Annotated in this window: 49 protein-coding genes (1 of these 49 running past the window's edge); 7 read left to right on the top strand and 42 right to left on the bottom strand. The window is 68.0% G+C overall.

All coding sequences use genetic code 11. From position 1 onward, the window contains the following. The 8 genes from VHR41_00245 to VHR41_00210 form a co-directional block, all read right to left on the bottom strand. A protein-coding gene (locus tag VHR41_00245) for a 2-phosphosulfolactate phosphatase (GenBank protein ID HEX3232593.1) crosses the window boundary here: on the bottom strand, nucleotides 1-325 show its start. The gene continues 419 nt to the left of window position 1, outside the view; only the first 325 of its 744 coding nucleotides appear in the window; its start codon is at nucleotides 323-325; the stop codon falls past the left edge of the window. Next, entirely contained in the window at nucleotides 322-1,680 is a 1,359-nt protein-coding gene (gene accC, locus VHR41_00240) for an acetyl-CoA carboxylase biotin carboxylase subunit (GenBank protein HEX3232592.1), read from the bottom strand. Before accC ends, VHR41_00245 begins: the two co-directional genes overlap by 4 nt. Beyond that, on the bottom strand, nucleotides 1,680-2,861 hold the full coding sequence (locus tag VHR41_00235) for a PilT/PilU family type 4a pilus ATPase (GenBank protein ID HEX3232591.1): 1,182 nt from the start codon (nucleotides 2,859-2,861) through the stop codon (nucleotides 1,680-1,682). The genes accC and VHR41_00235 overlap by 1 nt, the downstream gene beginning before the upstream one ends. Then, nucleotides 2,854-3,381, bottom strand: a complete 528-nt coding sequence (gene accB, locus VHR41_00230) for an acetyl-CoA carboxylase biotin carboxyl carrier protein (GenBank protein HEX3232590.1) — start codon at nucleotides 3,379-3,381, stop codon at nucleotides 2,854-2,856. The genes VHR41_00235 and accB overlap by 8 nt, the downstream gene beginning before the upstream one ends. After that, complete coding sequence (gene efp / locus VHR41_00225; protein ID HEX3232589.1) at nucleotides 3,378-3,938, bottom strand: elongation factor P; 561 nt, start codon at nucleotides 3,936-3,938, stop codon at nucleotides 3,378-3,380. Before efp ends, accB begins: the two co-directional genes overlap by 4 nt. A 79-nt stretch (nucleotides 3,939-4,017) precedes the next feature. Then, a complete protein-coding gene (locus VHR41_00220) occupies nucleotides 4,018-5,106 on the bottom strand; it encodes an aminopeptidase P family protein (GenBank protein ID HEX3232588.1) in 1,089 nt (362 codons plus the stop codon). After that, complete coding sequence (gene aroQ, locus VHR41_00215; protein ID HEX3232587.1) at nucleotides 5,096-5,533, bottom strand: type II 3-dehydroquinate dehydratase; 438 nt, start codon at nucleotides 5,531-5,533, stop codon at nucleotides 5,096-5,098. Before aroQ ends, VHR41_00220 begins: the two co-directional genes overlap by 11 nt. Then, entirely contained in the window at nucleotides 5,534-7,021 is a 1,488-nt protein-coding gene (locus tag VHR41_00210) for a tetratricopeptide repeat protein (GenBank protein HEX3232586.1), read from the bottom strand. A 195-nt stretch (nucleotides 7,022-7,216) separates the two neighbouring features. Here VHR41_00210 and VHR41_00205 point away from each other — a divergent pair, with 195 nt between their 5' ends. Next, nucleotides 7,217-9,037, top strand: a complete 1,821-nt coding sequence (locus VHR41_00205) for a peptidylprolyl isomerase (GenBank protein HEX3232585.1) — start codon at nucleotides 7,217-7,219, stop codon at nucleotides 9,035-9,037. Between the two features lie 71 nt (nucleotides 9,038-9,108). Here the strand turns inward: VHR41_00205 and tatA are convergent, their stop codons facing one another. The 21 genes from tatA to VHR41_00100 form a co-directional block, all read right to left on the bottom strand. Further along, nucleotides 9,109-9,357, bottom strand: a complete 249-nt coding sequence (gene tatA, locus VHR41_00200) for a twin-arginine translocase TatA/TatE family subunit (protein HEX3232584.1) — start codon at nucleotides 9,355-9,357, stop codon at nucleotides 9,109-9,111. Nucleotides 9,358-9,365: 8 nt separating this feature from the next. After that, the gene (locus VHR41_00195; GenBank protein HEX3232583.1) at nucleotides 9,366-9,638 is read right to left on the bottom strand and encodes a DUF4321 domain-containing protein; all 273 of its coding nucleotides are present in this window, start codon (nucleotides 9,636-9,638) and stop codon (nucleotides 9,366-9,368) included. After that, nucleotides 9,638-10,627 (bottom strand): polyprenyl synthetase family protein, encoded by a 990-nt coding sequence (locus VHR41_00190; protein HEX3232582.1) that lies wholly within the window; start codon nucleotides 10,625-10,627, stop codon nucleotides 9,638-9,640. Before VHR41_00190 ends, VHR41_00195 begins: the two co-directional genes overlap by 1 nt. Beyond that, nucleotides 10,624-12,957, bottom strand: a complete 2,334-nt coding sequence (locus VHR41_00185) for a tetratricopeptide repeat protein (protein ID HEX3232581.1) — start codon at nucleotides 12,955-12,957, stop codon at nucleotides 10,624-10,626. The genes VHR41_00190 and VHR41_00185 overlap by 4 nt, the downstream gene beginning before the upstream one ends. A 98-nt stretch (nucleotides 12,958-13,055) precedes the next feature. Further along, the gene (hutH, locus tag VHR41_00180) at nucleotides 13,056-14,585 is read right to left on the bottom strand and encodes a histidine ammonia-lyase (protein ID HEX3232580.1); all 1,530 of its coding nucleotides are present in this window, start codon (nucleotides 14,583-14,585) and stop codon (nucleotides 13,056-13,058) included. Between the two features lie 59 nt (nucleotides 14,586-14,644). Next, on the bottom strand, nucleotides 14,645-15,484 hold the full coding sequence (locus VHR41_00175) for a hypothetical protein (GenBank protein ID HEX3232579.1): 840 nt from the start codon (nucleotides 15,482-15,484) through the stop codon (nucleotides 14,645-14,647). Nucleotides 15,485-15,614: 130 nt separating this feature from the next. Continuing rightward, nucleotides 15,615-19,151 (bottom strand): twin-arginine translocase subunit TatC, encoded by a 3,537-nt coding sequence (tatC, locus tag VHR41_00170; GenBank protein ID HEX3232578.1) that lies wholly within the window; start codon nucleotides 19,149-19,151, stop codon nucleotides 15,615-15,617. 21 nt (nucleotides 19,152-19,172) lie between these two features. Next, nucleotides 19,173-19,994 carry a tetratricopeptide repeat protein gene (locus VHR41_00165; protein HEX3232577.1) on the bottom strand — a complete coding sequence of 274 codons (822 nt, stop codon included), beginning with the start codon at nucleotides 19,992-19,994 and terminating at the stop codon, nucleotides 19,173-19,175. Next, entirely contained in the window at nucleotides 19,991-20,563 is a 573-nt protein-coding gene (gene pal / locus VHR41_00160; GenBank protein HEX3232576.1) for a peptidoglycan-associated lipoprotein Pal, read from the bottom strand. The genes VHR41_00165 and pal overlap by 4 nt, the downstream gene beginning before the upstream one ends. 10 nt (nucleotides 20,564-20,573) lie before the next feature. Beyond that, on the bottom strand, nucleotides 20,574-21,920 hold the full coding sequence (locus VHR41_00155) for a hypothetical protein (GenBank protein HEX3232575.1): 1,347 nt from the start codon (nucleotides 21,918-21,920) through the stop codon (nucleotides 20,574-20,576). Beyond that, on the bottom strand, nucleotides 21,917-22,612 hold the full coding sequence (locus VHR41_00150; protein HEX3232574.1) for a TonB C-terminal domain-containing protein: 696 nt from the start codon (nucleotides 22,610-22,612) through the stop codon (nucleotides 21,917-21,919). Before VHR41_00150 ends, VHR41_00155 begins: the two co-directional genes overlap by 4 nt. Then, a complete protein-coding gene (locus VHR41_00145) occupies nucleotides 22,609-23,037 on the bottom strand; it encodes an ExbD/TolR family protein (GenBank protein ID HEX3232573.1) in 429 nt (142 codons plus the stop codon). The genes VHR41_00150 and VHR41_00145 overlap by 4 nt, the downstream gene beginning before the upstream one ends. After that, a complete protein-coding gene (locus tag VHR41_00140; protein HEX3232572.1) occupies nucleotides 23,038-23,751 on the bottom strand; it encodes a MotA/TolQ/ExbB proton channel family protein in 714 nt (237 codons plus the stop codon). Further along, complete coding sequence (locus VHR41_00135) at nucleotides 23,748-24,701, bottom strand: NAD-dependent epimerase/dehydratase family protein (protein HEX3232571.1); 954 nt, start codon at nucleotides 24,699-24,701, stop codon at nucleotides 23,748-23,750. Before VHR41_00135 ends, VHR41_00140 begins: the two co-directional genes overlap by 4 nt. A 161-nt stretch (nucleotides 24,702-24,862) precedes the next feature. Beyond that, nucleotides 24,863-26,128, bottom strand: coding sequence for a LysM domain-containing protein (locus VHR41_00130; protein ID HEX3232570.1), 1,266 nt, complete (start codon nucleotides 26,126-26,128; stop codon nucleotides 24,863-24,865). A 282-nt stretch (nucleotides 26,129-26,410) separates the two neighbouring features. Continuing rightward, nucleotides 26,411-26,890: a single-stranded DNA-binding protein gene (locus VHR41_00125; GenBank protein HEX3232569.1), complete on the bottom strand. Its 480-nt coding sequence runs from the start codon at nucleotides 26,888-26,890 to the stop codon at nucleotides 26,411-26,413. Between the two features lie 104 nt (nucleotides 26,891-26,994). Further along, the gene (rimI, locus tag VHR41_00120; protein HEX3232568.1) at nucleotides 26,995-27,453 is read right to left on the bottom strand and encodes a ribosomal protein S18-alanine N-acetyltransferase; all 459 of its coding nucleotides are present in this window, start codon (nucleotides 27,451-27,453) and stop codon (nucleotides 26,995-26,997) included. Then, nucleotides 27,413-28,129: a tRNA (adenosine(37)-N6)-threonylcarbamoyltransferase complex dimerization subunit type 1 TsaB gene (gene tsaB, locus VHR41_00115; GenBank protein HEX3232567.1), complete on the bottom strand. Its 717-nt coding sequence runs from the start codon at nucleotides 28,127-28,129 to the stop codon at nucleotides 27,413-27,415. Before tsaB ends, rimI begins: the two co-directional genes overlap by 41 nt. Continuing rightward, a complete protein-coding gene (gene tsaE / locus VHR41_00110) occupies nucleotides 28,129-28,539 on the bottom strand; it encodes a tRNA (adenosine(37)-N6)-threonylcarbamoyltransferase complex ATPase subunit type 1 TsaE (GenBank protein ID HEX3232566.1) in 411 nt (136 codons plus the stop codon). The genes tsaB and tsaE overlap by 1 nt, the downstream gene beginning before the upstream one ends. Next, nucleotides 28,536-30,581 (bottom strand): excinuclease ABC subunit UvrB, encoded by a 2,046-nt coding sequence (gene uvrB, locus VHR41_00105; GenBank protein HEX3232565.1) that lies wholly within the window; start codon nucleotides 30,579-30,581, stop codon nucleotides 28,536-28,538. Before uvrB ends, tsaE begins: the two co-directional genes overlap by 4 nt. Nucleotides 30,582-30,635: 54 nt before the next feature. Next, a complete protein-coding gene (locus VHR41_00100; GenBank protein ID HEX3232564.1) occupies nucleotides 30,636-32,024 on the bottom strand; it encodes an aspartate aminotransferase family protein in 1,389 nt (462 codons plus the stop codon). Nucleotides 32,025-32,136: 112 nt separating this feature from the next. Here VHR41_00100 and VHR41_00095 point away from each other — a divergent pair, with 112 nt between their 5' ends. Genes VHR41_00095 through VHR41_00075 form a run of 5 tightly spaced genes read left to right on the top strand, consistent with a single transcriptional unit; the run spans nucleotide 32,137 to nucleotide 37,642 of the window. Beyond that, on the top strand, nucleotides 32,137-33,375 hold the full coding sequence (locus VHR41_00095; GenBank protein ID HEX3232563.1) for an ABC transporter ATP-binding protein: 1,239 nt from the start codon (nucleotides 32,137-32,139) through the stop codon (nucleotides 33,373-33,375). 10 nt (nucleotides 33,376-33,385) lie between these two features. After that, nucleotides 33,386-34,588: a spermidine/putrescine ABC transporter substrate-binding protein gene (locus tag VHR41_00090; GenBank protein HEX3232562.1), complete on the top strand. Its 1,203-nt coding sequence runs from the start codon at nucleotides 33,386-33,388 to the stop codon at nucleotides 34,586-34,588. A gap of 6 nt (nucleotides 34,589-34,594) precedes the next feature. Beyond that, complete coding sequence (locus VHR41_00085) at nucleotides 34,595-35,440, top strand: ABC transporter permease (GenBank protein ID HEX3232561.1); 846 nt, start codon at nucleotides 34,595-34,597, stop codon at nucleotides 35,438-35,440. Further along, nucleotides 35,437-36,249 carry an ABC transporter permease gene (locus VHR41_00080; GenBank protein ID HEX3232560.1) on the top strand — a complete coding sequence of 271 codons (813 nt, stop codon included), beginning with the start codon at nucleotides 35,437-35,439 and terminating at the stop codon, nucleotides 36,247-36,249. The genes VHR41_00085 and VHR41_00080 overlap by 4 nt, the downstream gene beginning before the upstream one ends. A gap of 16 nt (nucleotides 36,250-36,265) precedes the next feature. Beyond that, nucleotides 36,266-37,642 (top strand): FAD-dependent oxidoreductase, encoded by a 1,377-nt coding sequence (locus tag VHR41_00075; GenBank protein ID HEX3232559.1) that lies wholly within the window; start codon nucleotides 36,266-36,268, stop codon nucleotides 37,640-37,642. Nucleotides 37,643-37,648: 6 nt separating this feature from the next. On the opposite strand, the gene VHR41_00070 is transcribed toward VHR41_00075, so the two are convergent. The 7 genes from VHR41_00070 to VHR41_00040 form a co-directional block, all read right to left on the bottom strand. Then, a complete protein-coding gene (locus VHR41_00070; protein ID HEX3232558.1) occupies nucleotides 37,649-39,010 on the bottom strand; it encodes an aspartate aminotransferase family protein in 1,362 nt (453 codons plus the stop codon). Between the two features lie 88 nt (nucleotides 39,011-39,098). Then, complete coding sequence (locus tag VHR41_00065) at nucleotides 39,099-40,607, bottom strand: CoA-acylating methylmalonate-semialdehyde dehydrogenase (protein ID HEX3232557.1); 1,509 nt, start codon at nucleotides 40,605-40,607, stop codon at nucleotides 39,099-39,101. A 106-nt stretch (nucleotides 40,608-40,713) separates the two neighbouring features. Then, nucleotides 40,714-41,196: a hypothetical protein gene (locus VHR41_00060; protein ID HEX3232556.1), complete on the bottom strand. Its 483-nt coding sequence runs from the start codon at nucleotides 41,194-41,196 to the stop codon at nucleotides 40,714-40,716. Between the two features lie 40 nt (nucleotides 41,197-41,236). Then, nucleotides 41,237-41,650: an EVE domain-containing protein gene (locus tag VHR41_00055; GenBank protein ID HEX3232555.1), complete on the bottom strand. Its 414-nt coding sequence runs from the start codon at nucleotides 41,648-41,650 to the stop codon at nucleotides 41,237-41,239. A gap of 13 nt (nucleotides 41,651-41,663) precedes the next feature. Next, nucleotides 41,664-43,823, bottom strand: a complete 2,160-nt coding sequence (locus VHR41_00050) for a bifunctional (p)ppGpp synthetase/guanosine-3',5'-bis(diphosphate) 3'-pyrophosphohydrolase (protein ID HEX3232554.1) — start codon at nucleotides 43,821-43,823, stop codon at nucleotides 41,664-41,666. After that, nucleotides 43,820-44,497 (bottom strand): DNA repair protein RadC, encoded by a 678-nt coding sequence (gene radC, locus VHR41_00045; GenBank protein ID HEX3232553.1) that lies wholly within the window; start codon nucleotides 44,495-44,497, stop codon nucleotides 43,820-43,822. Before radC ends, VHR41_00050 begins: the two co-directional genes overlap by 4 nt. A gap of 69 nt (nucleotides 44,498-44,566) precedes the next feature. Further along, entirely contained in the window at nucleotides 44,567-46,123 is a 1,557-nt protein-coding gene (locus VHR41_00040) for a protein kinase (GenBank protein HEX3232552.1), read from the bottom strand. Between the two features lie 763 nt (nucleotides 46,124-46,886). Here VHR41_00040 and VHR41_00035 point away from each other — a divergent pair. Beyond that, complete coding sequence (locus VHR41_00035) at nucleotides 46,887-47,072, top strand: hypothetical protein (GenBank protein ID HEX3232551.1); 186 nt, start codon at nucleotides 46,887-46,889, stop codon at nucleotides 47,070-47,072. A gap of 176 nt (nucleotides 47,073-47,248) precedes the next feature. On the opposite strand, the gene VHR41_00030 is transcribed toward VHR41_00035, so the two are convergent. From VHR41_00030 to VHR41_00005, 6 genes are all read right to left on the bottom strand, one after another. Beyond that, on the bottom strand, nucleotides 47,249-50,686 hold the full coding sequence (locus VHR41_00030) for a TonB-dependent receptor (protein ID HEX3232550.1): 3,438 nt from the start codon (nucleotides 50,684-50,686) through the stop codon (nucleotides 47,249-47,251). Between the two features lie 95 nt (nucleotides 50,687-50,781). Next, nucleotides 50,782-50,955 carry a hypothetical protein gene (locus tag VHR41_00025; GenBank protein HEX3232549.1) on the bottom strand — a complete coding sequence of 58 codons (174 nt, stop codon included), beginning with the start codon at nucleotides 50,953-50,955 and terminating at the stop codon, nucleotides 50,782-50,784. 88 nt (nucleotides 50,956-51,043) lie between these two features. Then, the gene (locus VHR41_00020; protein HEX3232548.1) at nucleotides 51,044-52,573 is read right to left on the bottom strand and encodes a hypothetical protein; all 1,530 of its coding nucleotides are present in this window, start codon (nucleotides 52,571-52,573) and stop codon (nucleotides 51,044-51,046) included. 16 nt (nucleotides 52,574-52,589) lie between these two features. Next, nucleotides 52,590-54,068 carry a serine/threonine-protein kinase gene (locus tag VHR41_00015; GenBank protein ID HEX3232547.1) on the bottom strand — a complete coding sequence of 493 codons (1,479 nt, stop codon included), beginning with the start codon at nucleotides 54,066-54,068 and terminating at the stop codon, nucleotides 52,590-52,592. Beyond that, nucleotides 54,065-56,746, bottom strand: coding sequence for a protein kinase (locus VHR41_00010; protein HEX3232546.1), 2,682 nt, complete (start codon nucleotides 56,744-56,746; stop codon nucleotides 54,065-54,067). Before VHR41_00010 ends, VHR41_00015 begins: the two co-directional genes overlap by 4 nt. Before the next feature lie 240 nt (nucleotides 56,747-56,986). Then, nucleotides 56,987-57,433 (bottom strand): serine/threonine-protein kinase, encoded by a 447-nt coding sequence (locus tag VHR41_00005; GenBank protein HEX3232545.1) that lies wholly within the window; start codon nucleotides 57,431-57,433, stop codon nucleotides 56,987-56,989. Between the last annotated feature and the right edge of the window lie 238 nt (nucleotides 57,434-57,671).

The raw sequence follows: 57,671 nt of genomic DNA, 5'->3' as shown, positions 1-57,671 counted from the left end.
CCTTGGTCCCGTTGGTGGTGGTGATGATGATGGTCTTCCCCCGCACCGCGGACTCGGTCATCTCCAGCGGGCTGTTCCCCAGGTGAAAGCCGGGAATCCGCACGCAGTTCTTCTCTCCCGCGAGCAGCACGTCCGCGCTCCCGATGGTCTGTGCCAGGCGGAGCGCCTCCTCGGTGGATGCCACCGGGATCATCGCCTTGGCGCCGCGGGTCAGCGCCGCGCACATCGCGGTGGTGGCGCGGAGGATGTCCAGCACGAACACGGTCCGGCCCTGCACCTCGGCGGGGATCAGTCCGACTGGAGTGAAGAGGACGTCGAGCCTCATGTCTCTGGTCTGAGCAGCTGCGGCTCCCGCTCGAGGAATCGGGTGTCCACCGCGCCGGCCACGAAGTCAGGGTGGCGGATCACCCGGGCGAGAAAGGGAATCGTGGTGGTCACACCCTCGAGGATGAAGCTGTCGAGCGCCTGACCCATCCGGGTCAGCGCCTCCGCGCGATCGTTGCCGTGCACGATGACCTTGGCCAGCAGCGAGTCGTAGTACGGCGGCACCGCATAGCCCGCATAGACGTGGGTATCGACCCGGACTCCGGGGCCGCCCGGCGGATGGTACGCCGTGATCAGCCCCGGCGACGGCTGGAAGCCGCGGTAGGGATCCTCGGCGTTGATCCGGCACTCGATGGCGTGCCCGCGCAGCCGGCGCCCGTCGCCCTGGAATCCGATCGGCTCGCCCGCGGCCACCCGGATCTGCTCCTTGACCAGGTCGAAGCTGGTCACCATCTCGGTGACCGGGTGCTCCACTTGGATCCGGGTGTTCATCTCCATGAAATAGAACTGCCCGTCGGTATCGAGCAGGAACTCGATCGTGCCCGCCCCACAGTAGCCGATGTTGGAGGCCAGCGCCACGGCGGCATCGCCCATGCGTCCGCGCAGCTCCATGTCGAGCGCCGGGCTGGGACTCTCCTCGACCAGCTTCTGATGCCGCCGCTGAATGGAGCAGTCGCGCTCGCCCAGATGGACCACTCTGCCGAACGCGTCGCCCATGACCTGGATCTCGACGTGCCGCGGGTGCTCCAGATATTTCTCCACGTAGACCGCACCGTTGCCGAACGCGGAGAGCGCCTCGTTCTGCGCCAGGCCGAACAGCTGACTGAAGCTCTCCGGGTCCGGCGCGATCCGCATCCCTTTGCCGCCGCCGCCGGCGGTCGCCTTGATGATCACCGGGAAGCCGATCTGGGTGGCGAACAACAGGGCGTCGTCCGGGTCGTCGATCGTGCCGGGAGACCCGGGCACCGTGGGAACGGTGGCCTCCTGCGCCAGCCGGCGGGCCGTGGCCTTGTCGCCCATCTGCCGGATCTGGTCGCCGGTGGGGCCGATGAAGGTGATGTTGGACGCGCGGCAGGTGTCGGCGAACTCGGCGTTCTCCGCCAGGAAGCCGTAACCCGGGTGGATGGCGTCCGCCCCGGTGATCTCGGCGGCGGCGATCAGGTGGGGGATCCGCAGGTAGGACGCCCGGCTCGGCGGCGGGCCGATGCACACGTCGTCATCGGCGAAGCGCACGTGCAGCGATTCGCGGTCGGCCTCGCTGTACACGGCCACCGTCTCGATGCCGAGCTCGCGGCACGCGCGAATGACCCGCAAGGCGATCTCCCCGCGGTTCGCGATCAATACCTTCCGGAACATCAGGGTGTCAGGTCCAGCGAGCGGGCTGCCGACGAGTCGCCGGTGATCTCGGTGAAGGTGCGATCGGACGCGGAGTCGACGCCCGAGACCCGGAGGGCGAACTCGCTCGGGTTGGTCGAATAGAACAGCGCGCTCTCGTAGGAGATCATCCCGTCCTTGAACCAGCGCATGAGCGACTGGTCGAACGACTGCATGCCGTAGGAGACCGTCCCCTCGGCGATGAGGTCGGGGATGTTGAGGGCCTTCTCGATGTCGCGGATGTTGTCCGCCACCGCGGCGGTGTTGATCAGCACCTCGGCGGCCGGCACCCGCCCGCGGCCGTCGGCCCGCGGCACCAGCCGGAGCGAGACCACGGCCTGGAGCGCCGTGGCCAGCAGCATCCGGATCTCCTGATGCTGGTAGGGCGGGTAGAACGAGATGATGCGGTTGAGCGTCTGGGTGGCGTCGGTGGTGTGGAGGGTGGAGAACACCAGGTGCCCGGTATCGGCGGCCTTGAGGGCGGTGTCCAGGGTCTCGGTGTCGCGGATCTCGCCCACCAGGATCACGTCGGGGTCCTGCCGGAGGACGTGCCGGAGCGCGGAGGCGAAGGAGAGCGTGTCGCTGCCGACCTCGCGCTGCGAGATGTTAGACATCACGTCCCGGTGGAGGAACTCGATCGGGTCTTCGATGGTGATCACGTTCACCCGGCGATTCTGATTCACGTGATTGATCATCGCCGCCAGCGCCGTTGACTTGCCCGAGCCGGTGATTCCGGTAACCAGGATCAGCCCGCGCGGCTTGAGCGCGATCTCCTCCAGCACCTTGGGCAGGTGCAGCTCTTCGATGGTCTTCACCTCGTACGGGATGGCCCGGAAGGCGAATGCCAGCGTGCCGCGCTGCTGATAGATGTTGGTGCGGAAGCGGCCCACGCCCGGCACCCCGATGGCGAAATCCGCCTCCTTCTTCTCCGCGAACTCCTTCACCTGCCGCGGCGTCATCACCTGCTCCGCCAGCAGCTTGAGATCCTCCGGCTTGACCGGCGGCATTTCCAGGGACTGCAGCTCGCCGTTGAGTCGCACGGTCGGCGGCCGGCCGACCTTGAGCAGGAGGTCGGACGCGTTCTTCTGGACCATCTGGCCGATGGTCTGCTTGAAGTTGAAGGTGGCAGTGGCGGCAGGCGCCGCACCGGCGGGCTCAGCCATGGGGATCGACCCGGAAGAGCACCTGGCCGAACTCGACCGGCTGCCCGTCTTCCACGCTGATCTCCCGGATGACCCCGGCGATCTCGGCCTCGATCTCGTTCATGATCTTCATCGCCTCGATGATGCAGACGGTCTGCCCGGGAGTGATCCGGCTGCCCGGCTTCACATAGGACTCGGCCCCAGGCTCAGGGGATTTGTAGAAGGTGCCGACCATGGGGGACTTGATCTCCTTGAGCGCGGCCACCACCGACCCGCGGGAGGCCTCCCGGGCTTCCGGCGCCGGACCAGGCGGGAGCGCCGGGGGGTGGTACGCCGGGGGCGGCGGCGCGGCCGCCGGCGCCGCCGAAGTACGGGTGATGACGACGCCGGTCCCGAACCAGCCCTTCACTTCGATCGACCCGATCTCGGGCGATTCGCGCAGCAGCTGCGCCAGCCCCTGCACATCCTGGAGCTCGATCGACTTGATGCCCGGGACCGTCTGCAGCAGCTCGGCCAACTGCTTCATCTCCTGGGGCGTCATACGCGGGTGAGGTACTTGTCTTCGCGGCGATCGACCCGGATCACTTGGCCCTCCTCGATGAAGAGCGGGACCTGCACCGTGGCGCCGGTTTCCAGGGTGGCCGGTTTGGTCGCCCCGGTGGCGGTGTCACCCCGAACCCCTGGATCGGTTCGGGTGACCGCGAGCTCGACGAAGAACGGCAGATCGACCAGGATCACCCGGTCGTCGTGCACCAGCCCCTCGCATTCCATGCCTTCCTTGAGGTAGCGCAGCTGATCGGTCCCGATGAGGTCCTCGGTCAGCATGATATCGTCGAAGGTCTGCTGGTCCATGAAGTGGTAGAAGTGCCCGTCGGCGTAGGAGAACTGGATCGGACGCCGCTCCAGCCGGACGTCGGTCACTCGCTCACCCGCGTTGAAGGTGCGCTCCAGCACGGCCCCGGTCCGGATGTTCTTGAGCTTGGTGCGTACGAACGCCCCGCCTTTCCCCGGCTTCACGTGCTGGAAGTACACCATCTGGAGCAGGTGCCCGTCGATCTCCAGCACCAGCCCATTCTTGAAATCGGCCGTCGTCGCCACTGATACTCCCTGGGTGCGGTTCGTCATCCCGAGCGGAACGGGAGATCATGCGCGGAACGGGGCGCGGTGGCGCGGCGACCTAGACCAGTTCGACGAGCTCGGTCCGCCCGTCTGACAGGCGACGGGGACCATCGGGACCGAGATAGACGTCGTCCTCCAGCCGCACTCCACCCCAGCCCGGAAGATAGACACCCGGCTCGACCGTGACCACCGCATGCTCCGGCAGGGGGCTGTCGGCTGTGGGCGCCAGCCGGGGCGCCTCGTGGACCTCGAGCCCGAGGCCGTGACCCAGTGAGTGGCCGAAGGCGTCGCCGAAGCCTCGCGCCGCGATGACCTCACGGGCCAGCGCGTCGCCCTCCCGTCCGGTCATGCCGGCCCGGAGATGGTCCACCGCTCGGCGCTGAGCGGTTTGCACCAGCTCATGAATGGTGCGCTGGCGCTCGTCGGCGCGGGCTCCGACCACCAGGGTCCGGGTGAGATCGGCGCAGTAGCCATCCACCTGGGCGCCGAAATCGAGCAGCAGCCACTCGCCCCGGCCCAGCACCCGGCCGCTGGTCCGGGCGTGCGGGAGCGCCGACCGCGGACCCGAGGCCACGATGGTCGGAAAGGGATGCCACTCGCTCCCCCGCCGCCGGAGCGCTCCTTCCAGCGCAGCGGCCACGTCCAGCTCCGTCTGGCCGGTCCGGACACTCGGGAGCACTTCCGCCAGCGCGTCCTGCGCCAGGGCGGCGGCAGACTCGATCGCCGCGACCTCCTCCGGCGCCTTGATCATCCGCAGGCGTTCCACCAGATCCGCCGTGGGCACCACCCGCGCACGAGTCAGCCCGCTCACCCGCTCGGCGTCGCGCACCGTGAGCGAATGGCCTTCGATTCCGAGCGTCTCCATCGGCGCCGCCGACAGCACCCGGCCCAGTCGCTCCCAGACGCTCTTCTGATCGACTTCGACCACCGCGGCCGCGCCGGCTTCGCCGGGAGCCTGGGTGGCATAGCGGAAATCGGTGATGAGGATCGTGGCATCGGCCCGGACCAGTAGCATCGCCGCCGACCCGGTAAATCCGGTCAGGTAGCGAATGTTCGGGAGGTGGGTCAGCAGCAGGCCGTCCAGTCCCTCGCCCGCGAGTGCCGCCCTCAGCGCCGTCTGGCGTTCGGCGCGCCGGTCAGGCAGCACGCAGCCGGCCCATCAAGGCCTCGAGCGCCAGGATGTAGCTCTGGGCGCCAAAGCCGGTCACCATCCCCAGCGCCAGGTCCGCGATCATCGAGTGCCGCCGCTCCGGCTCCCGGGCGAAGATGTTGGAGAGGTGGAGCTCGACGAAGGGGACCCGCACCGCCAGGAGCGCATCCCGCAGCGCCAGGCTGGAGTGGGTCAGTGCCGCGGCATTGATGAGGGCCCCGTCCACCCGGCCGCGCAACCCTTGGACGGCGTCCACCAGCGCGCCCTCGTGATTGGTCTGAAACCACTCGAGATCGACCCCGTGCTCTCGTGCGGCTTCGCGCACCAGGGCCTCGATCTCCGCCAAGGTCGTGCGACCGTAGACCTCCGGCTCCCGCTGACCCAGCAGGTTGAGGTTGGGGCCGTTGAGCACGGCGATCCGCATTCAGCGCTTGAGATTCTGCAACCAGGCGTGGAACTGGTCCAGATCGTCGCTTTTATTGTCGGGCGCCCGCACGGGTCGTGGAGTGTCGCCGCGGTCGGGCTGGCTGTAGAACTGGTCGAAGGAAACGGCTCCGGCGGTCGGAGGCGGAGGCGCGCTCGCGGCGGGAACCGGCATGGCTGGCGGGGTGGGCGTCCCCTCGTCGCCGAAGACCGAGCTCAAAGAGAGCGAGTCGTGGGCCGGCCGGGTGGGGGCCCCTTCTACTTCTTCGGCCGGCGGCCCGGCCGCCGGCGCATCCACCCGCTTGGGCGAGGAGACGCCCGCCGCGGGTAGTCGCGCGGCCAGCATGCCGCGGAAGAACTCCGCCACCGACTGACCCTGGGTGTCCCTCGCGGCATACGCCAGCCGAGGCGGAGCCGATGGTGGAGCTGGCTCCGGTGATGGTGCCGGCGGCGGCGGGGGCGCGGCCTCGATCGGTTCCGCGCGCTCGACGGCCTCGCTGGCCGGGGCTTCGGCCAGGGCGGTTTGGAACGGAGCGGCCTCGGGCGCGTCCGCTACCTCGACGGCCTCTGGCTCCGGTTCGGGCTCCGGCGCTTCCGCGCGAAACCTCTCCTGCGGGGCCGTCGCACTCCGCAGCTCATCCGCCGCGTTGGGCACTTGAAACTCACCGCCGCCCGCGCTCCGCAGCACGATCTCTTCGCTCAGCTCCACCTGAAATCCGTCGGCATCGATGTCCGCCGCGCTTTCCGCCACGGTCTCCGCCACGCTCTCGGCAACCTCAGGCTCGTCGACCTCATCCCGGCCGACCAGTCCCGCGAGCGGTGCCACGGCTTCGTCCATGGTGACCGGCTGGTCCAGCTCGAGCCCCTCGGGCAGTAGCTCGGCTTCCTCGGGCGGGCGGACCAGCTCTTCCAGGCCGAGCGGCATCGTCTCGTCGGCTACCGAGGCCGCCGGTACCTCCGACGCCTCCGCTGGGGGCGAGTCGGACGGGCTCGGCTCTATCGAAACGGCGTCCGAAACGGCGTCGCTGGCCTCCGCCGCCGGGCGAGCGGCGTCCGGATCCGCCGAGGACGCCTGCTCGGCCTGACGGCGCGAGGCTTCCACCCGCTCGAGCTGATCGCGAGCCTCGTCGTTGCTCCGGTCCACCGAGATCAAGGTGTCCAGCCAGCGCTCCGCATCGTCGAAGCGGAACAGGCGCTCGTTGATGTCGGCCAGGGCCTTGAGCGCGATGACGTTCTCGCCGTCGAGGTTGAGCACGTGGGTAAACGCCGTCTCCGCGGCCGGCAGGTCTCCCAGATCGAGGTGACACCGTCCCAGCACGATGCTGGCCGGGATGTAATCGGGGTGCAGCTCGAGACCCGACCGGAGCAGCTCGAGCGCGCGAGCGACATCCCCGTTCTTCCGGTGGACCTCGGCGAGCGGCGCGAAGGTGAGCCCCTGCGGGTTTTCGGCGTACCTTCGTTCGAGCTTTTCGATCTCGCTTATGGCCATCCGGGTCCCGGTGTCGGAGGTCAGAATTTCCCTGGAGGAAGGAACGATCTACGTCGTTGCGGAGAGTACGGTGAGAGTAGCCAGCCGTTGCTGGCCTGTCAACTGTTAACCAATTTGCCGCCTTGAGGTTCTGCAGTGCCGGACTTAAGCTTCAGGCCGGCCTGCGCCCCCCAAAGTCTGGAGTCTCGTTCCGCTATGATGCAAGCGTTCCGCAATGCCGCCAAGCCGCTCATGGTGGTGGTCGCCTTCACCTTCTTCGCCTGGCTGGTGCTCGACTTGAGCGGCATCACCGGCGGCACCGGGCTGCTCACCAAGACCGCCGTCGGCAAGGTCAATGGGCAGAGCATCGATGCCCGGACCTATCAGACGGTGGTCCAGCAGAACATCGACGCCCGCCAGCGCCAGGCGCCGGGCGCGCTCGGCATGGAGGAATACGCTCAGATCCGGGACGAGGTCTGGGAGCAATTCGTGCAGACCAGCGTGCTGCAGGCCGAGTACCGGCGCCGGGGCATCACCGTGTCGGAGGACGAGATCGTCCAGGCGCTCAGGACCTCGCCGCCGCCCGAGTTCCAGAAGATTCCCGAGTTCCAGACCGACAGCCAGTTCGACATGGCCAAGTATCAGCGCTGGCTCACCTCCAGCGTTGCCGAGCAGTATCTGCCGGCGCTGGAGAGCCAGTATCGCGAGCAGCTGCTGCGCTCCAAGCTGCTGCGGGTGGTGACAGCCGACGTCTACCTCTCCGACGCGGCCCTCTGGGAGCAGTACCGTGACGAGCACGAGATGGTGAAGGTCTCCCTCACCGCCGTCGTGCCCAAGAACGTCATCCCCGACTCGACGGTCAAGCTCACCGACGCGGAGATCCAGGCTTACTACAAGGCGCACCAGAGCGACTTCAAGCGCCCGGCCACCGCCTTCCTGAGCTTCGTCGCGCTCCCCCGCTTGACCACTGCCGCCGATACCGCCGCCGCGCGGGCACGGGCGGATTCGCTGCGCCAGGAGATCGCCGGCGGCGCGCCGTTCGCCGACGTGGCCCGGCGGGAATCGTCCGACAGCGTGAGCGCTGCCCGCGGCGGCGACCTCGATGAATGGACCCGAGGCTCCATGGATCCGGCGTTCGACTCAGCCGCCTTCAAGCTCCCGCTCAACACCGTCTCACAGCCGGTGCTGTCTCAGTTCGGCTTCCATCTGATCGAGATCACCAGCCGGAAGGGAAACAAGGCGAAGGGCCGCCATGTCCTGATCCCGATCCAGGTGTCCGGGGCGCACCGCGACAAGCTCGACGCCGAGGCCGATAGCCTGGAGCGGCTGGGGGCCGACCACGCCGACCCCGCGGCGCTCGACACCGCGGCCCGTGCGCTCAAGCTTCCCATCGGACGGTCGGGACCGGTCCAGGAGGGCACCAAGGTCCAGCTCGGGCGCCTGGTGGTGCCCGACGCCGGCGTCTGGGCGTTCCAGGCCAAGCCTGGCGCCACCAGCCCGGTCATCGAGAGCACGATAGCCTTTTATGTCTTCCGTCTCGACAGCCTGCAGCCGGAGGGCGTGCCTCCACTGGCGCAAATCCGCTCGGCGGTCGAATACACCGCCCGGAACGACAAGAAGCTGGCGTTAGGACGCAAGGTAGCCCAGGACTACCTCAAGCGGGTCGAGTCGGGCGCCAGCCTGGCCGATGCCGCGGCCGCCATGAAGGTGCCGAACCAGGAGTTCGGGCCGTTCTCCCGAATCAACCCACCGCTCACCAATCCCGTGGTGGTCGGCACGGCATTCGGTCTGGATAGCGGTCAGACCAGTGGCCTGCTCGACACCAAGGAAGGGATCTACGTCGTCCAGTCGCTCCAGCACACCAAGGCAGACTCGGCCAAGTTCGTGAAGGAGCTGGATGAGTATCGCGGGCGGATGATCAATCTGGCCCGGCAGGAGCGGGTGCGGAGCTACCTGAGCGCGTTGCGGGAGGCGGCCAAGGTGGTCGACGACCGGAAGCAGGTCCTGCGTTCGGCACCGGCGGGCCAGCAGACGTAGCTCTCGGCCGCAACAGGTCCGGACCCGGAGCTCGACGGGGCCCGCGGGCTATCGCGGGCCCCGTCGTTTGGCTACTGGGAGAGCCGCTTGGGCTCGCCCGACGTCTGCTTGGGGGGCGGCGGCGCATCCATCTGACGAGCCGTATTCCGCTGGGACTCCTCCCCCCCCATGATGGCCTCCTGCGTATCGGTCAGGCTCCGCTTGAACTCCCGGATACCTTTGCCAATCGACGCGCCCACCTCCGGCAGCCGCTTGGCGCCGAAGAGCAGCAGGACCACCACCAGAATCATCAGGATTTCAGGTAAGCCGAGGTTTGCCACGGGACCCCCTAGAAGAGCGAACGTGCGATCACGTACGCCAGCAGGACCCCGATCAGGCTCAAGAGGGAGATGTGCAGACCGATCGGGCCCAGAGTGAAGTTTACCACCAGGAGGTCCATCGAGACAGGCCCGAACACCGAGGTGGCGGTGGTGGTGAAGAAGTCCCGGGCGGCGCTTTCCGGCAGCCACCGTCGGAGCAGCGCGGTGAGGAAGCCACCGGTCAGGAACCCGGTGACGAGCACCCCGAAGTACCACCCGGGTCGATGCGGTCCGCTGGCCATCAGCGGGTCCGGTCCACGACGTAGATGATGCTGGCGCGGAGCGCGTCACGGCCCCGCGAGGGGGTCAGGGCGTCGAGCTCGCCATCGGCCTGCTGCGCCAGGCGCAGCGCCCGGTCTCGGGCGTACTCCAGCCCGCCAGCTTCGGCCACCGCGGCGATCACATCGGCGATCTGGCCGTCCGACGGCTCCGCGGTTGCCATCAATCCCGCCACCTGGCGCTGCTCGCAGTCCCCCATCCGGGGCAGCGCGGCAATGAGCGGCAAGGTGACCTTGTGCTCCCTCAAATCGGACCCCGTGGGCTTGCCGGTGACGCTGGAGTCGCCCACGTAGTCGAGCAGGTCATCCACGATCTGGAAGGCCATTCCCAGCGCCTCACCGAATCGCCGGAGAGCCGCACGCTCCTCCGGTGCGGCGTGCAGCGCGCCGACCTCGCAGGCCCCCGAGAGCAGCGACGCGGTCTTGGCCCGGATCAGCAGATCGTACGACTCCTCCCTGAATTCCAGCGGCTCGTGCGCCAGGAGCTGCCGCATCTCGCCGACGGTCATCTCGTTGGTCACCCGGCTCAGCACCCGGAGCGGCTCCAGGTCGTCCAGCCGGACCAGCTCGATCACGGCCCGGGAGTACAGGTAGTCGCCCATGATGACCGACACCTGGTGGCTGAACAGCGAATTGATGGTCGGCATCCCACGCCGGAGCACCGAATGGTCCACCGAGTCGTCGTGGACCAGGGTGGCGAGGTGGATGAGCTCGACCACGGCTGCCAGAGTGCTCACCCTCGGATCCCGCGCGCCGGTGGCCTCGTCGGACAGCAGGAGAAGGGTGGGACGGAACATCTTCCCCTGGGTCTGGAACAGATGCGAGTTCACCTGGGCGATGAGCCCGAAATCGGCCTCCACGATCCGACGCAGCTCCTGCGGCACCCGCTCCAACCGGGCGCGCACCGGCCGCTGCAGATCGGCCAGGCTGATCGGCGCGGTCCGTGGGCTCACTCCCGCCGCCCAGCCGAGAGCCGATGGATCCGGTCGTTCAGATCCATGAAGCGGATATCGACTGCCATCGCACGCTCGTAGCTCGCGATCGCGTCGGTGTCCTTCCCTTGAGCCTCCGACGCCCGGCCCAGCCAGTAGATCAGTCCGATCTTGGCCTCGTCGCCCTCGTCCACCGCCTCGACCGCGCGGCGCAGGACCGCCTCCGCCACCGGAAACTGGCCCTTCTCGAAGAAGGCCATCCCCAGCGCCTCCGAGGTGCGGAGCCGGCCTTCCGGTGCCCGGAGCGCCTTCTGGAACTCGGCGATAGCCTCGTCCAGCAGGCCCATCTCCTTGAACGCGACGCCGAGGTCGTAGTGGGCCTGGTAGTCGTCGGTGTCCAGGTTTTCCTCGATGCCTCGCTTGAACTGCTCCAGGATCTCCTTGAACTCCCGCTGCTCGTCTTCGTCCTGCGGCTCCCGGCGGTCGATCCGCATCCGGGTGTCACGCGGGCCGGTCTCCTCCAGCACCATGGAGCCGAGATCGACAAAGCTGCCCCCGGCCACCGGGGGGGCAGGAGGCGCCGCGTCCGGCGGCGACGCGGCAGGAGCCGAAGCCGCTGGGGCGCGAACGGGAGGACTGACCCGGGGCGCGGGGGGCGGCGGGGCCACGGTCGGCGCCACTGGCGACGTCGAGGCCTGTGGGGAGGCTGGCTCGGCAGTCAGCGCCGCGAGCGCGGTCATGGCGCGCGGGTTGTCCGGGTCGTGCTCGTGCACCCGACCATAGACCGCGATGGCCTTGTCCGTGGCGCCGGAGCGCGCCAACGCATCGCCCAGCGAGAGGTAGGCTTCCAGCAGCGGCGCCTTATCCCCCATGCGGTAGGCCAGCTCGACCCGCTTCTGGTGATACCGGATGCCGTCGGGATCCAGCGTCACGAGCAGGTCGCTGACCCGGGCGGCGGCGGCCCAATCCTCCAGTCGCTCGTAGCCCGCCAGGGCGTGATCCAGCTCGTCCCGCCCCCGCGCCAGATCGCCCTGCAACAGCACCCGCTCGGCCAGCTCGCGATGCAGGTCCGGGTTGTCCGGCTCGTCCGCGATCCGGTCCTCCAGCGCCGCGAGCTCCCCGGCTTCCGACTCGTCCAATTGCCCGGCTGACTCCGACTCGACTTCGATGAGGGGCAGCCCGGCCGTCGGCGCGGCGAGGTCCGCCGGCGGCGGCTCGGCGGCAGGCTCCTCCATCCCGACCATGTCTGGGATGTCGAGCAGCTCGTCCATGAGCTCCGACGGCAAGACCGGTTCCTCCTCCATGCCGGCCAGCCGTACGCCCTCGAACTGGAGCCCCTCCGAGGTCATCTCCTCCAGATCGAGCGGCTCCATGCTCTCGCTCTCCGGCGCCCGGTCCACAGCAGGCTCGGAGGTATGCTCCAGCCCGGTGAGCATGGCGTCCCCGAGCTCCCCCTCGCTCCCCAGCTCCGAGGCAGTGGGTGCCAACGGGTCGAGAATCAAGTCTTCCGAGCCAGCCGTCTCGGTAAACGATTCCGTGACCATCAGGCCTTCCGGCGGGGCCGCGGACTCCGGCTCCGGAATCCCCGCCGCCGCCGGCTCGTCCGAGGGCGGTTCCGCGGCGGCAGGCTCGGACTGCTCGCCAGAGGGGCGTGCCGGCGGTGCGGCCGGCAGGTGGAAGCCGGTGTCGAGAAACACCAGATCACCGGGACGGGCCATTGGCGGCGGCTGCGGCGCTGACCGGGGAGCATCGATCTCCTGGATCTGCTCGAGCGTTCGGCGGGCACCGGCCTTATCGCCCCGGGCCTCCAGGTCGCCCGCCAGCTTCTCCAGCTGCTCGCGGGCTTCATCCTCCCGGGAAGCGGCCCGCAGCAGCTCGACCAGCATGATCCGGATCTCCTGACTGCCGGAGAACTGATCCGCGAACTGGCTCACCGACTGGAAGGCCAGGTCGAGCTGGCCCAGCGCGTTCATCCGCTCGAGGAACTCGATCAGGTTCCGTTTGGCTTCGATGACGACATTCTTCCGCGCGTGGAGCTGAGCCAGCTTGAGGTAGGTCTGGGTCCTGCCCGGATTGACCCGCAGGATCTTGCCGCAGAGCGCGATGGCGTTGTTGAAGAACCCCTGGTCGGAATACAGGTCGACCGCGCGCTCGTAGGAGCGCACGGCAGCCGCGGTGTCGTTGATTTTGAGGTAGAGGTCGCCGACCCGGTTGTAGAGCGACAGGTCGGGGCTGGTCTCCGCGCCGGACTCGATCTGCTGGATGGCCTTCAGGTAGACTTCTATGGCCTTCCGCCAATCCTCCTTCTGCTCGAACTTCCGCGCCGAGTCTTTCAGCTTTTCCAGATTCATGCGGCTCGGACGAAGAAGGAGGAGACCAGGGATAAGGCGAGGAGCGACCAAAAGATACCGGGCTGTCTGAGGAGCGGCAAGCAGCCCGCCGCGAAGCCTCAGATGGCCGCAGGATCGAGTGCGCCGGCGGCCACCGCCTGCGCCATCCGTTCCAGGTCTGGGGCGGGCGCCCGATCGTCCTCCAGCGGCAGAACCGGGGGGGTGAGCCCTCGCAGCCGCCGGTACAGCGCGGCCACGCCGCGCCCCGGGGCCAGGGGCTTGAGGAACTCGAGTCCCTGGGCGGCGCACAGCAGCTCCGCGCCGACCACCCGTTGCGCGTTGAGCAGGATGCGCTGGGCCTTGTACGCCGCGGCCATGCCCATGGGCACGAAGTCTTCCTGATTGGCGTCGGTGGGAATCGACCCGATGCTGGCCGGCATCGCGATCGCCCGGGATTCCGCCACCAGGGATGCCGCGGTGATCTGCACCATCATGAGCCCGGAGCAGAGGCCGGGATCGCGAGTCAGGAAGGCGGGGAGCCCCTGGGAGAGATCGGGGTTCACCAGCCGCTCCACCCGCCGCTCCGCGATCGCCTGCAGGGTGGTGAGCGTCATCGCCAGCACGTCGAGAGCCTGCGCCACGGGCTGCCCGTGGAAGTTTCCTCCGGAGATCACTTCGCCGTTCTCGAACACCAGGGGGTTGTCGGTGGAGGCGTTGAGCTCCACCGCCACGGTCTCCTCGGCGAATCGCAGCGCGTCACTGACGGCGCCGAGCACCTGAGGAGCGCACCGGAGACTGTAGGCGTCCTGGACGCGGGGATCGCCTTCCCGGTGGGATTCCCGGATCTCGCTGTCCTGCAGCAGGTCCCGCATCAGTTCGGCGGTCTCGATCTGCCCACGGTGCGGACGTGCGGCGTGAATCCGCTGATCGAGCGGCGCGGGCGTGCCCCGCAGCGCTTCCAGGCTCATCGCCGCGGCGCCAACCGCGGTGCGCCAGAGCACCCGGGCATCGTGCACCAGGAGAGCCAGGAGCGCGGTCTGCGCCTGGGTGCCGTTGATGAAGGCGATGCCCTCTTTAGGAGCGAGGCGGAACGGCGCCAGGCCCGCGGCCGCGAGGGCTGCCGCCGCGGGCCCGCGGCCGCCGGGGAGCAGGACGTCGCCCTCGCCCATCAGCACGAGCGCGATGTGGCTGAGCGGGGCCAGGTCTCCGCTCGCGCCCACGCTCCCCTGCTCCGGCACGACCGGGACGATGCCGGCGTTGAGCAGGGCCACCAGGGCGTCCACCAACTCGGGGCGGACCCCACTGGTGGGACGGAGCAGGACGTTGGCGCGGAGGAGCATCACGGCGCGCACCACGCCCTCCGGCAGCGGCGAGCCGACGCCGGCGGAGTGGCTGCGGATCAGGTTTGTCTGGAGCCGGTCGAGCTGGTCCGGTGCGACCCGCACGTTGGCGAGCTTGCCGAACCCGGTGTTGATCCCGTAAATCGTCTGTCCCGACGCGATCGCCGCCTCGACCAGCTGCCGGCTCCGGAGCAGCGCTCGGCGGGCGCCATCGTCGATGCCGACCTTGACGCGGGCCTCCCGGGCCGCCCGGGTCACGTCGGCGACCGAGAGCGAGCGACCATCGATGACGCAGGTGAATTCGGGCATCGCCCGAAGTTGCCCGCGGCCGCCCCCTGATTCAACCCCCACCCGGACGGCGTGCCACGTCAGCGGTGCGTCACCACCAGCTCGGGATTGCCCGGATCGGTCTGGAAGGCCCAGTCGAGAATCAGGAAGTTCTGCCCCACATGGGTCACCCGCACGGCCCCATAGCGCTTGAAGCCGTCGCCACCGCTCATCTGGAACACGTACCCGTATCCCGGAATCGCCAGGATGCCGTCGGGCCGGTACGTCCGAAAGGCCGCGAAATCGATGCTGGTGAGATCCGCCACCGGAGCGCTGTCATCGTAGTACTCGACCCCGGTGCCGGCCCGCACGGGAGTCAGGAAGAGATCGCCTGAGGTGTCCCGGTCGACAAAGAAGTCGATGGTGTTGGACGTGCCGGGCTGGATCAGCCCGAGCTCACCGCCCTGCGTGAGGCCATCTCCGTCGAGGTCCTCCCAGAAGCGAAAGCCGCTCTGGTCCGGTCTCTCCTGAAAGGCGTAGACCACCACGTTCCGCGCGTCCGGGCGCGGCGTGTCGGGTCGGAGTGGCGAGCGGGCACTCTCGAACCCGTCGACGCTCTCCGCGGTCACGGAGAAGCACTTCGGCACGCCGTTGGTGAGCGCACCGACCACGAACTCGGGGGCGACGGTAGTACCCTCGAGGCTCCACTTCGTGCCACACGCGTCGTTGTCGAGATCGTATGAGGTGCTGTAGACCCGGTAGTTCTGGAAAATGTCGGGATCGGCGATAAATGGATTATCCGACCAACTCAGCGCGATCGCTCCATCCAATGTGGTACTCGAGAGGGTGTTGGGAGTGTCGACCGCGGTGCCTGGCCCCGACCCGTCATGGGAGGAGCACCCGGCGACCAGGAGGACGATGGGGATCGGCCAGCCACGCATTGGGAACGTCTCCGAAGAGGGTTGGGCTTCGACTCGCAGTTCGCGTGCCACCTGGCCGAGTGGGCCAACTCCATTCCCGGCGACACTTAGCCGACCCGGGAAAGGGGTCGGCGTCCGACCTGGGTGACACCTACTGCTCGAACGTCGTCTGATCGTAGTCGAACTTGAGGTCGGGCAGGTCGCTCAGGTAGATCGAGAAATAGAAGGCGAAGTTCCCGTTGGCATTGCGGGTAAAGTTGAATGCCGCCCGCCATTCGTGGAGATCACGCTCCAGCCGGACCACATGGGACTCGAACTTTGCGTCGGTGATGTTGTACTGCGACGACCAGGAGAGCGCCCAGAACGGAGTGGGCGAGAAGCTGGTGCTGAATCCCAGGCTCTGGCGCTCGGGGCTCGAGGTCGAGGCCACCACACCCTCCACCGGGCGGGTGCGGGAGAGCGAGTAGTTGAAGTTGGCTGAAAAGCTCCGACCGCCCCGCTGCAGCGGTACTTCGCTGCTGCTGTAGAACGATCCCGGGCGCCGGTTTCGTCCCGATTCGGCGACGTAGGACGTCGGCACCTGATCGCCCCCGGCGCGGGCCCCGCCCTTGCCGCCCAGGCCGAAGATCGACCCGATCGCGCGGAAGGTATTCCCCGAGATGGCGAAGCTGGCACTCACGTTGGAGAGGAAGGGGACGAACTTGGCCGTGTCGCTGCCGACCTGGCCTCGCCACAGATCGTGGGTCAGGCTCACGTTGAAGCCCGGCAGGAGGTCGCTGAGCAGCGAATTGGTGACGCTCGGGGTGGTCCACCCGGTGAAGCCCGGCTTCTTGGCCTGCTCGAAATCGTAGCTCACCGCGCTGGTGCTGATGCTGAGCAGGCGGAGCTTCTGATCGTTCACCGAGGAGGTGTCGCCGCGGGGCGGGCGCCGCTTCCCCTCGAAGGTCTGCGAGAGCGAGACGCTCACCTGCTGGGTGGCGTCGCTCCGGAGCGTGACCGGCTGGCCCGGCTGGGCCACCGCGCGGGCGAACTCCTCGTTCACATTGGCCGCGGGCTGATAGTTCCAGGTGATGACCGGTGACAAGCTGTGCCGGATGCGGCTCAGCGGCCCGATGCCGGGAAAGAATCCGAACAGGGTCGGTGCGGAGGTCACCGAGAAGCGAAACCGCTTCCCCTGCTGCACGAAGCTGCCGCCGGTGTTGCGATTCCGGATGGCGAACGGCTGCCCCGCCAGTGAGTTGCCGATTCCGACCACCGGCTGGAGCTTCCACGAGCCGCGGAAGAGCACCGGCAGGTTGATCCCGGTATCCCAGTCGAGCGAGCTCTGGAAATCGCCGGCGAAGAACCGGGTGACGGTGACCGAGTCGGTCGGATCCGGGGTGGATGGATCGTCGGTACCGAAGGACACCGAGTCCCGCCCGGTGGACGTCTGGTCGTTCACCTGGATCGAGTTCTGCCAGTTGAATCCGCCGAACCGGATCGGGGTGTCGAGGTTGAGCGCCGTGATCCGGCTGCTGCCGGTCTGGGCGATGGTGTCGAGCACCCCTCCGGGAAGTACCTGCACGAAGCTGGGGAGCGCGGTCTTGGAGGTGGTGTTGTTGGTGATGCTGAGCCCCGGCGACCAGGTGACGTTCGATCCGATGGCGATCGGCACCGGCGAGAGCGTCAGCGCCGGGAGGAGCTGCTGCACACTCCCGTCGGTCAGGCTCTGCCGCCGGTTGCCACCCAGCGTCACCGTGCCCCAGCCGAAGCGCTTGGAGTAGTTGAGCGAGCTGGTGATCTGCTGCGTGTTCTGCAGCGGATCGATCGCGTTCCGCCGGACCACCGCCGTGTTGCTCGCGTAGTTGACGCTGAAATTCAGGCTGGTCGAGAGATTGAATGTCTGCCGGTGGTCCCAGCGGAAGGTCAGTCCCGATCCCCCACCATCCTGCCGCTGCTCGTTGAAGCCCACCGAGCCGGTCATGAAGCGGTTGAGCCAGCGGTACTGCCCCGCCACCCCATACTGCACGTACCGATTGGCGAACCAGTCGAGCCGGCCGGTCAGGTCGAGATAGTCGCTCGGGGCCCAGTAGTAGCCGATGTTGGTGACCTGCCGGTTGTATGTGCGGGTCGGCCGGACCAGATCGTTGAGGCCGAACTGGGGGATCAGAATGCCGGAGTGGCGTCCCGGCCGCACGTCCTGAAACACGAACGGGAGCCAGAGGATGGGCACATCCCGTACGTAGAGCGTCACCGGCCGGGCCACCAGGACGCTCTTGGAGATCCACTTCACCTCGCGGGCCGCGAAATGGTAATGCGGGATCGGCAGGTTGCAGCTGGTGATCTCGCTGGACCCGGCGTAGATCCGCCGGGAGCTCGAGTCCTGGGCGACGTTGCCCCGGAGGAACCACACCGTCGAGCCCTCGGTGAAGTTGGTCAGGGCCTCGTTCACCACGCCACGCCGGCGGCAGGTATCGTAGCGGATGCTCTCTCCCACCAAGACCTGGCCCCGATCGAACATGTGCGGCTGGCCGCTCGCGTCGAGCAGGCAGCTGCTGCGGAGGTAGGTGATCGTGTCCGCCTCCAGCATGGACCCCTGGCGCTCGGTGAGCGCCTCGCCCTCCAGCAGCACCCGCTCTCCCTGGATGAACACGGTGGCCGAATCCGCCCGGTAGCGGGTGGCCTGGTAGCCCGGCTTGTCGTTGAGCAGCGCATTGACCACCGAGTCGGGCGGGGCGAACGAGCGGGAGGGCTGGGTGGGAATGCCCAGCCGGCGGGCGGTGGCGGTGTCGAGCGACTGCCCCGCGCGGGCTTGGGTGCTGTCGCCCAGCGAGTCCGCCCGGAGCCGCGCCTGAGCGCGCAAGGAGTCGGCCCTGGTCACCGGCACCTGCCGCCCGCTGGGAACCTGGCCGTCGAGCCTGGCCGGGGCCCCCAGGAGGCCCAGCCCCACCAGCAGCACCGCCGTGACCGTGGCTGCCCGCCGCCGCCGGCCGATGATCACCGCTCCGGCATACCCCACCTCGTACAGCAGCAGGAGCGGGATCGTCATCATCACCATCGAGACCAGGTCGGTGCCGGGTGACAGCACGGCCCCCAGGATGAAGGCGATGACCACGGCGTAGCGGCGGAACCGGCTGAGCTCCGACGGGCCGACGATGCCCAGCCAGGCGAGGATCATGATGATGAGCGGGAGCTCGAAGGAGAGTCCCAGCGCCAGCACCACCTGCAGGACGAAGTCGAAGTAGGCGTCGTAGGTGATGAACGGCTGAATCGCCTCGGTCTGGAAGCTGAACAGCACCCGGAGCGCCTGAGGAACGACGAAGAGGTAGGCCAGGACCGCTCCGGTGAGGAACAGCCCGGTCCCGGCGAACAACGCCGGCACCAGGGCCTTCTTCTCCCGGGCGTAGAGCGCCGGAGCCAGGAAGGCCCACACCTGCCACAGGATGATGGGAGAGGCGAGCACCAGCCCGACCACGAAGCCGAGCTTGAACACGATCATGACCGGGTCGGTCGGACTGGTCACCACCAGCTTGCCGCCGGTGAGATAGGGGGCGATCGGCTGCTTGAGCACGGTCACCAGCTGCAGCCGCTGCACCGCCCAGAGCCCGATGGCGAACCCCACGACCACGGCGCCGATCGACCGGAGAATCCGCCAGCGCAGTTCCTCGAGATGATCAAGGAACGGCATTTCCCCCGGAGAGCCGGTCATGAAGCGGTGGCGCGCCCGGGCTTAGCGCCCGAGCGCCTTCAGTCGGTCACGGGCCAGCGCCGCTTCGTCGGACTGAGGGTACTTCTGCACCACCCGCTGATAGGCGTCCTTCGCCTTGGCCGACTCTTTTCGCCGCTCCGCGAGCAGGCCGAGGTTGTACAGCGCCGACGGCGCCCGAGGGGACGTCGGGTACTTCTCCGCCACCTGCCCGTAGTATTCGGCGGCGGAGTCGGGGTTCTCGGCGGCAAAGCTCTGCCCGATGAAGTAGAGCGCATCGGGCGCCCGGGGGCTGGTGGGATAGGACCGAAGCATCTCGCGCAGGCCGATACGGGCGGTGGAGGTGCTGCCCCGCCGGAGCTGCGCGAGCGAGGCCTCGTACATCTGGTCCGCCGAGGCATTGGCCCCCGACGACGGCTGCGCGCTGTCGCCCGGCGCCGGGGGAGTGGTCGGGGAGAGGTCTCGTTGCGCCCCGCGGGCCTCGAGCTGGGTCCGGAGCTCGCTCAGCCGCTGCTGGCTCTGGCCGGTCAGCTCCTGTAACTGCACCAGCTGCTGCTGGATGTTGTAGAGGTCGGTCCCGATGTCTCCCTTGAGCTGGCCCAACGCCCGCCGGCTCACCGTCAGGGAGTCCATGATGCGCTGCTGCACCTGAATCACTTCGGCGAGCTGGGCCGCGCGAGCCGAGTCCCGGCGGGCCGACTCGGCCTTGAGCAGCGCCACGTCCGCCTGGACCATCTGCACGTCTCCCTTGGTGACGCAGCCGCCGGCCGCGAGCGCCGCCAGCAGGAGGCCTGGGAGCCGGCGGGTGACACCCGCGGGGAGCCGCGCCGGGCGGTGTACGATCACTGCGGCGCGACCAGGTTGTCCCCGCCGGCGGTCACCTGGAACTCGTCGCGCCGGTTCTGGGCGTAGGCGGTCTCGTCGTGGCCGGGGTTGAGCGGCCGCTCTTCGCCGTAGGACACCACGTCGATGCGGGAGGCGTCGACGCCCTTGTTCTGCAGGTACCGCTTGGCCGCTGCGGCGCGCCGGTTCCCCAGCGCCAGGTTGTACTCGTCGGACCCGCGCTCGTCGGCGTGGCCGCTGATGGTGAGCTTCACGTTCGAGTTGGCCGCGAGGATGGCGGCCTTCCGATCCAGCGTGGCCTCGTCGTTCTGCCGGATGGTGGCCTGGTCGTAATCGAAGTTGATCATGGCGGCCAGGTCGGCGGACAGGGCCTTGGCGGCCGCGTCGCGTGCCGCCTTTTCACGCGCGATGCGATCGGCGTCGCTCTCGGTGTTGGTCGGGGTCGGAGCAGGGGTGGGAGCCGGTGCGGGCTCCGCCTGCGGGACGGGCTCCTCCGGCTTGGGCTTCCCGCCGCAGGCGACGGCGAACCCGGCGGTGGCCAGGAGCATCAGCATGGGTGAAGCGCGCATCATGACTCCGAGTTCATGGGTTGGTGGGTACCGCGGTCCGCCCCAGGCGGCGGGACCACGCAGGGAGCCGCGCCGCGCCGGGCGTGTCCAGCTGGCGTACGCGACCGGTCTCGACGTCGATGACCCAAAGCTGGCGCCGACCGCTCCGGTCCGACACGAAGGCGATGTGCCGGCCGTCGGGACCCCAGGTCGGGTCTTCGTTGCGGCCGGACGACGTGAGCTGCCGCACGTGGCGACCCGCGACATCGACCAGGAACAGCTGCGGGCTGCCGGCGACTTCGCGGTGAAAGGCGACGTTGGCGCCGTCGGGCGACCACTCCGGAGCGTTGGAGCTGCCGGTCGCGCCATAGTCGAAGGGCGCCAGGAGCTCCTGGTCGGTTCCGTCCGCTGCCATGACGTAGACCTGCGGGGGCCCGGCGCGGGTGGACACGAAGGCGATGCGCCGGCCATCTGGCGAAAACGTTGGTGATAAGTTGTCCGCGAAGCGTCCCACGGTCAAGCGTTGCGCGCAACAACGATCGATCACATTGGCGGTGAAGACGTCGGTGCCGTTCTCGTCCGAATGGGCGTACGCCAGCGTGCGGCCGTCGGGCGAGAACATCGGCGTGATGTTGAGGCCGGTCTGCGTGCCCGGCACCACTAACCCCGCGCCGCCGCCGACGGGCTGTACCGAGATCGGGCCGCGGCCAGCGGCGAACTGGGTGAAGGCGAAGCGCTGCCCGTCCGGTGACCAGACCGGTGAGAGCGCCGTGGCCCCCGCGGGCGTGAGCGGCGCAATGTCCTCCCCGTCACTGTCCATGCGATAGACCCGTCCGCCCGACACGAAGAGCAATCGGGTCGCGGCCGACCCAGGCGTGCCCGTGGCCCAGCGGGCGACTTCGTCGGCCACCCGGTGGAGCTCGAGCCGGTAGGTTGCGTCGGCGGCGCCGGGAAGGGCGAAGCTCTGCTGGCTCCGCACCTGCGCCGTGGTGATGTCGTACAGCCGCGCGGTGACGCCGCCACCGGCGGCATCCAGCAGCTCCACCGCGAACTGCGCCCCCAGCGTTTTGTAGAGGCCGTAGTTGACCCCGCCTCCGGCTTCGGCGCCGGTCCGCCCCGCGGCCGAGCTGGGCGGCGCGTCCTCCAGCGCGATCATCTCGAAACGATCGCTGTAGTCGAGATCGCGCCGCACCACCGCGCGCACCGAATCGAGCCCGGCGCCGGGAAGCACCACGAGCCCGGGGCGAACGCCGGGTCGGTATTCCAGCCCCACCCGCACGCCTTCCCTGACCTGGGTCGTGTCCTGCGCCCCGGCACGAGAGGCTGTGAACAGCCCCAGCAGTACGGCGGCCAGCGCCGCCACACCCGTGCGGCCGCTCATTGCACGGTGGGCTTGAAGTAGAAGCTCACCGGCAGGACATCGGCGTCCCAGCCATCGGGCAGCGGACCGAACGCTCGCGCGTTACCGGCCGCCTCGATGGCGCCCTGTGCGCCGAGGTCGAAGGCAAAGCTGCCCGAGCGGGTAACGAAGTGGATTTCGCGCACCGAACCATCCCTGAGAATGAGAAAGCTGATCTCTGCGAAGCTGTTCTGCCGGGCCGTCTCGCGGTCCCAATTCTTATAGACCTGGGTCACGATGTTCCGGAGATATTCCGGAAAAGGAAACTGCAGTCCCGGTGTCTTGATCGTCGCCACGTCGGTGCCGGTGCTCGGCGTTTCGCCGGGAGCCGGGGTGACCGGTGCCGCGGTCTTGGGCGGCGGCTCCCGTGTGGTCTCCTTGGGCGGCGCCGGCTTGGGCACCGGCGCCGGCGGCTTCTTGAGCGGCTTGGGCGGCGGCTTCACCGGCGCCGGCTTCTCCTCCGGAGGCGGGGTCGGAACCGCCTCCCGAGCCAGCCGCTGCTTGGGCGCGGGCGCCGGGGCGGCCACCAGCTCGACCGCGTACGCCGGCGGCGTCGGGGTGGACGATCCCACCTGGCTGAAGAGGAAGCCCGCCGCGGCCGCGTGGACCACGATCGTCCCGACCATGCCCGCCGCAGTGCCGGGCGGGCGCCCACGGTCGGTACGGAGGTTCACGGGGACGATTCCTCCGCCGCGACCAGTCCCACATTCTGGATGCCGGCGTTCCGGATGATCGCCAGGACCCGGACCACCTGTCCGTAGGGGACACGAGTGTCCGCCTGGAGGTACACCCCGGTCGGCTTTCTGGTGGTCACGAGGGAACGGAACGTCACCCGAAAATCATTGAAGGAGACCGGCGTCTGGTCCACGAAGATGCGCCCGTCACGGTTGACCGACACCACCATGCCTTCCTTGGGGGAGAGCGGCCGGGCCTCTGCCTTGGGCAGCTCGACATCGACGCCGCCCTGCATCATCGGTGCCGTGATCATGAAGATGATGAGGAGCACGAGCATTACGTCGACCAAGGAGGTGACGTTCACGTCCGCCATGAGTGGCAGCTCGCCCCGCTGGCTGCCCAACCCGCCCCCGAGCCCCGCCATCTAGAGCAGCCCCTCCCGGGCCATGGTGCCGACGAGCTCGTTGGCGAAGCCTTCGAGCTCGCCGGCGAAGAGCCGCACCCGGTTGACGTAGAGATTGTACGCGATCACCGCCGGGATGGCCGCCGCGAGTCCGGCGAACGTGGCCACCAGCGCTTCGGCCACGCCTGGCGCCACGGCGGCCAGATTGCCCGATCCCTTGGTAGCGATACCGGTGAACGCCGCGATGATGCCGAGGGTGGTGCCGAGCAGGCCCAGCAGGGGGCTCACCGAGCCGATGGTGGCGAGCCAGGGGATGTAGTGTCCCAGCACATCCCGCTCGGCCGCGACCTCCTTCCCCAGCACCATCTTCAGCGCCTCGAGCTGGGTCGGCGTGAGGGTGCTCCGATCGGCGCCGCGCTCCTCCCGCAACACGCCGGGGCGCAGCTCCGAATAGAAGGTGATGGCCTCCCGAAACAGGCGATTGTAGGGCGACGGCGGCTGCTTCATCACCGCGTGATAGGCCTCCTGCAGCCGGGTGGTCCGCTCCATCTCGGCGAAGAACCGGTCCGCCTGCCGGTTCAGCTTCCGAAACTGCCACCACTTGAACACGATGATGAACCACGAGACCAGCGAGAAGACGGCGGTGATGCAGAGAACGACCTTGGTTTCGACGCTGGCGGTGAGCACCAGCTCGACCGCCGAACCCGGAACGGCGCCTCCCCCCTGCAGCGTCACCTGGCCTCCTTTCCGAACCACGCGATCAGCTCGCGAAGCCCATCGTCGAAGGTCACCTCGGGCGTCCATCCGAGGACCTGGCGTGCCTTGCGGATGTCGAGCGAGCTGCGCAGGAGCTCGCCCGGACGCGGAGGCGCGAACTCCCGGGGAGGCTTGGGCCGGCCCATCACCTGGCCGACCGCGTCCGCCAGCTCGATCACGTTGCGCTGGATCGAGGTGGCCACGTTGAACGCCGCCGCATCCAGGCCATCGGCGGCAGGCAGGGTCGCGCCGCTGGCGAGGACGTTGGCCCGGGCCACGTCCTTCACGAATACGTAGTCGCGGGTCTGCAGCCCGTCGCCGAAGATGGTGAGCGGCCGGGACTCGAGCAGCCGGGAGACGAAGATGGAGACCACGCCGGCCTCCGACTTGGGGTCCTGCCGGGGTCCGAACACGTTGGCGTAGCGCATGGCGACCGCCTCGAACCCACGCAACGCACCGAGGGTCCGGAGGTAGTGCTCGCCGGAAAGCTTGCTCACGCCGTAGGGCGAGATCGGCAGCTTGGGTGCGGTCTCCGGTGTGGGGATGATCTCGGGGTCGCCATACACCACGCCACCGCTGCTGGCGAACACCACGCGCTTCACCCTGCCGGCGCCCGCCCCGTCCAACAGATTGACCAGTCCGACGATGTTGATCCCCGCGTCCAGCGCGGGATCGTCGACCGAGACGCGGACATCGATCTGGGCCGCATGGTGGTTCAGGACGTCGAAGCCGCCGGCGGCGAGCAGCTGGCGGGCCTCGGGCGAGCGGATGTCGGCGCGGACGAACCGAACGCCGGCGGGAACGTTCTTTTCATGACCACGCGACAGGTCGTCGAGCACCGTGACCTCCCACCCGTCGCGGAGATACGCCTCCGCGATGTGGGAGCCGATGAACCCGGCTCCTCCGGTCACCAGCACGCGCCGGCTCATTCGCTCGGTCTCGCCATCGGGATCTCCGCTTGTGACGCCAGGGGGATGTCGCGATCTACCGCCCCGCAATATAGATACGTGAAGCGAGGAAGGAACCGGGAAAAACGATGCGGCGCCGGGGCATGCCCCGGCGCCGCATCGATCCTATCGGGTGGAGAAGCTCAGCTCGGCAGCTTGGCGACCTGCACGGCGTCCGTGCCGGGCGGGATGTCGGGCGACACCACATTCATGATCCGCGCGGTAGCGGTATGCTCTCGTACGTGCACGATCTGGAGCGTGGCCATCAGCTCGTTGATCCGCTGGCTGCCGTCGCTCAACCGCTCCGCCCGGCGCCGGACCTCGAACAGATCGCCGGCCGCGACGCCATCCGCCCGGCCCTTGTCGAGGAAGAGCACCATCTGGGGCGCTTTCATTTCCTGCCGGCCAGGGCCGCCCAGCAGCCGGGCGCGGACCCCATTGCTCACCCGCACCGCGTGCTCGGTGCCCGACGGAGTGAACTTCTCAGCCGGAAGGACCCGCTGGCCGCTCCGGATAGGGCCGTAGGTGGCATCGACGCTCGCGATGTAGCGCCCGGACACGGTGTCGACCACGCGAGCGAGGCCGGTGGGCATCACCACTTCATCGTGGGACCGCAACTCGGCGCCGAGCTGGGCCACCAGGAGACTGTCGCCGATCTGGTAGGTGGCGCCCCGCGGTGCCTCGACCGCGATGAGCGAATAGGGCAGCGCGCTGGCGTTGCCGCCCTCCGAGCGGATCTGCTGCGGCGTCACCGGTCCCACCACCTTGCCGAACGGCAGGTTCTCACCCTCGGTGAGAAATCCGGAGGAGTAGAACTCGCTGCGTCGGAGCGGTCGATACGGCTGCTCCACGTACCCCCGGATGGTCTCCTGCAGCATCTGGGATCGGCGCGAGGCAAACAGCGGCGCGGGTCCCTCATCGGTGGCGGACGCCGACGTGAGCTGCGCCAGGGTGAGCTGGTGACTGACCTCGCTGTCAGTGACCGGCGCCTGCGCGGTGACTGCAGCGGGCTCCCCGGCCTGCACCGTATCCGCGGCGGCGACTGACGAATCCGTGGCGGCGGCTGACGAATCCGCGGCGTTGGCGACTGCCGGCACGGTGTCGGCCGCCTCGGCGACCGGCGGGATGGGTGTGTCGGTGGCAGGCACCGACGGGACGGTATCGGCGCCGGCCAGACGGAGCACTTCCCCTGGGTAGATCCAGTGCGGGTCGGCCACTGTGGCCGTATTCATCCGGTAGATGTCGGGCCAGAGGAACGGGTCGCCACGATACTGCTTGGCGAGGTCCCAGAGCGTGTCTCCCTGCCGGACGGTGTGGGACTGGGGCGTGGCTTCCTGGGCGAGCACCAGGGTCGGGCTTACGGCCAGGGCGAGCATGCCCAGCCACTTCCGGTGGAACGTGCGCGGCATCGGGATCTCCCAGCGACGTCGTTGTCGGGTATGGAGATGGGTCGTGAACGTGGAACGCGGTTCAGGGGCAGACGAGGCAAGTTCAACGCCACCGGGGGAAGGGTGCGCCGAGAACCCCTAAGCGCCAGCGCGGGAAGTGGTTGGGCGTTGAAGCGGCCGGGGGCAGGGTGGGGCAAGGTGAGGCAGAGTGGGGCAAGGTGGGGCAAGGTGGAAGAACCGATCCAATGGCTCACGACCCCTGCCCCACCTTGCCCCACCCTGCATCACCCTGCCCCACCTCCCCTAGAACGGCAGATCGTCGTCCTCGGCGTCGAGCGCTTCGGGGAAATCCTCGAACGACTGGTCCTTGCCCTTGGGCGCCCCGGCGGCGGCCGCGGCGACCTTGCTCGGGGCCGCGAACTCGGAGCCGCCGTCGCTCCGGCCCGACAGCAGGATGAGCTCTCGTGCGGTGATCTCGGTGGTGTAGCGGGTCTGGCCCTCCCGGTCCTGCCAGGAGCGGTACTCGATGCTGCCTTCGACGTACACCTTATCGCCCTTCTTGCAATACTTCTCGGCGATGTCCGCGAGCGTGGAGCCCTTGTTGTTCCAGAGCACCACCCGGTGCCACTCGGTCTTCTCCTGCTTCTCGCCGGACTGGTTCTTCCACTGCCGGCTGGTGGCCACCGAGAGCGTTGCCACCCGGGACCCGTTCGAGGTGCTGCGGACCTCCGGGTCCGCCCCCAGGTTCCCGATGAGAATGACTTTGTTCAGACTTCGGCTCACATGCACCTCCAGGGTTCCGGGGTAGGCCCGCTCGTACGGACCCCGATAAAATGTAGACCGCGCGACGCGGCGCGGCAATCAAAGGTCCGCGCGGCCACCCGGTTTCACGCAGGCTGCTCCAGCTCCAGCCGGAGGACCAGCGCGTCCTCCCGCGGGTTCCGGTAGTACGCCGCCCGCTGTCCGACCGGCCGGAACCCATGACTCAGATACAGCGCCTGAGCGGAACGATTGGACTCGCGCACCTCGAGGAAGACCTCGTCCACCCTTCGGCGCCGGAGCGCGACGATCCCGGCGCGGAGCAGCGCGCTGCCGATGCCTCGCCGGCGGAACTCGGGGGCCACCGCCAGGTTGAGGACCTCGCCCGAGCCGGCCACATCGCGTCCGATCAGGTAGCCGGCTACCCCACGCGCCGTCTCCGCCACCAGCCCGAAAGTCCAGGAAGAGGTAAGCGCCTCCCGAAAGCTGGTCTCGCTCCAGGGATCGCTGAACGCGCGGCGCTCGATGCCGACGAGCGCCGGCGCGTCAGCCGGCGCTGCCGAGCGGATCCGGCATGGGGCGTCCATGCGCCGCCTCCCAGCGTGCCTGTGCCTCGGCGGGCCGGCCGTACTCCGGCGCCCACCGCTCTACGGCTGTGATCCGGACTGCGCCGCCACGGCGCCCCACCAGCTCGATGAGCTGGCTGGCGTGAGGAGCACCCTCGGGTGGCCCCACCAGCCGGGAGCCCGACCAGCGCTCCAGCAGCTCCACGGCGCTGGGCGATGCTTCGCCCACCAGGGTGGACGGACGCGGCGCCGCGTCGACCAGCACCTGCGGGCGATACACCGACGGAGCCAGCAGGGTGACGACCTCCCCTGGCTCGAAGCGATAGGCGGCCGCATACACCTCACCCCGGAGCGCGTCGGCCACCGCGAGCACCGTGTGACCCTCGCGGGCGACCCCGCTGGCCCGCACCATGAGCGACGGCGCGGTCCAGAGCGGCAGCCCGCGCGCCTGTACCAGCGCCTTGGCCACCGCGGCGCCGACCCGAAGGCCGGTGAAGCTGCCGGGTCCATCGCTGAGCGCAAGACCGGTGAGGTCATCGAGCGTCGCCCCGGTCCGGTCCAGCAGAGCGGCGATCATGGGAAGCAGACCGGCCGCGTGACGCCGTGCACCCGCGAGGCTCTCCGCTACCGCGTCGCCGGCGGAGCGGCCCACCGCGATGGAGGCCCGCTGGGTGGCGGTCTCGATGGCGAGCCACATCAGACCATCTCCAGGCCGCGCCGGGCCGGGTCGGGCAGATGATGCAGCCGGAACCACCGGTCGGTGGGCGGCAACCACTCGCCCGCCTGGCGGGGCCACTCCACCAGGATGGCATCGCCTTCGGCCGCGAGCCCCTCCCAGTCGAGGTCGGCGGCTTCCTCGGGTGAGCGCAGACGATAGCAATCGAGGTGGAAGACCGGACCGCGACGCCCCTGGTAGCGGTGCACCAGCGCGTAGGTCGGGCTGGTGGCCGGCGCGGCGACGCCGAGCCCGCGCGCGATGGCCTGGATGAAGGTGGTCTTGCCCGCTCCCAGCTCGCCTTCGAAGGCGAGCACCGCTCCGGGGGGCAGCGAGCGGCCCAGCGCGACGCCCTCCGACTCGAGCTCGGCGCGGGTCAACTCGCGGATCACGCCTGCCGGCGGAGCCGGGGGACTCCGCCCCGGCGCACGTCGGGCGCGCCGAGCGCCTTGAGGTCGTTCACCTGATCGCGCAGCATGGCGGCGAGCTCGAACTCCAGGTTGGCGGCCGCCTGGCGCATCTGCCGCTCCAGCGACTGGATCATGGCCGCCCGCTTGGCCGGATCGTGCAGGTCGACCCGCTCCTGAATCGCCAGCTTGGGCTCCGGCCGCTCGGTCCGCGCGTCGGCCACGTGGGTGGAGAGCCGGACCTCGTCCATCGACTTGATGATGGAGCGCGGGGTGATGCCGTGCTGCTCGTTGTATTGCCGCTGGATGGTGCGCCGGCGGTCCATCTCCTCCAACGCGCGTTGCATCGAGCCGGTCAGCCGGTCGGCGTAGAGAATGGCCCGGCCGTTCAGGTTGCGGGCCGCCCGTCCGATGGTCTGCACCAGCGAGCGATCCGACCGGAGGAAGCCTTCCTGGTCGGCGTCGAGGATGGCCACCAGCGACACCTCGGGCAGGTCGAGCCCCTCGCGCAGCAGGTTGATCCCCACCAGCACGTCGAAGTCGCCCAGCCGCAAGCCGCGGAGGATTTCCATCCGCTCGATCGCGTCGATGTCGGAGTGGAGATACCGCACCCGGACCCCGGCCTGCTGCAGGTAGTCGGTGAGATCCTCCGACATCCGTTTGGTCAGCGTGGTGACCAGCACCCGCTCGTGGCGGGCTTCGCGGATCCGGATCTCGTTCAGCAGATCGTCGACCTGGCCCCGGACCGGCCGCACGTCCACCTCGGGGTCGACCAGGTGGGTGGGCCGGATGATCTGCTCCACCACGACCCCCTGGGAGAGCCCGAGCTCGAAATCGCCCGGCGTGGCCGAGAGGCTGAGCATCTGCGGCACCAGCGCCATGAACTCGTCGAACTGGAGGGGACGGTTGTCCAGCGCGGACGGCAGGCGGAAGCCATACTCGACCAGCGTGAGCTTCCGCGCCCGGTCGCCGTTGTACATGCCGCCGATCTGGGGGAAGCTGACGTGCGACTCGTCGACCACCACCAGGAAATCGGGCGGGAAGTAGTCGAACAGGCAGGCGGGCCGCTCCCCCTGGCGGCGACCGCTCAGGTGGCGGGAGTAGTTCTCGATCCCGGCGCAGGTGCCGACCTCGAGCAGCATCTCGACGTCGAAGTTGGTGCGGGACTCCAGCCGCTGGGCCTCCAGCAGCTTGCCCGCCGCCTTGAGCTCGGTCAACCGCTCCGCCAGCTCGGCCCGGATGAGGGTGACCGCGCGTTCGATCTTGGAGCGCTCGGTCACGAAGTGCTTGGCGGGATAGATGGCGCACTGGTCGAGCTGGGCGATGGTGTCGCCGGTCAGCGGATTGATCTTGCTGATCCGCTCCACTTCGTCGCCCCAGAGCTCGATCCGGATGGCCTGCTCGGCGTACGCGGGGAAGATCTCGATCGAGTCGCCCCGGACCCGGAAGGTGCCCTGCTCGAAGCTGACGTCATTGCGGCTGTACTGGATCCGCACCAGCTCGCTCAGGATGTCGTCCCGGCCCCGCTGCTCGCCGCGGCTGACGGTCACCATCAGCTTGCGATACTCCACCGGATCGCCCAGACCGTAGATGGCGCTCACCGTGGCGACGATGACCACGTCGTCGCGCTCCATCAGGCTCGAGGTGGCGCGGAGCCGGAGGCTCTCGATATCCTGGTTGATCGACGCGTCCTTCTCGATGTACACGTCGGTGGAGGGGACGTACGCTTCGGGCTGGTAGTAGTCGTAATAGGAGACGAAGTACTCGACGGCGTTCTTGGGCAGGAACTGGCGCAGCTCGCCGTAGAGCTGGGCGGCGAGGGTCTTGTTGTGCGACAGCACCAGCGTGGGCTTCCCGTGGCTGGCGATGGTGTGCGCCAGGGTCATGGTCTTGCCCGACCCGGTGACGCCGAGCAGGGTCTGGTACTTGTCGCCCCGACGGAGGCCTTCGGAGAGCTCGCAGATGGCCTTGGGCTGATCACCGGCCGGCGCGAAGGGAGCGACGACCTCGAAACGTGGGTTGCTCATCGGAGAAATATATACTGCCGGTCTTTGTTCGGCGGGGGGTGCCGGGGGGAGCGCCTACCCTGTCAGCGCCGCGCAGAATTCGGTGAACACCCCGACGTAGCGGTCGACGTCCGCGTCGGTGTGCTGGACCGAGAGGGTCCACTGCTCCTCATCGCCCGGGGTCATGAAGATCCCGCGGTTCAGCAGCCAGGGGTACGACGCGGCGAAGAGCTCCGGCGTGGTCTCCAGGAAGTCCCGGTAGTTGGTCATCGGCGTCGGGCGGTAGGAGACGCAGCCCTTGGCGCCCAGATCGATGGTGTGTGCCGGGATGTGATAGCGCTCGATGGCCGCCTGACATCCCTGCGCCAGCCGGGTGCCGAGCCGGGCGAAGTGGCGGTAGGCATCGGCGGTGAGCAGCTCGGTGAGGACGACCAGGCCCACCTGCGCCACGAGCGGGTTGCCGTTGTAGGTGCCCTGCTGGGAGACGCCCTGCTCGATCAGGCGCATCAGATCCTCCCGGCCGCCGAACGCCGCTGCCGGCAGCCCGCCGGCGATGGCCTTGGCCAGGCAGACGAGGTCGGGCTGCACCCCGAAGCGCTCCGAGGCGCCGCCCGGGGCGATGGTGAATCCGGTCTTGATCTCATCGAAGATGAAGACCACGCCGTGCCGGGTGCAGAGCTCCCGCACCCGCTCCAGGTACCCCGGCTGGGGCAGCACGATGCCCAGGTTCATCATCGCCGGCTCCATGATGAGGCAGGCGATCTCGCTACCCCGCTCGGCGAAGACCCGCTCCAGATGCCCGGCATCATTGAAGGGCACCACCTCGATGTACTTCGAGGCGTCCTTGACCATCCCCTTGGAGACCGGCGCGCTCGCCGGCCGCTCGCGACCTCCCATGGTGTCGGCGTTGGGAATGACCGAGAACATCACGCTGTCGTGGTGCCCGTGGTAGGAGCCTTCGATCTTGCAGACCACGTCCCGCCCGGTGGCGGCCCGGGCCACCCGGATCGCGTCCATGGTGGCTTCGGTTCCGGAGTTGGCGAACCGCAGCATCTCCAGCTTGAAGCGGCGGCAGATCTCCTCGCCGAATGCCACCGCGGCCTCCGTAGTCACCGCGAAGTGGGTGCCCTGGCTAGCGGCTTGCTGAATGGCCTCGACCACCCGCGGATGGGCGTGGCCCAGCACCATCGCCCCGAACCCCCCGTGGAAGTCGAGATACTCCGCCCCGTCCTGGTCCCAGATCCGGCTGCCCTTGCCCCGGCGGACGTAGATCGGATACGGCTGCATCTTCTGAAACGAGGAGACCACACCATAGGGAAGGATTCGGCGCGCCCGCTGGAACAGCTCAGCGGACCCGCTGGTGCGGGCGAGCAGCCGGGCCATTTCCGCCTGGCCGATCTCCTGGGCGCGGGCGAGGAGACGATTGCGTGCGGCGCGCTCGTCGGAGACGAGGGTGGTGCTCATGGGTCACGTCCTGTGTGCCGGTGAAGGTTGAGCCAACCATGAGCCTGCCTATGGCAGTTGTCAACTCCCCGGGCTCGGTGCAGATTGAGCTTCCATCCGCCAAGATCAGGGCATGACCATACCGCAGAGACTCGATGACGCCAGCCTCCGACCGTCGCGGAGCGGTTCCGGCGCGGCCACTCCAGATCCGGTCATCACGCTGGAGCACGTGGTCAAGCGCTTCGGAAGCTACGTCGCCGTAGAGGAGGCCCATTTCGCCATCGGCCGGGGAGAGTTCTTCTCGCTGCTGGGCCCGTCCGGCTGCGGCAAGACGACGACGCTCCGGATGATTGCCGGATTCGAGCAGCCCTCCGCCGGACGGATCCTGTTGGAGGGGAAGGATGTCTCCCGGGTGCCCCCGTACCGGCGGAACGTCAACACCGTCTTCCAGCACTACGCGCTGTTTCCCCACATGAGCGTCGCGGACAATGTCGCGTTCGGACCCCGCAGTCTGAAGCTGACCGACGAGGAGACCCGCCGGCGGGTCGGGGAGCTGCTCGAGGTAGTACGGCTGACCCAATTCTCGTCCCGGAAGCCGGCCCAGCTCTCCGGCGGCCAGCAACAGCGGGTGGCGCTGGCACGGGCGCTGGCGAACTATCCCAGCGCGCTCCTGCTGGACGAGCCGCTTGGCGCACTCGACCTCAAGCTGCGCCAGGCGATGCAGATCGAGCTCAAGCGGATCCAGCGCGAGGTGGGGATCACGTTCATCTACGTGACCCACGACCAGGAGGAGGCGCTGACGATGTCCGACCGGATCGCCGTCATGAACGAGGGCCGGGTCGAGCAGATCGGCACGCCGGAGGCCATCTACCACTCGCCCACCTCGGTGTTCGTGGCCAACTTCATCGGGGTCGCCAATCTGCTCCCGGCCACGGTGCTGCAGACGAACGGCCGCCAGGCCGTGGTGAGCGTGGCCGGCGATCGCGCCGTGCCGGTGGCGACCGGAGAGTGGGCCCTGCCGGCCGGCTCATCCGCCACGGTCATGGTCCGGCCGGAGCGGCTCCGCCTCTCAGAGGCGGCGCCCGCCGCCGGCGCCGCCGTCCCACTCACCCTGCAGCACGCCATCTTCCAGGGTCCGGTGGTCCGCTGTACCCTGCGCACCGCCGACGGGACTGACGTAGTGGCACACATCGGTCCCGAGCAGTCGCTCCCCACTCTCCACCCTGGCCTGACTCTGTGGGCCAGTTGGGACCTGGACGCCGCCCGGGTGCTGCCGCCGGCCGGTTACCAGGTGCCGGTCGAGTCCGATCTGCGAACCACCGTCGAACGGGCCGTTATGCCGATGCCCCACCTCGGTCCCCCCCACGCTTAGGAGCGCAGCCATGAGCCGTCGAGATTCGGATCCGCGTGATGACCAGCTCCACGAGTTTCTCCGCCAGGCAGTCACCCGCCGAGGCTTCCTGGCACGGACAGCGCTTGGCGCCGGCGGGCTGGCGCTGGGCAGCAGCTTCCTCGCGGCTTGCGGCGGCGGCAAGGAAGGCGCCCCAGCTGCCGGGGCTCCCGCCGCCGCTGGAGGAACCGGCGGCGGCAAGACGCTCCGGATCTCGAACTGGCCGCTGTACATCGACAAGCAGACCGTGCCGGAATTCGAGAAGGCCACCGGCAGCAAGGTGGAGTACACCGAGGACATCAACGACAACGACGAGTTCTTCGCCAAGATCGACGAGCCGCTCAAGCGGAACCAGAGCGTCGACCGCGACATCATCGTCCTGACCGACTGGATGGCCGGCCGATTGATCCGGCTGGGCTATGTCGCGCCGCTGGACGACAGCAAGTTCCCCAACAAGGCCAACGTGGTCGACAACGTGAAGGACGTCAGCTTCGACCCGGGCCGGAAGTACAGCGTGCCGTGGCTTTCGGGGATGACCGGCGTGGGCTACAACCCCAAGAAGACCGGCCGGGAGCTCACCAGCATCAACGACATTTTCGATCCCAAGTTCAAGGGGCAGGTCACCATGCTGACCGAGATGCGGGACACGATCGGTCTGGTGATGCTGGGAATGGGGAAGGACCCGACCAAGGCCACGGTCGCCGATGCGCGGGCCGCCGCCGCCAAGATCAAGAAGGCACGACTGGGTGGTCAGATTCGCAAGTTCACCGGCAACGACTACGCCGAGGACCTGGCGGCGGGGAACATCGCGGTGGCGATCGCCTGGTCGGGAGACATTCAGGGACTGCACGCCGACAACCCGGATCTAGTGTGGCTCGCGCCGAAGGAAGGGGCCATGCTCTATTCGGACAACATGATGATTCCCAAGACGTCGGACCGGCAGGACCTGGCGATGGCCTGGATCAACTACGTGTACGATCCGGTCCACTCGGCCCAGATCGTCGCCGCGGCGCCGTACCTTTCCGACGTGAAGGGCACCGGCGAGGCGCTGGCCAAGGTCGCGCCCGACCTGGCCAAGAGCCCGCTGGTGAATCCGCCCGATGATCTCCGCGCCCGGCTCCACGTCTTCAAGGCGCTGGACGAGAAGGAAGAGACCGAGTTCAACCGTATCTTCCAGGACGCCATCGGAGCCTGACGACACATGGCGGGCACCGCGGCAGGGGGGTCGAGGCGGAGTCGCCTGGCCCCCTACCTGCTCATCGCGCCGGGCATCCTGTGGCTGCTCGTCTTCTTCGTGGTGCCGATCGTCACCCTGGCGCAGACCTCAGTGCACGTCGTCGACGCACCCTGGTGGGACGGCTACTACCGGGCGCTCAACAACTATGGGGTGCACTTCTTCCGTTCCTTTCGCTACGCCCTGATCGCCACGCTCCTGGCGCTCGCGCTCGGCTATCCGCTGGCCTACGTGATCGCGTTCCGGGCGGGCCGCTTCAAGAACCTGCTGCTGGGTCTGGTGGTGCTGCCGTTCTTCACCACCTTTCTGGTCCGCACCTTCGCCTGGAAGACCATCCTGAACGACGAGGGACCGGCCGCCTGGCTGCTCCGCCGGATGCATCTGCTGGCGGAGGGCGGCCGGCTGCTGGACACAACGTTGGCGGTGGTCGGCGGACTCACGTACAACTTCCTCCCGTTCATGATCCTGCCGATCTACGTCAGCCTGGAGAAGATCGATCGGCGGCTGGTGGAGGCGGCCGAGGACCTGTACTCCACACCGATAGGGGCGTTCCGGAAGGTGGTGCTGCCGCTCTCGCTCCCCGGCGTCTTCGCGGGCAGCCTGCTCACCTTCATTCCGGCCGCGGGTGACTTCATCAACGCCCAACTGCTCGGCAGCCCCAACCAACAGATGATCGGCACCATCATCCAGAACCAGTTTCTGGCCGTCCGGGACTATCCGCTGGCCGCCGCGCTCTCGTTCGTGCTCATGCTGATCATCACCCTCGGCGTGTTGGCATACGCCCGGGTGCTCGGCACCGAGGAGCTGGCATGAGGCGGATGACCCGGTGGCTGCTCGATGGGTACGCCGCGCTGGTACTGCTCTATCTCTTCCTGCCGATCTTCGTGATCGTGCTCTACAGCTTCAACAAGCCGGCCGGCAAATTCAACTTCGTCTGGAAGTCGTTCTCGCTGGACGCCTGGCGGGACCCGTTCCAGTACCAGGCCCTGGTCGAGGCCTTGAAGCTGAGCCTCCGGGTGGCGGCGCTCTCGACAGCGGTGGCCACTCTGTTCGGCACCCTCATCGCGCTGGCCCTGGTGCGCTACAGGTTCCGCGGCAGCGGCGCCGTGGGCCTGCTGCTGGTGCTGCCGCTCACCACGCCCGAGGTAGTGCTCGGCTCGTCGCTGCTCACCCTGTTCCTCAACGTGAACGCCCCCACCGGGTTCACCACCATCGTGATCGCGCACATCATGTTCTCGGTGAGCTACGTGGCGCTCTGCGTGCGGGCCCGGATCCGGGGCTTCGACTGGACCCTGGAGGAGGCGGCGATGGACCTTGGCGCGCCCCCATTCCGGGTGTTCTGGAAGGTGACGCTGCCGATCATCGCTCCGGGCGTGGCGGCGGCCGCCATGCTCGCGTTCGCGCTCTCGCTGGACGACTTTATCATCACCCTGTTCAATGCCGGCAGCCGCGTCACCTACCCGTTGTACGTGTACGGCGCGCGCCGGGCCGCCTTTCCTCCCCAGATCAACGTGCTCGCCACCGCGATCCTCTTCGTGAGCCTGGTCGCGCTCGGGGCCACCGTGCTGTGGCAACATCGGACGGTGCGGGAGAGCACCAGCTCTCCGATCCCGCTCGCCTGAGCCGTTTCACCCAGCCGTGCCTCCCATCGAGCAGGCCTGTTACTGGCTGGCGCGCCGTGCACCCCGCGCTGCCCACCCGCTGGAAGGCCCCGCCCAGACCGAGATCGCCATCGTCGGGGCGGGGCTCACCGGGCTCTGGACCGCGCTCTTCCTCAAGGAGCTTGCACCCGCGCTGGACGTGACGGTGCTGGAGCAGGGACTGGCGGCGCACGGCGCGAGCGGGCGCAACGCGGGGATGCTGTCCGAGACGGTCGACCACAGTCACGGCCTCGCGATCACCCACTTCGGCCAGGCAGAGGCGCGTCGGCTCGCCCGCCTGGGCGAGAGCAACGTGGCGGAGCTGGTGGGGTTCCTGGAGGGGGAAGGGATCCGTTGCGACTACGAGCCCACCGGCCGTCTGCTGGTGGCGCTCACCGATGGTCAGCTGGAAGACGCGCGCCGAACAATCGAGATCGCCGCGAGCCTAGGGCTCGATTCGTTCCACTATCTCGATCGGCAGGCGGTGCGGGCCGAGCTGGATTCACCGCTCTATCTGGGTGGGGTCGGCGTGAGCGGCGGCGGCATCCTCGATCCAGTGAAGCTGGTGGATGGTCTCTGCGACGCGGCGGAGCGGCGGGGAGTGCGGATCCACGAGCAGAGCCGGGTGACCGGCCTGGAGCGGCGGGGTGCCGGAGTCAGGATTCAGGTCGAGCGCGGGAGCCTCGATGCGCGAAGGGTCATCCTCGCCACCAGCGCCTATACCCATCATCTCCTGCCAGAGGTCACGCGGCGATTCATTCCGCTCTACGATTACGTGCTGGTGAGCGAGCCGCTCTCCCCCACCCAGCGGGCGACGATCGGCTGGCGCCGGCGCCAAGGCGTCACCGACGGGCGGGCCTTCTTCAACTACTATCGGCTGACCGCGGACGACCGCATCCTGTGGGGCACCAGCGAGGCGGCGTACTACGGGGGGAACCGGGTGGATCCGTCCTGCGATCATTCCCCGGCACACTACGCGGCGTTGCGGCAGAGCTTCGCGCGGCACTTCCCCGCGCTCGAGCGGCTGGAGTTCCCCTACGCCTGGGGCGGCGCGATCTGCTCCACGACGCGGCTCACGCCCTTTTTCGGGCGGGCGCTCGAGGGACGGGTGCTCTATGGACTGGGCTACACCGGGCACGGCCTCGGCACTACCCGGCTGGCTGGGCGCATCCTCGCCCATCTGGCGCTCGACCGGCCGAGCGGGCTGCTCGATCTGGCGCTGGTTCGGCGGAAGCCGTTTCCTTATCCGCCCGAGCCGCTTCGCACCTGGTCGGTGGCCGGCGTGACACGGGCGCTCCGCCGGGTGGACCAGGGCGAGCGCCCGAGCCTGCTGCTGCTGCTGCTCGACCGGATGGGGCTGGGATTCTCCAGCTGAGCGCGGCTAGCGCTCCGCCCGGCCCAGCGCGGCGTCCAGCACCTCGAGGGTGAAATCCACATCGGCTGCCGTGACGCACATCGGCGGCTTGATGCGGAGGGTGTTCCCGAAGAGCCCGCCCTTCCCCATCAGTACGCCCATCTCCCGCAGCGCCTCCCAGACAGCGAGCGTCTCCTGGGTGGCCGGCTCCTTGGTCTCGCGATCCTTCACCAGCTCGACGCCCAGCATGAGCCCCATGCCGCGGACGTCTCCGATGAGGCGGTGGCGGGTCCGCAGCTCCTCGAGTCCGGCCTTGAGCCGGCCGCCCACGATGCGCGCGTTCTCCTGCAGGCCGTCTTCCTCGATGATGTCGAGCACGGCGAGTCCCGCGGCCATCGAGACCGGGTTCCCGCCGAAGGTGTTGAAATGGATCCGCTGGCTCAGTGCCTCGGCGATCTCCCGCCGGGTGGTCACGGCGGCGAGCGGCCAACCGTTACCAATCCCTTTGGCCATGGTGACGATGTCGGGCACCACGCCGGAGCGCTGGAAGCCCCAGTAGTGCTCGCCGGTGCGACCGAATCCGGTCTGCACTTCGTCGGCGATGCAGAGCCCACCGTGCTCCCGGGCGACGGCGTAGGCTTCTCGCAGATAGTTCGCCGCGCCGTACGTCACCCCTCCGACCCCCTGCATCGGCTCGGCGATGAAGGCGGCGATTTTGCCCGGGGTGGAGTAGCGGATCAACTCCCGGATGTCCTCGGCACTCTTCCGGGCGATCTCCTCCGGCGTCCCGCCGAAGGGGCTCCGGTACGGGTCAGGATTCACCGCGTGATGGATGCCGAGATTGAGCTGCTGGGGGAACTTCCAGGTGTGGTGCGAGGTGAGCGCCATGGTCGACGGCGAGCCGCCGTGGTACCCATTCCGCACGGCGACGACATCGGTGTGCCCGGTGAAGGCGCGTGCCATGAGCACGGCCAGGTCATTGGCCTCGCTCCCGCTGTTGACGAAGTAGGTGACGTCGAGCCCGGCCGGCATCTTCCCGGCGAGCCGCTTGGCCAGCAGGGGGAAGCCGGGGTGCAGGTAGATCGTGGTGGTGTGCTGGATGGCGTCGATCTGCGCCTTCACCCGCTCCACGAACCGGGGATGGGAGTGACCGCAGGAGACGGTGACGATGCCTGCGAACATGTCGAGGTACCGGCGGCCGGACTCGTCGTAGAGGTACTGCATGTACCCCTCGACCAGCATCAGCGGATCGCGGTAGTACAGGAACGTGCTGGGATGGCAGTACTGCCTGCGCATCGCCAGCACCTCCTGCTTGGAGGGGCCGGTGTAGGGACGGGGTCGATGGTCGCTCGGCGGCATGGTGGGCCGGGCAGGCGCGGTCGTCGTCACGGATCGCTCCTTCTTGAAGACGTCGATAGTCCTGCGGTCAGCGTGAAGCTCAGGCAGCTCCGAGCGGAGCCGTCGGCTCGAGCCACCTTCACTTCGACATCCAGCTCGTCCCCGCTTCCCGATTCCACTTGGTCGTGATCTTCTTCGCCTTGGTCCAGAACTCGATCGAGCCGCGCCCGGTAATGTCCCCCACCCCGAACTTCGAGTCGTTCCACCCCCCGAAGGGGAACGGCTCACGGGGCACCGGGACGCCGACGTTGATGCCGACCATGCCGGCGCTGGCCCGCTCCATGGTCTGCCGCGCCAGGCCACCGCTCTCGGTGAAGATCGAGGCGGCGTTGCCGTAGGGCGACGCGTTCTGCAGCGCGATCGCCTGGTCGAGATCCCGGGTCCGCACGATGGCCAGCACCGGCCCGAAGACCTCCTCCTGTGCGATCCGCATGTCGGGGCGAACCTGATCGATCACCGTCGGGCCGACGTAGAACCCCTGCTCCTTGCCGGGCACCACGGCGTTCCGGCCGTCGACCAGCACCCGGGCCCCGCCCCGCTCCGCCTCGGTGATGGCCGCCTCGATCCGTTCCTTCGCCTGCCGGGTGATCACCGGACCCACGTCCCGGCCAACCACCATGGCGCGGGCCTGCGCCGCCAGCCGCTCGACGACGTGATCGGTCTCCGAGACCGCGACCATCACCGACGCCGCCATGCAGCGCTGGCCGGTACAGCCGCTCATCGCGGCGAGCACGCCGCCGGCGGCCATTTCAGGGTCGGCGTCCGGCATGACGATCACGTGGTTCTTGGCCCCACCCAGCGCCAGCACCCGTTTGAGCGCCGCGGTCCCCCGCCGGTAGACCTCCTTGGCCACGGCGGTGGACCCCACAAAGGTGACCGCCTCGATGCCCGGGTGATCGCAGATGGCCTCGACCGCCTCCCGCGCGCCGTGGACCACGTTGAACACCCCGTCGGGCAGGCCGGCCTCACGCAGCAGCTCGGCGATCCGGCCAGCGCTCAGCGGGACCTGCTCGGAGGGCTTGAGAATGAAGACGTTGCCGAGCGCGATGGCGTTGGGAAAGGTCCAGTGCGGCACCATTGAGGGAAAATTGAACGGGTTGATGGCGGCCACGACGCCGAGCGGGTGCCGCTCCAGCCGGCACTCGACGCCTCGGCTCACCTCCATCACCTCTCCCAGCGGCATCTGCGGCAGCGCGCAGGCGAACTCGGTGAGCTCGATCGCCTTCAAGACTTCCGCCTCGGCCTCGACCTTGATCTTGCCGTGCTCCTCGCTGACCAGCGCGCCAAGCTCGGCGAGATGCCGCTCGAGCAAGGCCTTGTAGCGGTAGAACACCTGGACCCGTTCCTTGATCGGCGTCGCCGACCAGCCCGGAAACGCCTGCCGGGCTGCCGCCACGGCCAGGTCCACCTCGGGCGCACCGCCGAGCGGGACGCGGCTGATCACGGCACCGGTGGATGGATTCACCACATCCTGGAACCTCGGTCCACCCGCCAGCCGCTGGCCACCGATCCAATGGGCGGCGTCGGGGTGCGGCCGAGGGGATCCGCGATCCTGGGCAGGCGCGGCGAGCGTATCGATGGAGGTCACGGATTCACCCCGGGCGGAATGGGACGGAAACGACGGCTGCCGGAGGGAGTGTGCCCGGCGGGGAGCGGAATGTCAATCCGGGGAACCGCTCCCCGCCGGTGTGCCGCTACTTGCGGACCGCGAAGGCCTTGGCGTCTGCTGAATCGCCATTGAGGTACAGGAGGACGACGTAGGTCCCGGGCTTCCACCCCTTGGGAGGGGCGAACTGGAAGAGAGCATTGGACTTCGACCCAATCGTGACGGACTGGGCCGTGGAGTCGAGCAGTTTTGGTCCCTGCGCTATCCAGCGCGCGGCCAGTGTTGCCTGCCCCGGGGTCCCGTGCAAGGCCGCGGAAACATAGACGGTCTCCTGAGGCGCGAACTGAAACGTGGGCTCGGCGATCAGGTTTTCGGGACCGAGCCGCTTTCCGATCATGACGTTCCCCAGTCGCGCCTTCCCGCTTGTCTCCGCCCGTTTGACCGAGTCCGCCACCCTTGCGGCAGAGTCCGCGGCAGCGCTTTCGGTGCTCTTCCGCGTGTCACCACCACCGCACCCGACTAGTGAAACGGTGGCGAGCGTGACGGGCAAGAGCATCCGTGCGAATCGCATTCTCGTCTCCGGTAAGTGTGAGTGACAAAGAATGGCGCCGCTATCGCGCATCCGCCAGGGTCAGCAGGCGCTTCCAGTGGGACTCGGACGCCGGAATGACCGAGAGCCGCGACATGCGAACCAACGCCAGATCGGCGAAGGCGGGATCCGCCTTGACGGCGGCGAGCGTGACCGGTCGAGGCAGCCGCTTGCCGGCCTCGATATCGACCACGGCGAGCTTCGGGTCATCCTGCTTGGGGTCGGGATACGGCGCGCTGGCCACCCGCGCGAGCCCGACCATGGCCTTCTCCTCGCCCGAATGATAGATCAGCACCTGATCGCCCTTGGCCATGCTGCGGATGTGTCTGAGCGCGAGCGCGTTGGAGACGCCATCCCAGACGGCGCGGCCCTCGCGCGCGAGATCGTCGAACGAGTAGGTATCGGTGTCGGTCTTGAGAATCCAGTACTGGGGCATCGGCTCCGGCGAGCTAGTTCGGGGGTGCTTCCCTGCGCTCGATCTCGGTCACGCCTTTCACCTTGCGCACCGCCTTCAGGACCTTGCCCAGGTGCGGCAGGTTGTCCACTTCCACAAAGATGTTGCCGAAGACCGATCCGTCCTTGGTGTGGAGGTCGGCGCCGCGGATGTTGGTGCCCGTCTGGCTCACCGCTTCCATGATATCGGCATAGAGACCTCGGCGGTCCTCCCCGGTGACGGCGAGACGCACCGCGAATGCTTCTCCGGCGGTCTCCTGCCAGTCGATGTCCACCCGGCGTCCCTCGGATGAGAGGGTGAGCAGATTGGGGCAGTCGGACCGGTGGATCGAGATGCCCCGGCCCTGGGTGACGTATCCCACCACCGAGTCTCCCGGCACCGGTTGGCAGCACTGGGCGTAGCGCACCATCAGGCCGTCGACGCCCTGAATCTTGATGCCCCGTCCCAGCCGGATCCGCTCGATGACCCGGCCGAAGACCGTGGGTTTCGGCTCCTGCATCTCGTCCCCGGTGAGGTCGGGATAGAGTGCCCGCATCACCTGGCCCAAGGCCACGTCCCCGCGGCCCACCGCGATCTCGAGCCCCTGCCCGTCCGCCAGCGAGAGCGCCTCCGCGGCGCGGGCCAGCCGGGCCTCGTCGGGCGGCTCGACCCGCCGGCGGCGCACCTCGCGGGCCAGGATCTCCCGGCCCAGCGTGAGGCTGACCTTCTCCTCCTCGTGATTGACCCACTGCTTGATCTTCTGCCGGGCCCGAGCGGTACGCACGTGACTCAGCCAGTCGCGGCTCGGCTTGGCGCTGGGGCCGGTGAGGATCTCGACCGTGTCGCCGCTCTTGAGCTCCCGGTGCAGCGGGGCGATCCGCCCGTTGATCTTGGCACCCTGGCACTTGAGCCCGACCTCGGTGTGCACGTGAAATGCGAAGTCGATGGCGGTGGACCCCTTGGGCAGCCGTTTCACGTCGCCCTGCGGGGTGAAGATGAAGATCTCGTCCTGGTAGAGGTCGATCTTGAGGAATTCGAGGAACTCCTCGGGGCTGTGGGTGTCCTGCTGCAGCTCGAGCAGCTGGCGGAACCAGCCGAGGTGCTGGTCCAGCTCGTCCCGCTTGCCATCCTTCTTGTAGAGCCAGTGGGCGGCGATACCGAACTCGGCCGTGCGGTGCATCTCCTGGGTGCGGATCTGGACCTCGAAGAGCTGCCCGCCGGGTCCGAAGACGGTGGTGTGGAGCGACTGGTAGGCGTTCGACTTGGGCGAGGCGATATAGTCCTTGATCCGCTCCTGGATCGGGGTCCAGTTGTGGTGGATGATGCCCAGCACGTGATAGCACTCCGGCACCGAGCGCACGATGACGCGGATGGCCATGAGATCGTAGATCTCGTCGAACGCCTTGTTCCGCTTCCGCATCTTCTGAAAGATGGACCAGAGGTGCTTGGGCCGGCCGGTGACCTCGTACCACTCGATGCCGGCGCGCTTAAGCTCCTGCTCCAGCGGGGCGCGCAGCTTGAGGATGGTCTTCTCCCGCTGGGCCCGCTTGGACGCCACCTGGTTGACCAGATCGCGGTACTCGTCGGGCTCCAGGAACTTGAACGCCAGATCTTCCAGCTCCGCCTTGATTCCGGCCATACCGAAGCGATGGGCCAGCGGGGCGTAGATCTCGCGGGTCTCGAGCGCGATCCGCTGGCGCCGCTCGGGCGGGAGGTGCTCGAGGGTGCGCATGTTGTGCAGCCGGTCGCCCAGCTTGATGATGATGACCCGGGCGTCCTTGGCGATCGACAGCAGCAGCTTCCGATAGTTCTCGACCTGCTCTTCCGCGGAGGAGCGGAAGGTGAGGCTGGAGATCTTGGTGAGCCCGTCCACGATGCTCGCGATCTCGCCGCCGAACTCCTTGGCGATATCCTCGGTGCGGACATCGGAGTCCTCCACCACGTCGTGCAGCAGGGCAGCCGCGATGGTGCTGCTGTCCAGCAGCTGCTCGGCCAGGATCAGCGCCACCGAGATGCTGTGGGTGACGAAGTCCTCGCCCGACATCCGCTTCTGTCCCCGGTGGGCGGACGCGCTGAAGCGGAGCGCCCGCTCGATCAGGTCGAGATCGAGTCGGTCGGCGTGACGCTCGAGTACCGCCCTGAGATCGGGCGCGAGGTCAGGCAAGGTGCCGGTCACAGCAGTCCAGCGGTGGCAAAGCTCACGAAGCGGTCTCCTCCGATGATCACGTGGTCATAGAGCGGCAGGTCCAGCAGCCGGCCCGCCGCCACCAGTTGCTGGGTCACCGCCCGATCTTCCGCCGAGGGCGTGGGATCTCCGCTCGGGTGGTTATGGACGACGATGATCCCCGCCGCGGCTTCCGCGATCGCGGCGCGAAACACCTCTCGGGGATGCACCAGGGAACTGTTGAGCAACCCGCGGGTCACCAGCACTTCCCGCAACACCTGACTCTGGCTGTCGAGAGCCAGCAGGTGGAACTCCTCCACCTGCAAGTCCCGCAGCCGGTTATGGAACAGCCGGGCGACGTCGTCGGGTTCCCTGATCCGGGCCAGCGGAGGACGCTCTTCCCGCGCGATCCGGGCCCCGAGCTCGAAGGCGGCAAGCAGCCGCGCCGCCTTGGTCGGGCCCACGCCCTGGGCCCGGAGCAGTTCGGCGCTGGGCCGCTGGGCGAGCCGGCGGAGTGAGCCCTCGCCGATCTCCAGGATCCGTCCGGCCAGCTCCAGAACGCCCGCCGCCGCGCCACCCGTCCCTAACAGGATGGCGAGAAGTTCGGCGGTCGTCAACGCGGCAGGGCCGAGGGACCAGAGGCGCTCCCGGGGGCGGTCGGCCTCCGGCACCACGGAAAAGGGCATTGGCACGGGTTCAAGATGCCACCTCTCCGGGCTCTTACCGGTGCCATTATCCTGCAGCGCGGACGCGGGTTATGCCAGGCCCAAGGCCTCGGCGAACTCCCTTGCCGACGGGAACCGGTCCGCCGGCGCCTTTGCCAGCGCGCGTTCGACTGCCCGCTCGAGCGCTGCCGGAACGTCGGGACGGACCGTCCGGAGCGACGGCACCGGATCCGCCGCGTGGCGCGCCAGGATCGCCTGGGAGGTGCGGCCGCTGAACGGTGGCTCGCCGGCCAGCATCTCGTAGAGCACGCATCCCAGGCTGTAGATATCGCTGCGTCCGTCGATTCCCCCGGTGGCGGCTGCCTGCTCGGGACTCATGTAGCTCGGATTGCCGAGCATCACCCCGGTCAGCGAGAGCCGCTCGCCGCCGGCGAGGTCCAACGCGTGGGCGATCCCGAAGTCCGCCACCAGCGCGTGGCCCGACTCGAGCAAGAGGTTCTCCGGCCTGACGTCCCGATGCACGATCCCATGAGCATGCGCGTAGGCCAGCGCATCGGCCACCTCCCGGGCGATCCGCAACGCGTCTCCCAGTGGAAGCTGCTCCTCCTTCACCAGCCGCTCGCGAACTGACTCACCGCCCGCGACGGGCATGACGTAGTACAGGCTGGGGCATCTCCCGGGCGCTTCCAGCGCGCCCGAGTCGTACAGCTGGAGGATGTGCGGGTGGTGCAAGCCGGCGACGATGGCGATCTCGCGGAGGAACCGCTTGGCTTCGGTCGAGGTGGCCAGCTCCGGCCGCAGGACCTTGAGGGCGACCGGTCGGTTGTGCTTGAGATCCCGCGCCAGATAGACCGTGGCCATGGTGCCCCGCCCGAGCTCGCGCTCGATCCGGTAGCGCTCGGCTGGAACCGAGCCTGCGTCCTTCCTGCCCTTGCTTGGCGCGTCGTCACCAGTCCGGATTCGCTGGACGAATGCAGTCAACTCCGGCGTCGGTGGCATGGCCAGTTCTTCCCGCACCAGCGATTCGTAGACCTCCGCGTGGTGCAGCGCGCCGGCCCAATCCCCCGCGCCCGCGAGCGCGCGCGCGAGCCCCAGTGCCGATCGTTCGCTGAGCGGGTCGAGCGTGGCGAGCCGTCGCCACCAGTCGATTTCGGTCGTGTGCTGCCCTCGGCCACCAGCCTCCCTCGCGAGACGAAAGAGCGCTCCCTCGTACGCGGTCGCCAGTCGGCTGCGTTCCGACTCGGCCCACACCTCGAAGGCGGGGGCGTCGCTCAGAAAGAACCCGTCCAGGAAGGGACCATGGTACAGCGCGGCGGCCTCGGCAAGGTCGTCGCGGGCGAGCGCGCGCTCGAAATCGCCGACATCGCTCGTGAGGACACTGGGATTGAGCTGCAGCGGATCGGTGCCGAGCAGAGCGTCATCGGAGATCTGACGCCGAATGGAGTAGAGCAGCTGCTCCAGCGCGTGCCGGGCGTGTTCCGTGGAGCTCTCCGCCCAGAGATAGGCCACGAGCTTGTCGCGGCTCGACCCCCGGCCACCCGCGGCGGCAAGCAGGGCCAGCAGGCCCAGCCGCCGCCGCTGGGTGACAAGCGGCGTTCCTGCCGCATCGAGCAGGGTGAGTCCGCCGAGAGCCTGGAGTCGCAGCATGAGTTCTAGATGAGCAGGGGGTGAGAGCCCCGTGAGCCCTTCAGTCTATAGTAGGCCCCGCGTATGGGAGCAGCAAGCCGCGCAGCACGCAGGCTGAGCGGTATCCGCGTCCATTCCCACGCCACCCGGGAGGTTTTCGATGCGCGCTCACTGCTGGACCTCACCCTATCTGTGCGCCGCGATCGGACTCCTCGGCGCCTGCAGCTCCTCGCCTACCGAGCCGTCTGAGACGAAGCGGTCGCCGCTACCGCCGGGCGCCACGCTGGTCCTGCTGGTCGCACCCAGCCAGACCACGATCAAGGGTGGCCAGACTGTCCAGCTCACCGCGAGCCGGGAAAGTCCTCGGGGAATGTCGATTGCGCCCACGGAGATCGCGTGGGTCAGCTCAGATCTCAAGGTTGCAAGGATCGGCTTGGACGGGACCGTGCTGGCCGCGGCGCCTGGGACGGCACAGATCACCGCCCAGTGGCACGGCATGAAGGGAGCCGCGACGGTCACCGTGCTAAGCAACGAGCCGCTGTCTGGGCCGTGCCCGAAGCGGGCACTCGCTGCGGTGGGAGCAAGCGCTCTGCCGATTTCGAAGTGCGGAGCTCGGTGAGAGTGGCCGCCGCCGGACGAAGGCGCAACATGAGGAGCGGGTGAGGAGGGTGTGAGGGCCCGGTGAGCATCGAAGCTTAGTGTTGGACCCAGGTTCGGCGGTGGGCAACTCTCCGGCACGCGCCTGCGCTCCGAGACACCTACCCCGCATCCTCACCCGGAGGCTATGATGCGTGACTACTTCTCGATCGCGGTTCTGCTGTCCGTCGTGTTGGCTGCAACCGCTTGTGACAACTCACCCGTGGGCGTCCCCGATCCGGGCGGCGCGGCGCTGGAACCCGTAACGCAGACGTGCCCCAGCAATCCTGCCCTGCCGGCGTTCCTGCAGACAATCAACTGCAGCGCCCAATGATGACCGTGGCCCCCGGTGTTCGCCGGGGGCCACTCTTGCCCCACGAGAGTCCTTCTCTCCGGCCTCGCGATCGCGGCGTATTTGGCCACCCCGTGACACTTCCGTACTTCTTCGTGTACTTCTTCTCCGACCGGTGAGAATGGTCCGTGACGGGGAGGCGCTACCTTGAGGATCGTTCAGAAGCTGAGCTCCAGCCCGACGCGCGCGCGGCGACCCGGAGCAGTCTGTTCCTGCTCGCCGCGCGCGACATCGTAGAGGGCGTTGATCGCCAGACTCTGCTCCTCGACCGTGAACACGCCGTCGCCGTCCCCGAAACGCTCCTCAGCCCGAATGAGGTACATGCAGTTTGCCGCGGCCGGCCGGGACGCCTTGCTCGAAATCCAAGTGGCGCAGCTCTCGTGACGGACGGGCAGCATCAGGGAGCTGTCGGCCGCGAGCACGCCGTTGTTCGCACCCTCCAGAGCCAGTTGTCCCAGGTCGGCTCGAAGGTTTGCTGCCCGCTCGACATCGTTCCGCACGCTACCATTCACCGCGAAGACCTGAAGCACATTCTTGAGATTGAGCAGATTACGGACGTCGAGGTACACCGTCACATCCATCGAACCCAGTCCGAAGCTCTTCGTCACCCGGGCATTGAGTTCCTTGAAGGCCGGCAGCCGGCGAGTATTGATCCCCTCGGGAAAGGACCCCAAGCAGTTCTCGCCAGAAAGGATGCTCTGTTCTGGGTTGCTCTCTCCGCATCTGGAATACGCCGATCCGCTGGTGTAGCGGAAGGTCGAGTATACGCTGACATTCTGCAGGATCTCGCCCAGCAGCGAGCCTCGCTTCCATTTGCCCGGGAGAGTGAGAGAGAGGGCACCGGCGAGTGTGTGTGGGCGGCTGTTGTCGGTGGGCAATGTGGCTTGAGGGGGCGGCTGGGTCCCCCCGGTGGCCGAATTCACGATGCGGGAGCCGTAGTTGAGATAGGTGAACGGATCTGAGCCGGTATTTCGGGCGTCCTGATAGGCGTAGGCGATCGTCCCGTTGAAGAAGTTGCCGAACCGGCGGTCCAGCCTGATATCCACCCCGCGCACGTTGCCAAAGTCCAGATTGGTCAGCGTGTGAAAAGTGTTGTCTCGATTCAAATACGGATCGAATCGGGTAACCAGGCGCGCGGCAGGATCGGCGATGACGTTCTTGTTGTACGCTGCGACGTCGACGACCATGTCATCGTTGAAAGCGTGCCGGACGCCAAACTCGAAGGCGATGGTTTTGCCAAAGTCGAGATCCGCGCCGAAGGGGTTGGCCCCAGTAACAGTGAGGTCTCCGTTGATCCCGCCCAGGACCAGCCCGAAATCGGGCGCCTGTACCTGGTGGGAATAGCTGAGCCGGAAATTGGTCCGCGCGGTCACCGGAAAGGACACTTGCACGCGCGGACTGAGATAGCCGTGGCTGTGGTCACGGACGAGCAAGGCCGTAGGATTGTTCGGGTCAAAGGTCGGCATCGAGGATATTCGGGGAAATGGATACCGGTCACCAAGACTGTCCGTGGCATATGGCCGTGAGGCCCGGGAGTCGTACCAGTCGAAGCGGAGTCCACCTACCACCACCAGGTCGCCAAGATCCAGGCGATCCTCGACGAATGCATTCCAACGGACCGGTTTCTCGATGTAGGCGTCACCGCCATCTTTGAACCGCACCAGGAACGCGTAGTAGCCGATGGCGTACCGGGTGAGCTCTGCGCCCAATTTCACCCGGTTGTAGCGATCGGCCTGCCAATCGAGCGTCGCCTTGCCGAGGTACCGGTCTTCCTGATAAAGGTTCACGTGCTGGAACCCTGCGATCCCGCCCGATTCGCCGAACTGCCAGGTGTTGCCGCCCATCGTGCTAGAAAACCCCCCGAACTCTCCGTAGAGACCGTACGCGTTGTTCCGGAGTTCATCCACAATGCTGTAGGTGGCGTTGTTGGGATCCTGGGGCGTGATGCGCCCCTGGTTCTGCCGGAGGTTCCGGATCAAGTCCTCGGTGATCGGGAAGGTGTCGAAGTCGTAGAGGAACTCCATTGGCTTGAGGATGAAGCCGCCGAAGGGACTGCGGGTCGAGAGTTCGCTCTCGACGGTGAGGGGAGCGCCAATGGTGCGGTCCTGCTGATAGGACAACGACACATCCAACGCCAAGGCCCGGTCGGCGCTCTTGGAGAGATTCTGCACCCAGGTAAGCGTCGCCAGCCGGCTGCGATTGCTGAACCCGCGCAGGTTCCATGGCACCGACAGCCGATTCAGATGGCGAATGATGAAATCGAACTGATGGCCCTGGAACCGGCTGGTCGCGAGGCTCAATGATATTCGCGACCCGGTGCCGTAGGTGTAGTTGAGCTTTCCATTGATGGCGAGGAGGGACCGCGCCGTGGCCGGGATGCGTACCCCGTTGCAGTCGAACCCGTAGTTGTTCCTGATGTCGACGATCGCCGCGGCATCCCGACCATGCAGACCGGCCGAGCCAGCCTGGTCGAACGTCTCGCATCGTCCGCGTGAAATGGCGTATCGGGAGACCTCGACGAGTGTGGTGTCCGCGTCCTGGCTTTCGTTTCGCACCGTCGTTGAATCATCTTTTATCGCGCTCGCTTGGTGGACCGTCGTGTCGACTCCCGCCTGGATGAAGATGGGCACATTCTGACTGTGGAAACCTTCCTCCACCGCTCTCTCACCCTCTAGAGTCCCATTGATCACGAAGGTGAGCCGTTCCGCGAGCGGACCGCTGAATCCGCTCTCGATCCGGTTGAAGCCCACGCCATAGTCAACCCCGAAGGGCTCGTCGGTCTCGAAGCTGAGCGACCCCTGGTAGCCGGTCGGGCTCCCCGTCCTGGTGACGATGGACACGATGCCGGAGGTGGCGTTGCCGAACGCCGCGGATGCCGAGCCGGTCGTGACCGAGGCCTCCTCGAACGCGTTGGTGCCGATCTCGATGCTGGTGCCCAGCGCGCCAAGGTCTGCCCAACCGAACAGGCGATCCCCCATGTAGCCAGCCTGGACTGGCACCCCATCGATGTAGGTGACGTTCTGGGTCTCCCGGCCGCCCCGGATCGACAGCCCGCCACCGGTGTCCTTCCCGCGGCCCGACAGAAGGTTCCCGCTGACCGCGATGACGCCGGGCTGCAGGGCCAGCACATCGCGAATCCGGTCCACCGGCAGGGCGTCGGCGAATTGGCCGTCCACGCGTTGCTTAGTCGTGACCTCATCGCGGGGTACCAGCGGCTGCTCCGCCGCCAGAACGGCGATCTCCTGCAGGTTGACTGGGGCCCGAGCCAGAGTGAAATCCTGAGTGGTCGTCTGGTCGGCGAAGATGCGGAGGCCACTGGCCTGCACCGGATGGAATCCGAGGGAGATCGCTCGCACCTCCCAGCTGCTGGCCGGAATATTGTTGATGAAGTAACGGCCGTGAGCGTCCGTGACCGCGCTGAACGCGGTGCCGACCAGGTACACCTGAGCCGCGGAAAGCGAGGTCCCGGCCTCGTCCTGGACCCGGCCCTGGAGCTTTCCCGTCTCTGCCTGCGCGTGGAGATCGCCGGCCAGTGAGCAGGCGAGCGCTCCGAGCAGTTGCAGTGAGCGCAGGAAACGAGATCTCCGCGGGACCATGATCACGTCTCCGTAACGCCGGTGAGCATGCTTGAACCTATGTACTGCGGCGTGAAGCGACCGTGGAACATCGGCGGCGAGCGGGCATGAGCACTTCAGGGACTCGAGGCCGGCTCACTCTGGCCCGCGAGCCGCACCATTGCCGCGGCTGCCTCATCCACCAGATGGCGCTGCCCTGGCATGGGTGAGTCATAGCGGCGCAGGAACTGCTGGTAGTGCGCTCTCGCCGACTGCGCGTCACCCTGCGCCTCCTCGATGCGGGCGCGCATGAGGTAGGCCAGCAGGGGTAAGGGCGTAGGTCAGGGACAATTGCCATATGTCGGACATTTCAGGATCGGTCGCTCGCGTTCACGCCCTTCATCGGTTGGCGGCTGTCCCGACCGAGAGCCGCTCCAGCGCCGTCTGTGCTTCGTCCACCAAATGCCGCTGGCTGGGTATCGGCGCGTCGTACCGGCGAAGGAAGTACGCGTAGTGTGTTCGCGCTGAGCCTGCGTCGCCCTGGGCTTCCTCAATCCGCGCGCGCAGCAGGTACGCCAGAGCGGTCGTGACATGGCTATAGGAAGCGTCCCAGCCGCCCTGGAGCGATTCGTACCAGACGAGGAGTCGAACGGCCTGGGCGGTGTCGCCGGCCTCGAGCAGCCACGTGGCGGCCGCCAGCCGGTCGGTCGCGATGTTTGGCATGATGCGATAGGCGCACGAAGTGGTGACGATGCACCACTGAGTCGAGGCCAACTCTCGCCCGGCCGTGGCCCGGTCGCCGCTCAGAGCCCGGTCGAACGCTGCCAGCGAGCGGTCGAGCGACCCGCCACTAGGATTACCGCTCCGGCCGGCGTCCTTGCGCGCACGGTGGAGTGCCGGCTTGTCGCCGCGGGTGAACGCCGATAGACCGTCGAGCCAGGCGAGCATCCAGAGTGAGAAGGCCTTCTGGTCCCCGCTCTCGAGCCGCTGAACGCCAGCCCATGCCGCCGGCCGACGGGCCTCGGCCTCCCTGGATCCGACGGCACCGAGCCAACCGCCCAGCACGGCGAGCCCGTAGTCATCCAGAGGTGTGAGCTCCTCATGGTTCGTCGTTCGCGGCACCAGTCGGAGGGCCTCGTGCATCGTCGCGAAGGCGGAGTCCCACTCCCCGCGGGCGGCCCAGGCCCACGCGATTCCCCGAAGCTGCGCCGCCGCTGGCGTTCCCTCCAATCCCAGCTTCAAGATCCGGCGATTCAGTTCGATCTGTGCAGCCGGATACCCCGTCTGCAGGAATGGGCTCCAAGCCGCGACTTCGCTTTCATCCGGATCCCTCTTGAATCGTCCCGCGAGCTCCCGAGCCAGGCTGTCGACCATGGCGCGGCTCGCGGAATCGGTGACACCGCCTGCGTCGGACACTGTTTGCATCACGCGTACAAGCAAGCGGACATGGCTGTGCCACGGATCGGGTGACGTGTCTGGCCGCCATATTTCGCGCAAGCGTGAGAGAACGCGGCCGCTCTCGAGGGGATCCTTGCCGAAGCTGTTCTGCCACATATGCTGCAGCGCCGGCCGCAGCCTCGGGTTGAGGACAATGGCATGATTGAACACACTCTGCGTCTCCCGCCAATCGTGCCCTAGGATGATCCCGGCGTGGAACAGGCGATCACCGAGAACGAACCACCCGGGCCAGTAGTCAGGAAACCGTCGTGTGACCTCCCGATACCGCTGCAGTTGAAGGGGCAGCGAGTCCACGGTCTCCCAGGCCTCGACCAGCAGCCGATCGCGCTCGGGGAGCACGTTACGGTGCCGGTACAGTCCGGCCGATAACTCAGGCTCTACAGGCTGCTCCAACCAATTCTGCGCCAGGGCGTACCGGAAATAGGCGAGCCAAAACGTGGCATCCGCGGCGATCGCGCCCCGAAACGCCAACGCCGCCGCATCCCACTCATTTCGCTCTATCGCGCGCTCGCCCTCGAGGAAGGCGCGAAGGGCGGGCAGCGAGCGTCGTCACCGCATCGAGGCTCGGCGTGGGAGCATCGCCCCGCCGCCAGATTTGGCGCAGCAGCGCCCACACGACGGAGTCGGTCAAAGCACGAAGGCTGTCACGGTCGGCGGTGATCGTGATGCCCTGTGCCAGGGGCGCCTCGGTCTCGGTGTCGCGCAATCCCAGGTCGACCCGCACTTGAGTGCCCTCCCGTACCAGCGTGCCCCGCAGCACGCTCCGGGCGCCCAGGCGCCGCGCCAGCGTCGTAGCCTCGGCACGCGAGAGAGAACCTCGCCCCGCTGTGGCGGCGGACACGCTCAATCGGTCAGCCGTCTCCACGCCGCCGACGCCGTCGAGGCTGGCGCTCACGGTGATGGCGAGATCCCGCGCCAGCCGAATGAGCGCCGTATCAGTCGCCGTAGCGAGGAAAGGCAGCACGGCGATTCTGGCCGCCGACGGTGCCACGACGGGATCGGCGGATCTCCGCCAGTGGACGAGCGCGCCAGCCAAGCCAGCGCCGACGACCAACGCAGCCGCCATCGCACCCACGAGGCGCGTTACGCGAGGGGGCCTCCGGCGCGATGGGGGCGCGGCCTCCGCCACCAGCGCCGCCGCGAACTCGCCGAGCGTGGCGAACCGATCGGCCGGCACCTTGGCTAGCGCCCGCTCGATCGCATACGCCACCGGCTCGACTATCGTCGCGCGTACCGTTCGAAGCGGCGGCACCGGATCCACGGCGTGGCGGGCCAGGATCGCCTGGGCGGTTGACCCGGTGAACGGGGGCGCCCCCGCGAGCATTTCGTACGCCACACAGCCGAGCGCGTAAAGATCGCTGCGGCCGTCCAGACGGCTCCCCGCGGCCGCCTGCTCGGGGCTCATATACGCCGGGGTCCCGAGCGCCAGGCCGGTCTCGGTCAGCCGCTCTCCACCCGCCGCGTCCAGCGCACGCGCGATCCCGAAATCCGCCACCAGCGCATGGGGCGACTTCCCGCCACTCGGGTCCCTCGCCAGCAGGATGTTCTCCGGCTTGATGTCCCGGTGGATGACCCCAGCGCGGTGCGCGTAGTCCAACGCGGCGGCGACCGCTCGGACGATCACCACAGTCTCGTCGACAGGGAGTTGCGGCTCGCGCCGGAGCCGCTGCCGTAAGGTCTCCCCCTCGACGTAAGGCATCGTGTAGAAGAGTCGGCCATCGGCCGCGCCCGAGTCGTATAGCTGAAGGATGTGGGGGTGCGTCAGGCGAGACGCGATGGCGATTTCGCGCTGGAACCGCTCGGGGCCAAGCGCCACCGTCAGCTCCGCGCGCAAGAACTTGAGTGCCACCAGCCGGTGCAGCTTGAGATCCTCGGCCAGGTAGACCGTGGCCATCCCGCCGCGGCCCAGCTCGCACTGGAGGCGGTAGCGGTCAGTAAGCGTGGTCGCGAGGCGATCGACGGTCATTTTGTCGCCAGTGCGGCTACCCAGACGTCGCTCTCGTATTCCGCCACCGTCAGGTAAAGCCGGCCGGGGCCCACGCTGAGCGCTCCGAAGTTCACAAGGGCCGGATCGTCGTCGGCGATCACCAGCCGCGGCTCGCCTCGCGCCGTCGGGATGGCCCAGATCCCTCGCCGACCGTCTTCGTGGACTCCGCTGGTGTACCTCGTCGAGCCGTCTGGTGCGAAGACTCCAAAGGGGGACACTCTCAGGTGGTTCGTGACCGCGACATCGTTGCGCCAGAAAACTCGCCCTTGTGGGGAGGCCTGAGTAAACGTTGATCCCTGTCTGCACAGCTGCACCGCTCTCGTGGGCCGCCCAATTACGGCGCACGCCGAGTCCGCCAACGGCAGGGCCTGGTGCCAGGGTCCGCCAACCCGGTCGCGTGACACGAGCCACAGCTCCCTTCGGCCCGATACAAACGCAATCTGCAGCCCGCTCGGCGACCACCCCGGGAGGCCTCCGCCGCTCGGGCCGCTCGGGAGGCGGACGGGGGTGCCTCCCTCCGCGGGGATCACAAAGACATGCGACGTTACACCGCCGTTGTGGAACGCGATCTCGGTCCCGTCCGGTGACCACTGGGGGTCAAACTCGTCTCCGGGCTCGTGGGTAAGCTGCACGGGATCGCCGCCTCCCAGGGGCATCTTGTAGAGGTTCATGTTGCCCCCGAGGTTGTTGGAGTAAGCGATCCACTTGCCGTCGGGCGACACATTGTGGTCTTCAATGACCTGGTTGCCGTTCGTCAGGCGACGGCCGTCCCCGATGGAGATCGGGCCGGACCGCCCCATGGGGTAGGACCAGATGTTCTGCCGCAGGGAAAGATTCGCGTAGGCGAGCCTCCGGCCGGCGACGGAATACGATATGGCGTGGGGGTCGGAGGCGCCCGAGACGCTCCGTGGCTCCCCGCGGGGTCCCCGAGGACCCACCTCGACGACGCAGAGTCCTCTCGGACCGTCCCGGTTCGAGACGAACAGCAGGTGCCGACTATCGATCCAGGCGGGGCTGACGTTGAGGAACTCGTCGCTGGTCACCTGGACCGGCTCGCCGCCTGCAGCAGCCACGATCCAGATCGCCGCCTGATTGACGTTGCCGCTCCACCGCCAACGCGAATTGCCGGACACGTACGCCAGCAGCCGGGCGTCCGGCGACCAGGCCAGCGAATGCTGATCCGCCGGGTCCACCGTCTGGACCGCTACCAGCGTCGTCTTCCCGTCGGGCACGGAGTAGCTGAAGAGGCTGTCCTTGATCCAGAAGGCCACGCGAGCGCCGTCTGGCGACCAGGAGGCTGTGGACGTCCTCCGTGGCAGCGGAATAGAACGGACCGCGCCCCCCAGCCTCCCGGTCTCCTTCCAAACACAGCCGGGATCATCACTCTCCAGATCCGGAGCGCTAGGACAGGCCCAGAACCGCACGTACTCGCCGTCCGGGCTCCAGCTCGGGAGCCACTGGCTTCCCAACGACGTATCCGCCAGGCGGAACTCGCCGCCCGTCAAGTTGACGGTGCTCCGGATGACCAGCCGCGGGTCGCCAATCGGGCCCGCGACGAACGCCACCTCTTTTCCGTCCGGCGAGAGCGCGGGCTCGAACTCGACACCCGGCTCGCTGGTCACGTGGCGGATATCCGACGGCGTGATGCTCATCGTCTGGCGCTGCAGCACCTGCCTCGCGATCACCCCGATCACGAGCACCACCGCGGCGCTCCCGAGCACTGCCAGCGCGCGGCGGCGGCGTCCCTGGACCGCCGTGATCGGGCTCGTGCCTGTCGGCATCATCCCATCGCTCAGCGCCGCAGCGAACTCGGCGCCGATCGAAAAGCGGTCAGCCGGCACCTTGGCCAGGGCCTTGAACACAGCGACCTCGAGCCCAGAGGGCACCGCGTCCCGCACGGTCCGGATCCCGGCCGGCCGCTCGGTTATGAGCTTCGCGACGATCGCCTGAGGCGTGCGGCCCTGGAAGGGAGGCTCCCCGGTGAGCATCTCGTAGACCACCGCGCCCAGCGAGAAGAGGTCGCTCCGCCCTGTGAGGTCACGCTCGCCCGTGGCCTGCTCGGGGCTCATATACTGCGGGGTACCGACGGAGAGGCCGGTCCCGGTCAGCCGCTCGCCACCCGCTTCACGTACCGCCAGCGCGATGCCGAAGTCGGCCAGCATCGCCTCGCCCTCGTGCAACAGGATGTTTTCCGGCTTGATGTCCCGGTGGATCACCCCGTGGCGGTGGGCGTAGTCGAGCGCGCTCGCCACCTGGCGGGCGATGCGCACCGCGTCGTCGATGGGGAGCTGCTTCTCCGTGTCCAGCCGCTGCCGCAGGGATTCGCCGCGGATATAGGGGAGGACATAGTACAGGACGGAGCGAGGCGCCTGCCCCGAGTGCTGCTCGGGGTCGTCATGCTCCGCCAGCACCTCACCGGAGTCGATCAGCGCCAGGATGTGGGGATGGTCCAGCTTGGCGGTCAGCCGAATCTCGGCCAGGAACCGCTCCCGGCCGAGCAACGCGGCGAGCTCGGGCCGGAGCACCTTGATCGCCACCTCGCGGTCGTGCTTGAGGTCCTGCGCGAGGTAAACCGTCGCCATGCCGCCCTGGCCCAGCTCCCGTTCGAGGCGGTAGCGATCGGCGAAGGCGGTCGAAAGCCGCTCGAGATCTGTCATGCGAGCCGCCAAGTCCGACGGACCATGGCCATGCCCTCGCGGCCGAGCTCGTGCTCGATCGCGTGGTGCCCTTGGAAGGCGTCGCTCACCCGGGCGAGCTGAGCCGCCATGCGGGCCGACCTGCCATGCGGGCCGATCTGAGGAGGGATCCCTAAACCTAACGGTCCCGCTCGCCCCGCGCCAAGGCGAGCGCCGTCGGTCTGGCCTATTCGGATCCGCCTCGCTCTGCCTCCTTCTTGCTCAGTGCACGGCAGCCGGGTCATTGCGGACTGAGAGGCGCGCCAGCAGGATGTTTTCCGGCTTGATGTCCCGATGCACTACCCCAGCCAAGTGCGCATAGTCGAGCGCCCCAGCCACCGCGCTGACAATCGCGATCGCCTCGTCCAGCGGCAGCTGCGGCTCCCGCTCCAGCCAGCGGCGCAGTGACTGACCCTCGATGTATGGCATGGAGTAGTACAGCCGGCCATCGGCGTCGCCGGAGTCGAGCAGCGGCAGGATGTGCGCGTGGGTGAGACGGGAGGCGATCGCGATCTCCCGGAGGAAGCGTTCTTTCCCCAGGACCGCCGCGAGATCGGGGCGGAGCACCTTGAGTGCGACGCGACGCTGGAGCTTGAGGTCCTCAGCCAGGTAGACCGTCGCCATCCCGCCCCGACCCAGCTCGCGCTCCAGCGCGTAGCGCCCCTGCAATGCAGTAGTGACCTGGGCCAGCCGTTCCGGCGAGCTAGAGGACTGTCTGGGTCAGCGCTTGCTCGCGCTCAGAAAGAGGTCCGTGGTCGGCTACCGCCCCACCCCATGGCACTTCTTGTACTTCTTCCCCGACCCGCAGGGACACGGATCGTTTCGCCCGACCTCTGGCTCCGCGGCCGTGGCGCGGCCCACGGGACCGAGCGAGCTGCTGACCGCCGGGGCCATACTTCGCGATGGG

The sequence above is a fragment of the Gemmatimonadales bacterium genome (genome assembly GCA_036265815.1).
GTDB lineage: Bacteria > Gemmatimonadota > Gemmatimonadetes > Gemmatimonadales > GWC2-71-9 > CAVVWJ01.
This window is presented reverse-complemented; position numbering and strand designations above follow the sequence as displayed.

Coding starts and splice junctions, on each gene's coding strand:
- aroQ (HEX3232587.1), bottom strand. CDS start 5,533: ATGCGGATCGCCGTGCTCAACGGCCCCAACCTCAACCTGCTGGGTCAG.
- VHR41_00055 (HEX3232555.1), bottom strand. CDS start 41,650: ATGCCCCAGTACTGGATTCTCAAGACCGACACCGATACCTACTCGTTC.
- VHR41_00100 (HEX3232564.1), bottom strand. CDS start 32,024: ATGAGCACCACCCTCGTCTCCGACGAGCGCGCCGCACGCAATCGTCTC.
- VHR41_00235 (HEX3232591.1), bottom strand. CDS start 2,861: ATGGCTGAGCCCGCCGGTGCGGCGCCTGCCGCCACTGCCACCTTCAAC.
- tatC (HEX3232578.1), bottom strand. CDS start 19,151: ATGACCGGCTCTCCGGGGGAAATGCCGTTCCTTGATCATCTCGAGGAA.
- VHR41_00175 (HEX3232579.1), bottom strand. CDS start 15,484: ATGCGTGGCTGGCCGATCCCCATCGTCCTCCTGGTCGCCGGGTGCTCC.
- VHR41_00090 (HEX3232562.1), top strand. CDS start 33,386: ATGAGCCGTCGAGATTCGGATCCGCGTGATGACCAGCTCCACGAGTTT.
- pal (HEX3232576.1), bottom strand. CDS start 20,563: ATGATGCGCGCTTCACCCATGCTGATGCTCCTGGCCACCGCCGGGTTC.
- VHR41_00010 (HEX3232546.1), bottom strand. CDS start 56,746: ATGACAGATCTCGAGCGGCTTTCGACCGCCTTCGCCGATCGCTACCGC.
- VHR41_00135 (HEX3232571.1), bottom strand. CDS start 24,701: ATGAGCCGGCGCGTGCTGGTGACCGGAGGAGCCGGGTTCATCGGCTCC.
- VHR41_00185 (HEX3232581.1), bottom strand. CDS start 12,957: ATGAATCTGGAAAAGCTGAAAGACTCGGCGCGGAAGTTCGAGCAGAAG.
- VHR41_00015 (HEX3232547.1), bottom strand. CDS start 54,068: ATGACCGTCGATCGCCTCGCGACCACGCTTACTGACCGCTACCGCCTC.
- VHR41_00195 (HEX3232583.1), bottom strand. CDS start 9,638: ATGGCCAGCGGACCGCATCGACCCGGGTGGTACTTCGGGGTGCTCGTC.
- VHR41_00030 (HEX3232550.1), bottom strand. CDS start 50,686: ATGGTCCCGCGGAGATCTCGTTTCCTGCGCTCACTGCAACTGCTCGGA.
- VHR41_00040 (HEX3232552.1), bottom strand. CDS start 46,123: ATGCTGCGACTCCAGGCTCTCGGCGGACTCACCCTGCTCGATGCGGCA.
- VHR41_00085 (HEX3232561.1), top strand. CDS start 34,595: ATGGCGGGCACCGCGGCAGGGGGGTCGAGGCGGAGTCGCCTGGCCCCC.
- VHR41_00130 (HEX3232570.1), bottom strand. CDS start 26,128: ATGCCGCGCACGTTCCACCGGAAGTGGCTGGGCATGCTCGCCCTGGCC.
- VHR41_00060 (HEX3232556.1), bottom strand. CDS start 41,196: ATGCGATTCGCACGGATGCTCTTGCCCGTCACGCTCGCCACCGTTTCA.
- VHR41_00080 (HEX3232560.1), top strand. CDS start 35,437: ATGAGGCGGATGACCCGGTGGCTGCTCGATGGGTACGCCGCGCTGGTA.
- tsaB (HEX3232567.1), bottom strand. CDS start 28,129: ATGTGGCTCGCCATCGAGACCGCCACCCAGCGGGCCTCCATCGCGGTG.
- uvrB (HEX3232565.1), bottom strand. CDS start 30,581: ATGAGCAACCCACGTTTCGAGGTCGTCGCTCCCTTCGCGCCGGCCGGT.
- VHR41_00095 (HEX3232563.1), top strand. CDS start 32,137: ATGACCATACCGCAGAGACTCGATGACGCCAGCCTCCGACCGTCGCGG.
- VHR41_00145 (HEX3232573.1), bottom strand. CDS start 23,037: ATGGCGGGGCTCGGGGGCGGGTTGGGCAGCCAGCGGGGCGAGCTGCCA.
- VHR41_00155 (HEX3232575.1), bottom strand. CDS start 21,920: ATGAGCGGCCGCACGGGTGTGGCGGCGCTGGCCGCCGTACTGCTGGGG.
- radC (HEX3232553.1), bottom strand. CDS start 44,497: ATGCCCTTTTCCGTGGTGCCGGAGGCCGACCGCCCCCGGGAGCGCCTC.
- VHR41_00205 (HEX3232585.1), top strand. CDS start 7,217: ATGATGCAAGCGTTCCGCAATGCCGCCAAGCCGCTCATGGTGGTGGTC.
- VHR41_00210 (HEX3232586.1), bottom strand. CDS start 7,021: ATGGCCATAAGCGAGATCGAAAAGCTCGAACGAAGGTACGCCGAAAAC.
- accC (HEX3232592.1), bottom strand. CDS start 1,680: ATGTTCCGGAAGGTATTGATCGCGAACCGCGGGGAGATCGCCTTGCGG.
- VHR41_00035 (HEX3232551.1), top strand. CDS start 46,887: ATGATGCGTGACTACTTCTCGATCGCGGTTCTGCTGTCCGTCGTGTTG.
- accB (HEX3232590.1), bottom strand. CDS start 3,381: ATGACGCCCCAGGAGATGAAGCAGTTGGCCGAGCTGCTGCAGACGGTC.
- rimI (HEX3232568.1), bottom strand. CDS start 27,453: ATGGACGCCCCATGCCGGATCCGCTCGGCAGCGCCGGCTGACGCGCCG.
- hutH (HEX3232580.1), bottom strand. CDS start 14,585: ATGCCCGAATTCACCTGCGTCATCGATGGTCGCTCGCTCTCGGTCGCC.
- VHR41_00025 (HEX3232549.1), bottom strand. CDS start 50,955: ATGCGCGCCCGCATCGAGGAGGCGCAGGGTGACGCGCAGTCGGCGAGA.